The 45,110-nt window shown below is 61.0% G+C and carries 45 protein-coding genes (1 of these 45 running past the window's edge); 23 read left to right on the top strand and 22 right to left on the bottom strand.

The annotated features are described in order from the left end of the window. From KGA88_RS08525 to KGA88_RS08485, 9 genes are all read left to right on the top strand, one after another. Window positions 1-203 (top strand): aldehyde dehydrogenase family protein (locus tag KGA88_RS08525; protein WP_223590122.1); only part of this gene is annotated, 203 nt, incomplete at its 5' end. A 219-nt stretch (window positions 204-422) separates the two neighbouring features. After that, window positions 423-1,796 (top strand): ethanolamine permease, encoded by a 1,374-nt coding sequence (gene eat, locus KGA88_RS08520; protein ID WP_110660569.1) that lies wholly within the window; start codon window positions 423-425, stop codon window positions 1,794-1,796. A gap of 191 nt (window positions 1,797-1,987) precedes the next feature. Continuing rightward, the gene (locus KGA88_RS08515; RefSeq protein WP_110660567.1) at window positions 1,988-3,382 is read left to right on the top strand and encodes an ethanolamine ammonia-lyase subunit EutB; all 1,395 of its coding nucleotides are present in this window, start codon (window positions 1,988-1,990) and stop codon (window positions 3,380-3,382) included. After that, window positions 3,379-4,215, top strand: a complete 837-nt coding sequence (gene eutC, locus KGA88_RS08510) for an ethanolamine ammonia-lyase subunit EutC (RefSeq protein ID WP_411740838.1) — start codon at window positions 3,379-3,381, stop codon at window positions 4,213-4,215. Before KGA88_RS08515 ends, eutC begins: the two co-directional genes overlap by 4 nt. A 114-nt stretch (window positions 4,216-4,329) precedes the next feature. Continuing rightward, window positions 4,330-4,791 carry a GNAT family N-acetyltransferase gene (locus KGA88_RS08505; protein WP_007970197.1) on the top strand — a complete coding sequence of 154 codons (462 nt, stop codon included), beginning with the start codon at window positions 4,330-4,332 and terminating at the stop codon, window positions 4,789-4,791. 270 nt (window positions 4,792-5,061) lie between these two features. Beyond that, on the top strand, window positions 5,062-5,718 hold the full coding sequence (locus KGA88_RS08500; RefSeq protein ID WP_110660565.1) for a DedA family protein: 657 nt from the start codon (window positions 5,062-5,064) through the stop codon (window positions 5,716-5,718). Between the two features lie 4 nt (window positions 5,719-5,722). Then, window positions 5,723-6,535, top strand: coding sequence for a zinc-dependent peptidase (locus KGA88_RS08495; protein ID WP_223590120.1), 813 nt, complete (start codon window positions 5,723-5,725; stop codon window positions 6,533-6,535). Between the two features lie 113 nt (window positions 6,536-6,648). Then, the gene (ppa, locus tag KGA88_RS08490) at window positions 6,649-7,176 is read left to right on the top strand and encodes an inorganic diphosphatase (RefSeq protein ID WP_007894323.1); all 528 of its coding nucleotides are present in this window, start codon (window positions 6,649-6,651) and stop codon (window positions 7,174-7,176) included. 229 nt (window positions 7,177-7,405) lie between these two features. Further along, window positions 7,406-8,152, top strand: coding sequence for a S24 family peptidase (locus KGA88_RS08485; RefSeq protein ID WP_110660563.1), 747 nt, complete (start codon window positions 7,406-7,408; stop codon window positions 8,150-8,152). Between the two features lie 305 nt (window positions 8,153-8,457). On the opposite strand, the gene KGA88_RS08480 is transcribed toward KGA88_RS08485, so the two are convergent. Next, window positions 8,458-9,471 (bottom strand): YhcG family protein, encoded by a 1,014-nt coding sequence (locus tag KGA88_RS08480; RefSeq protein ID WP_223590118.1) that lies wholly within the window; start codon window positions 9,469-9,471, stop codon window positions 8,458-8,460. A gap of 239 nt (window positions 9,472-9,710) precedes the next feature. Here KGA88_RS08480 and KGA88_RS08475 point away from each other — a divergent pair, with 239 nt between their 5' ends. Then, window positions 9,711-10,886, top strand: coding sequence for a sensor domain-containing diguanylate cyclase (locus tag KGA88_RS08475; RefSeq protein ID WP_223590116.1), 1,176 nt, complete (start codon window positions 9,711-9,713; stop codon window positions 10,884-10,886). Here the strand turns inward: KGA88_RS08475 and KGA88_RS08470 are convergent. The 6 genes from KGA88_RS08470 to KGA88_RS08445 are packed head-to-tail and all read right to left on the bottom strand — an operon-like array spanning window position 10,873 to window position 21,043. Further along, window positions 10,873-11,685 carry a YfaP family protein gene (locus tag KGA88_RS08470; RefSeq protein WP_223590114.1) on the bottom strand — a complete coding sequence of 271 codons (813 nt, stop codon included), beginning with the start codon at window positions 11,683-11,685 and terminating at the stop codon, window positions 10,873-10,875. The two genes, KGA88_RS08475 and KGA88_RS08470, sit on opposite strands and share 14 nt — an antisense overlap. Window positions 11,686-11,688: 3 nt before the next feature. Then, window positions 11,689-13,293 carry a DUF2300 domain-containing protein gene (locus tag KGA88_RS08465; protein ID WP_263296051.1) on the bottom strand — a complete coding sequence of 535 codons (1,605 nt, stop codon included), beginning with the start codon at window positions 13,291-13,293 and terminating at the stop codon, window positions 11,689-11,691. A gap of 16 nt (window positions 13,294-13,309) precedes the next feature. After that, complete coding sequence (locus KGA88_RS08460; protein WP_223590110.1) at window positions 13,310-17,869, bottom strand: alpha-2-macroglobulin family protein; 4,560 nt, start codon at window positions 17,867-17,869, stop codon at window positions 13,310-13,312. After that, window positions 17,866-18,504 carry a DUF1175 domain-containing protein gene (locus KGA88_RS08455; RefSeq protein ID WP_223590108.1) on the bottom strand — a complete coding sequence of 213 codons (639 nt, stop codon included), beginning with the start codon at window positions 18,502-18,504 and terminating at the stop codon, window positions 17,866-17,868. Before KGA88_RS08455 ends, KGA88_RS08460 begins: the two co-directional genes overlap by 4 nt. Next, entirely contained in the window at window positions 18,501-20,213 is a 1,713-nt protein-coding gene (locus KGA88_RS08450; RefSeq protein ID WP_223590106.1) for a DUF2138 domain-containing protein, read from the bottom strand. Before KGA88_RS08450 ends, KGA88_RS08455 begins: the two co-directional genes overlap by 4 nt. A 38-nt stretch (window positions 20,214-20,251) precedes the next feature. Continuing rightward, a complete protein-coding gene (locus tag KGA88_RS08445) occupies window positions 20,252-21,043 on the bottom strand; it encodes a YfaP family protein (RefSeq protein ID WP_223590104.1) in 792 nt (263 codons plus the stop codon). A 277-nt stretch (window positions 21,044-21,320) separates the two neighbouring features. Between KGA88_RS08445 and KGA88_RS08440 the strand changes: the two genes are divergently transcribed. From KGA88_RS08440 to KGA88_RS08420, 5 genes are all read left to right on the top strand, one after another. Next, window positions 21,321-22,460, top strand: a complete 1,140-nt coding sequence (locus KGA88_RS08440; RefSeq protein WP_223590102.1) for a Fic family protein — start codon at window positions 21,321-21,323, stop codon at window positions 22,458-22,460. A gap of 105 nt (window positions 22,461-22,565) precedes the next feature. Beyond that, on the top strand, window positions 22,566-22,808 hold the full coding sequence (locus KGA88_RS08435; RefSeq protein WP_007970180.1) for an exodeoxyribonuclease VII small subunit: 243 nt from the start codon (window positions 22,566-22,568) through the stop codon (window positions 22,806-22,808). Then, window positions 22,805-23,692, top strand: a complete 888-nt coding sequence (gene ispA / locus KGA88_RS08430; RefSeq protein ID WP_110661003.1) for a (2E,6E)-farnesyl diphosphate synthase — start codon at window positions 22,805-22,807, stop codon at window positions 23,690-23,692. The genes KGA88_RS08435 and ispA overlap by 4 nt, the downstream gene beginning before the upstream one ends. A gap of 91 nt (window positions 23,693-23,783) precedes the next feature. Continuing rightward, entirely contained in the window at window positions 23,784-25,682 is a 1,899-nt protein-coding gene (gene dxs / locus KGA88_RS08425) for a 1-deoxy-D-xylulose-5-phosphate synthase (protein WP_223590100.1), read from the top strand. Between the two features lie 157 nt (window positions 25,683-25,839). Next, window positions 25,840-27,699, top strand: a complete 1,860-nt coding sequence (locus KGA88_RS08420) for a TonB-dependent receptor domain-containing protein (RefSeq protein ID WP_223590097.1) — start codon at window positions 25,840-25,842, stop codon at window positions 27,697-27,699. A 150-nt stretch (window positions 27,700-27,849) separates the two neighbouring features. On the opposite strand, the gene KGA88_RS08415 is transcribed toward KGA88_RS08420, so the two are convergent. The 12 genes from KGA88_RS08415 to nrdR all read right to left on the bottom strand — a co-directional run bounded on the left by KGA88_RS08415 (window position 27,850) and on the right by nrdR (window position 36,860). Then, window positions 27,850-28,650 carry a cobalamin-binding protein gene (locus KGA88_RS08415; protein WP_223590095.1) on the bottom strand — a complete coding sequence of 267 codons (801 nt, stop codon included), beginning with the start codon at window positions 28,648-28,650 and terminating at the stop codon, window positions 27,850-27,852. Beyond that, window positions 28,650-29,069, bottom strand: coding sequence for an MFS transporter (locus KGA88_RS08410; RefSeq protein WP_110662309.1), 420 nt, complete (start codon window positions 29,067-29,069; stop codon window positions 28,650-28,652). The genes KGA88_RS08415 and KGA88_RS08410 overlap by 1 nt, the downstream gene beginning before the upstream one ends. Beyond that, window positions 29,066-29,683, bottom strand: a complete 618-nt coding sequence (gene ribA, locus KGA88_RS08405; RefSeq protein ID WP_223590093.1) for a GTP cyclohydrolase II — start codon at window positions 29,681-29,683, stop codon at window positions 29,066-29,068. The genes KGA88_RS08410 and ribA overlap by 4 nt, the downstream gene beginning before the upstream one ends. Window positions 29,684-29,933: 250 nt before the next feature. Then, entirely contained in the window at window positions 29,934-30,674 is a 741-nt protein-coding gene (locus tag KGA88_RS08400) for a substrate-binding periplasmic protein (protein ID WP_223590090.1), read from the bottom strand. Window positions 30,675-30,726: 52 nt separating this feature from the next. Continuing rightward, window positions 30,727-31,230 (bottom strand): phosphatidylglycerophosphatase A, encoded by a 504-nt coding sequence (locus KGA88_RS08395; RefSeq protein WP_007970166.1) that lies wholly within the window; start codon window positions 31,228-31,230, stop codon window positions 30,727-30,729. Then, window positions 31,227-32,192 carry a thiamine-phosphate kinase gene (gene thiL, locus KGA88_RS08390; RefSeq protein WP_223590088.1) on the bottom strand — a complete coding sequence of 322 codons (966 nt, stop codon included), beginning with the start codon at window positions 32,190-32,192 and terminating at the stop codon, window positions 31,227-31,229. Before thiL ends, KGA88_RS08395 begins: the two co-directional genes overlap by 4 nt. Before the next feature lie 18 nt (window positions 32,193-32,210). Then, window positions 32,211-32,711, bottom strand: coding sequence for a transcription antitermination factor NusB (nusB, locus tag KGA88_RS08385; RefSeq protein ID WP_008053839.1), 501 nt, complete (start codon window positions 32,709-32,711; stop codon window positions 32,211-32,213). Further along, window positions 32,708-33,184 carry a 6,7-dimethyl-8-ribityllumazine synthase gene (gene ribE, locus KGA88_RS08380; RefSeq protein WP_003228649.1) on the bottom strand — a complete coding sequence of 159 codons (477 nt, stop codon included), beginning with the start codon at window positions 33,182-33,184 and terminating at the stop codon, window positions 32,708-32,710. The genes nusB and ribE overlap by 4 nt, the downstream gene beginning before the upstream one ends. A gap of 246 nt (window positions 33,185-33,430) precedes the next feature. Next, window positions 33,431-34,522 (bottom strand): bifunctional 3,4-dihydroxy-2-butanone-4-phosphate synthase/GTP cyclohydrolase II, encoded by a 1,092-nt coding sequence (gene ribBA / locus KGA88_RS08375; RefSeq protein ID WP_110662983.1) that lies wholly within the window; start codon window positions 34,520-34,522, stop codon window positions 33,431-33,433. Between the two features lie 30 nt (window positions 34,523-34,552). Continuing rightward, the gene (locus KGA88_RS08370) at window positions 34,553-35,218 is read right to left on the bottom strand and encodes a riboflavin synthase (protein ID WP_046815884.1); all 666 of its coding nucleotides are present in this window, start codon (window positions 35,216-35,218) and stop codon (window positions 34,553-34,555) included. Window positions 35,219-35,265: 47 nt separating this feature from the next. Beyond that, window positions 35,266-36,399 carry a bifunctional diaminohydroxyphosphoribosylaminopyrimidine deaminase/5-amino-6-(5-phosphoribosylamino)uracil reductase RibD gene (ribD, locus tag KGA88_RS08365; protein ID WP_223590086.1) on the bottom strand — a complete coding sequence of 378 codons (1,134 nt, stop codon included), beginning with the start codon at window positions 36,397-36,399 and terminating at the stop codon, window positions 35,266-35,268. Continuing rightward, window positions 36,396-36,860 (bottom strand): transcriptional regulator NrdR, encoded by a 465-nt coding sequence (nrdR, locus tag KGA88_RS08360; protein WP_003228656.1) that lies wholly within the window; start codon window positions 36,858-36,860, stop codon window positions 36,396-36,398. The genes ribD and nrdR overlap by 4 nt, the downstream gene beginning before the upstream one ends. Before the next feature lie 127 nt (window positions 36,861-36,987). On the opposite strand from nrdR, the gene KGA88_RS08355 reads away from it, so the two are divergent. From KGA88_RS08355 to trxA, 3 genes are all read left to right on the top strand, one after another. Then, on the top strand, window positions 36,988-37,452 hold the full coding sequence (locus tag KGA88_RS08355) for a YbaY family lipoprotein (protein WP_223590084.1): 465 nt from the start codon (window positions 36,988-36,990) through the stop codon (window positions 37,450-37,452). Then, window positions 37,449-38,102 (top strand): class I SAM-dependent methyltransferase, encoded by a 654-nt coding sequence (locus KGA88_RS08350; RefSeq protein WP_110662470.1) that lies wholly within the window; start codon window positions 37,449-37,451, stop codon window positions 38,100-38,102. Before KGA88_RS08355 ends, KGA88_RS08350 begins: the two co-directional genes overlap by 4 nt. Before the next feature lie 199 nt (window positions 38,103-38,301). Further along, window positions 38,302-39,174 (top strand): thioredoxin, encoded by an 873-nt coding sequence (trxA, locus tag KGA88_RS08345; protein WP_110663219.1) that lies wholly within the window; start codon window positions 38,302-38,304, stop codon window positions 39,172-39,174. 104 nt (window positions 39,175-39,278) lie between these two features. Here the strand turns inward: trxA and KGA88_RS08340 are convergent, their stop codons facing one another. Beyond that, window positions 39,279-39,620, bottom strand: a complete 342-nt coding sequence (locus tag KGA88_RS08340; protein ID WP_110661279.1) for a hypothetical protein — start codon at window positions 39,618-39,620, stop codon at window positions 39,279-39,281. A 135-nt stretch (window positions 39,621-39,755) separates the two neighbouring features. Between KGA88_RS08340 and KGA88_RS08335 the strand changes: the two genes are divergently transcribed. The 5 genes from KGA88_RS08335 (at window position 39,756) to KGA88_RS08315 (ending at window position 43,892) form a co-directional block, all read left to right on the top strand. Next, window positions 39,756-40,334 carry a DUF2796 domain-containing protein gene (locus KGA88_RS08335; protein WP_110661278.1) on the top strand — a complete coding sequence of 193 codons (579 nt, stop codon included), beginning with the start codon at window positions 39,756-39,758 and terminating at the stop codon, window positions 40,332-40,334. 131 nt (window positions 40,335-40,465) lie between these two features. Then, window positions 40,466-41,176: an ABC transporter ATP-binding protein gene (locus KGA88_RS08330; RefSeq protein ID WP_057713120.1), complete on the top strand. Its 711-nt coding sequence runs from the start codon at window positions 40,466-40,468 to the stop codon at window positions 41,174-41,176. A gap of 1 nt (window position 41,177) precedes the next feature. After that, the gene (locus KGA88_RS08325; RefSeq protein WP_110661277.1) at window positions 41,178-42,443 is read left to right on the top strand and encodes an ABC transporter permease; all 1,266 of its coding nucleotides are present in this window, start codon (window positions 41,178-41,180) and stop codon (window positions 42,441-42,443) included. 11 nt (window positions 42,444-42,454) lie between these two features. Then, the gene (locus KGA88_RS08320; RefSeq protein WP_110661276.1) at window positions 42,455-42,973 is read left to right on the top strand and encodes a DUF3299 domain-containing protein; all 519 of its coding nucleotides are present in this window, start codon (window positions 42,455-42,457) and stop codon (window positions 42,971-42,973) included. Window positions 42,974-43,193: 220 nt separating this feature from the next. Further along, entirely contained in the window at window positions 43,194-43,892 is a 699-nt protein-coding gene (locus KGA88_RS08315) for an OmpW/AlkL family protein (RefSeq protein WP_110661275.1), read from the top strand. Window positions 43,893-44,079: 187 nt separating this feature from the next. Here KGA88_RS08315 and KGA88_RS08310 read toward each other — a convergent pair whose 3' ends face one another. Both KGA88_RS08310 and KGA88_RS08305 read right to left on the bottom strand, forming a co-directional pair. Beyond that, the gene (locus KGA88_RS08310) at window positions 44,080-45,009 is read right to left on the bottom strand and encodes an NAD-dependent epimerase/dehydratase family protein (RefSeq protein WP_110661274.1); all 930 of its coding nucleotides are present in this window, start codon (window positions 45,007-45,009) and stop codon (window positions 44,080-44,082) included. Next, window positions 45,002-45,110, bottom strand: partial view of a sugar nucleotide-binding protein gene (locus KGA88_RS08305; protein WP_046041630.1) — the 3' portion only. It continues 776 nt past the right edge of the window; the window shows 109 of its 885 coding nt (coding positions 777-885); its start codon lies beyond the right edge, outside the window; the stop codon is at window positions 45,002-45,004. The genes KGA88_RS08310 and KGA88_RS08305 overlap by 8 nt, the downstream gene beginning before the upstream one ends.

The following is a 45,110-nucleotide window of genomic DNA, read 5'->3' as shown; positions in this document are numbered from 1 at the left end:
ACCGCGCCTACCGCATGGGCCGCGCCATCAAGGCCGGTCGTGTGTGGACCAACTGCTACCACCTGTACCCGGCGCACGCCGCGTTCGGCGGGTACAAGAAGTCCGGCGTCGGCCGTGAAACCCACAAAATGATGCTCGATCACTATCAGCAGACCAAAAACCTGCTGGTGAGCTACGACATCAATCCGTTGGGCTTCTTCTAACCCCTCTTGAAATGAGGTGAGTCCATCGCTGGCAAGCCAGCTCCTACAGACCGCGTAAACCTGTAGGAGCCGGCTTGCCGGCGATGGCGTCCTAAATGACACAACACCAAAGGCTGGCCGCTCTGGCACGGGCCTTGCGTACCCGTCATTCAGGATTTGCACCCAACCCGTCGCACCCGAAAGTCCAAAAGATCGAACAATAAAAATTAGAGAGGACTTATGACTACTTCTTCCACACAGCTCAAACCCACACTCGGCACCCTGCATTTATGGGGCATTGCCGTCGGCCTGGTGATTTCCGGCGAGTACTTCGGCTGGAGTTACGGCTGGGGCACCGCAGGCACATTGGGCTTTCTCGTCACCGCGTTGATGGTGGCGACGATGTACACCTGCTTCATCTTCAGCTTCACCGAACTGACCACGGCGATTCCCCACGCTGGCGGGCCGTTTGCCTACAGCCGCCGGGCCTTTGGCGAGAAAGGCGGATTGATCGCCGGCATCGCCACCCTGATCGAATTCGTCTTTGCACCACCGGCCATCGCCATGGCCATCGGCGCCTACCTGAACGTGCAATACCCGGAACTTGACCCGAAGATCGCCGCCGTTGGCGCCTATTTCGTGTTCATGGGCCTGAACATCCTTGGCGTCAGCATCGCGGCCACCTTCGAATTGGTGGTCACGGTGCTGGCGGTCGCTGAACTGCTGGTGTTCATGGGCGTGGTCGCTCCGGGCTTCAGCTTCAGCAACTTCGTACTCAATGGCTGGTCGGGCGCCAATGAGTTCACGATGGCGTCGATTCCCGGTATTTTCGCCGCCATTCCCTTCGCGATCTGGTTCTTTCTCGCCATCGAAGGCGCTGCCATGGCCGCCGAAGAAGCCAAGGACCCGAAACGCACAATCCCCAAGGCCTACGTCAGCGGTATTCTGACCCTGGTGTTCCTGGCCATCGGCGTGATGGTGATGGCCGGTGGCGTCGGCGACTGGCGTCAACTGTCGAACATCAACGATCCGTTGCCTCAGGCGATGAAAGCCGTGGTCGGCAACAATTCAACCTGGATGCACATGCTGGTCTGGATCGGTTTGTTCGGTTTGGTCGCGAGTTTCCACGGGATCATTCTTGGCTATTCCCGGCAGTTCTTCGCCCTGGCCCGCGCCGGCTACCTGCCCAAAGGGCTGGCCAAACTCTCGCGCTTCCAGACTCCACACCGGGCGATCCTGGCCGGTGGCGTGATAGGCATCGCGGCGATCTACAGCGACGGGCTGGTCAACCTGCAAGGCATGACCCTGACGGCGGCAATGATCACCATGTCGGTATTCGGCGCCATCGTGATGTACATCATCAGTATGCTGAGCCTGTTCAAGCTGCGTAAAACCGAACCGAACCTGGAACGTACCTTCCGCGCGCCGGGCTATCCGATCGTACCGGGGATCGCGCTGTTTCTGGCGGTGGTGTGCCTGGTGGCGATGGCGTGGTTCAACACCTTGATCGGCCTGATCTTCCTCGGTTTCATGGCTGCCGGTTACCTGTACTTCCAGTTGACCGCCAAGCAACGATCCGAAGCACCGGCAGACGCTATGCTCGAAGGTATATGAGATGCACCGGCTCCGGGCCTGTTGCCCGGCGCCTGCATTATTGAAGTGCACGCAGTTCCCATGTGGGAGCGGGCTTGCTCGCGAAGACGTCGTGTCAGTCGACATCTATTTTGAATGACACACCGCATTCGCGAGCAAGCCCGCTCCCACAGGAAGAGCAGATTGCAGTAATTATTGGAGGACACCGCCCCATGGCCGCATTCGCCCATACCGTCGGCGCCCAGACTTACCGCTTCGACAGCCTCAAGGAAGTGATGGCCAAGGCCAGCCCGGCGCGCTCCGGGGATTTCCTGGCCGGCGTCGCCGCGCTCAACGATGGCGAGCGCGTGGCCGCACAGATGGCTTTGGCCGACACTCCGCTAAGCCACTTCCTGCAGGAAGCACTGATCCCCTACGAATCCGATGAAGTCACCCGACTGATCATCGATACCCACGACAAACAGGCTTTCGCCGTCGTCAGCCACCTCACCGTCGGTGGTTTTCGCGACTGGCTGCTCAGCGATGCCGCCGACGAACACGTCCTGCGCGCCCTCGCCCCCGGCCTGACCCCGGAAATGGCTGCCGCCGTCTCGAAGATCATGCGCGTGCAGGATCTGGTGCTGGTGACGCAGAAAATCCGCGTGGTCACGCAGTTTCGCGGCACCCTGGGCCTGCGCGGACGCCTGTCCACGCGCCTGCAGCCGAACCACCCCACCGACGAACCGGCCGGCATCGCCGCGAGCATTCTCGACGGTCTGCTGCACGGCAATGGCGACGCAATGATCGGCATCAATCCGGCCACGGACAGCATCGCCTCGATCTGCGCCATGCTGGAAATGCTCGACGCGATCATCCAACGCTACGAGATCCCGACCCAGGCGTGCGTGCTGACCCACGTCACCACGTCGATTGAAGCGGTCAATCGGGGCGTGCCGCTGGACCTGGTGTTCCAGTCGATCGCCGGCACCGAAGCGGCCAACGCCAGTTTCGGCATCAACCTGAGTGTATTGAAGGAAGGCTATGACGCCGGTTTGAGCCTGAACCGCGGCACGCTCGGCCAGAACCTGATGTACTTCGAAACCGGCCAGGGCAGCGCCCTGTCGGCCAACGCCCACCATGGCGTCGACCAACAAACCTGCGAAACCCGCGCCTATGCCGTCGCGCGTCACTTCAACCCGTTTCTGGTCAACACCGTCGTTGGCTTCATCGGCCCGGAATACCTGTACAACGGCAAACAGATCATCCGCGCCGGCCTGGAAGATCACTTCTGCGGCAAGCTTTTGGGCGTGCCCATGGGTTGTGACATCTGCTACACCAACCATGCCGAAGCTGACCAGGACGATATGGACACCCTGCTGACCCTGCTGGGCGTCGCCGGAATCAACTTCATCATGGGTATCCCCGGTTCCGACGACATCATGCTCAATTACCAGACCACCTCGTTCCACGATGCGCTCTACGCCAGGCAGACCCTGGGGTTGAAGCCCGCACCGGAGTTCGAGCAGTGGCTGGCGAAAATGGGCATCTTCACTCAATCGGACGGCAGAGTTCTCTTCGGTGACAGCCTGCCGCCGGCCTTTCGGCAGGCCCTGGCGCAATTGGGATGAGTAATGACATGGATAAACTACCCTTCGATCCCCACAACCCATGGCTTGAACTGCGACGCCTGACACCGGCGCGAATTGCCCTGGGCCGAACCGGCACCAGCATTCCCACCCGCGCACAACTGGACTTCCAATACGCCCACGCCCAGGCGCGGGATGCGGTGCACTTGCCGTTCGATCACGCGGCACTCAATGCAAAACTGGCCGAACGCGGACACGAATGCCTTTTGCTGCACAGCGCAGCGATCGACCGCAACAGTTACCTGCAACGCCCGGACCTGGGACGAAAGCTCAATGACGCGTCGGCAAAGACCCTGCGTGAATACGCTTCGGCGCATCCTGGCGGGGTCGATTTGGTGATCGTGATCGCCGACGGCCTGTCGGCACTGGCCGTCCATCGCCATACCCTGCCCTTTCTGGCACGTCTCGAAGAACAGATTGCCGCCGAAGGCTGGGCCTTGGCGCCGGTGATATTGGTGGAACAGGGGCGCGTGGCGGTCGCGGACGAAATCGGTGAGTTGCTGGGGGCGAAAATGACCGTAATCCTCATCGGCGAACGCCCTGGACTCAGCTCCCCGGACAGCCTGGGGTTATATTTCACCTACAATCCCAAGGTCGGCCTTACCGATGCCTACCGTAATTGCATCTCCAACGTGCGGCTCGAAGGCCTGAGTTACGGCATGGCGGCACACCGTTTGCTGTATTTGATGCGCGAAGCCTGTCGGCGGCAGTTGTCAGGGGTCAATCTGAAGGATGAAGCACAGGTCCAGACACTGGAATCGGATGCAGGAACCGACATGAAAGGTAATTTCCTGCTCGGCCCGCCGAATGCCTGAACCGCTTCTGCATTGCACATTCGTACCAATTTCAGGCAGGATCGTTGCGCGGCCGCCAAAGGTTTCCCATCGCCGTCAGAGACGTAAGACAGCCACTTGAAGACGAGACCTACCATGCGGATTATTCAAGCGACCCTCGAACACCTGGACCTGCTGACCCCATTGTTCGTCAAATATCGCGAGTTTTATGGTTCCCTGCCGTATCCGGACTCGTCACGAGCGTTCCTCGAAAAACGCCTGCGTCGCAAGGAGTCGGTGATCTACCTGGCGCTGTCCGATGACGACAGCCACAAACTGATGGGGTTCTGTCAGCTGTACCCGAGCTTCTCCTCGCTTTCGCTCAAACGCGTGTGGATCCTCAACGATATTTATGTCGCCGAGGACGCCCGCCGCCAGTTGGTGGCCGATAACCTGATCCGTACCGCGAAAAAAATGGCCAAGGAAACCAATGCCGTGCGCATGCGTGTTTCCACCAGCAGCAACAATGAAATCGCGCAGAAAACCTACGAGTCCATCGGCTTCAAGGTAGACACCGAATTCAAGAACTATGTGCTGCCGATCAGCGACGAACTCTGAATCACCTGTACCCTGCTCGCGATGGCATCGACTGGATTACACGGGTCCAACGAGGCGACGGCATCGCGAGCAGGCTCGCTCCCACCTGTTCGTTATCAAACATCAGCCCTTTCATGACATTCCCCGCTACAATCTCGACGCGATTTTCACCTCTTGCCTCGTATAATCCCGACCTTCCCGGCATGTAAGAAAAACTACACCTGTCTGTAGTCTTACCCGAAGTCATCCGCACAGGCCTGCCGAGTTGGGCCATTAACACAGGTGCTTTGCATGGATTTCAACCCGATCGACATTGTGCTGCATCTCGACGTCTACCTCGACATGCTTGTAGCCAACTACGGGGCGTGGATCTACGCCATTCTGTTCATGGTTATCTTTTGTGAAACCGGCCTTGTGGTCATGCCCTTCCTGCCGGGCGACTCCCTGCTGTTCATCGCTGGCGCCGTGGCGGCCGGTGGCGGCATGGACCCGGTACTGCTCGGCGGCCTGCTGATGCTGGCGGCGATTCTGGGCGACAGTACCAACTACATCATCGGACGAACGGCGGGTGAAAAACTGTTCAGCAATCCGAACTCGAAGATCTTCCGCCGCGACTACCTGCAACAAACCCACGATTTCTACGACAAGCATGGCGGCAAAACCGTGACGCTGGCGCGCTTCCTGCCCATCATCCGTACTTTCGCGCCCTTCGTCGCCGGTGTGGGGAAAATGCCCTACCCGCGCTTCTTTGGCTTCAGTGTGCTGGGCACCATCCTGTGGGTCGGCGGCCTGGTGACGCTCGGTTACTTCTTCGGCAACGTGCCGTTCATCAAGAAAAACCTGTCGCTGCTGATTGTGGGCATCATCCTGCTTTCGCTGGTGCCGATGATCATTGGCATGGTGCGTAGCCGCCTTGCGGGTTCGAGCTCAAAAGCCGAATCGCGCTGACACGATGTGGTCTCTGAGCGCCTGGCGTCGCCGGCGCACCCTGGCCAAGCACCCGATTGCCGATGACATGTGGCAACGGGTGCGCCATCACCTGAGCTTTCTCGACGGCATCAGTGCCGCCGAAGACCGATGGCTACGCGAAGCCTGCGTGCTGTTCCTCGAAGACAAGCACCTGACCGCCCTGCCCGGCGTCAAACTGCATCAGGAGCAACGCTTGCTGCTCGCTGCCCAGGCGCAACTACCGCTGCTGCACCTCGGCGACCTGAACTGGTATCAGGGCTTCCACGAAATAATCCTCTACCCCGATGACTTCCTCAGCCCCCAGCGCCATCGTGATGCCAGCGGCGTCGAGCACGAATGGGACGGTGAACACAGCGGTGAAGCCTGGCAGCAAGGCCCGATCATCCTCGCCTGGCCCGGCGTGATGGCCAGTGGTGGCTGGGAAGGCTACAACCTGGTGATCCACGAACTGGCGCACAAACTCGACATGCTCAATGGCGTGGCCAATGGCCTGCCGCCGTTGCATGCCGACATGCGCGTCAGCGACTGGGCCAACGTCATGCAAGAGGCCTATGACGACCTCGACCGGCAACTGGAGCGCAATCCCGATGCCGAAACGGCCATCGATCCCTATGCCGCCGAAAACCCTGCCGAGTTCTTCGCCGTCACCAGCGAATACTTCTTCAGCGCCCCGGATTTGCTGCACGAGGCTTATCCACAGGTGTATCAACAGTTGAAGTTGTTCTATCGCCAGGACCCGCTGGCGAGGTTGAAGCAACTTCAGGCGCATGACCCTGTCTATCAGGCACACCAGTAAGCGCCATACGACTTCTGGTACATGGCGTCGATCCAGGAATATGCCTATAATCGCCGCCACTTTTTGGTCAATCCGGCCAAGTGTTTTTGGTCAACTAACGGGGGCAACGCCCAATGAGCTACAGCAAGATTCCGGCTGGCAAAGACCTGCCGAACGACATCTACGTCGCGATCGAGATTCCGGCCAACCACGCGCCGATCAAATACGAAATCGACAAAGACAGCGATTGCCTGTTCGTTGACCGTTTCATGGCCACCCCAATGTTCTACCCGGCCAACTACGGTTACATCCCGAACACCCTGGCTGACGACGGTGATCCCCTCGACGTGCTGGTCGTGACCCCTTACCCGGTTGCTCCAGGTTCGGTGATCCGCGCCCGTCCGGTCGGTATCCTGAACATGACCGACGACGGCGGCGGCGATGCCAAAGTCATCGCAGTCCCACACGACAAGCTGTCCCAGCTGTACGTCGACGTGAAGGAATACACCGACCTGCCAGCACTGCTGATCCAGCAGATCGAGCACTTCTTCGCGAACTACAAAGATCTCGAAAAAGGCAAATGGGTGAAGATCGAAGGCTGGGCCGGCGCAGACGCCGCCCGCGACGCAATCACCAAGTCGGTTGCTGCCTATAAAGGCTAAGAGCAGCCGCGAGCTTCAAGCGACAAGCTTCAAGAAAAACCCCGGGTGATCCGGGGTTTTTTGTGGGCGCATGATAAGCGCGTTAAACATGACGTTTAACCTTGTTCGATCCTGGTTTCCGCCTGTTTAAAATTCCTCAAGAGCGTCTTACATCCGGTCGTAAATTTCCCGCAAAATTTGAACGAAGCGTTTATTCAAACCCTCACCAGCCGCCAGTAGACTCGTGTTCATGAAAAAGAACACTAGCGGCCCACGCTTCAAGGCGCTCCTCGAAGCAGCGAACATCACGACCACCGGATTTGCCGACTTCCTGGATACGGCTCCGCAAAATGTACATAACTGGTACACCCGCGGCGTGCCTGCCCATTGCATGGAAGAAGTCGCCAGAAAACTCTCCGTCAACAGCGACTGGCTGAAAACCGGCGAAGGCTCGAAAGACGCCCAGCACCTGCGCCTGCTCGACGAGTCCGGCCACACCTTCGATGCCCAGACCATCCGTGGCGTCTACACCGTCATTGAGCCTGCCGACGTCGAACTGCCTCTGTACAAAGAAGCTGCCATCACCCCGGGCTCAAACAAAACCCACGTCATTGAAGACCCCGAGCAATCCATCCGCCTGCCCCGCAATCACCTCGACTCCCTGGAAATCAACCACACCGACGCCATCTGTGCCTTCATGAGCGGCAACAGCATGGGAGAGAAAATTGAAGACGGTTCGACCCTGGCGATTGACCGCGGCCTGACCCAGATTATCGATGGCGAGATCTACGCCATCGAGCATGACGGCATGCTGCGCATCAAATACCTGCACCGACTACCGGGCAACTCCCTGCGACTGCGCAGCCACAACCGTGCCGAGTACCCGGATGAAATTTTCAGGGCTGGAGAAATCGAACAACAGAACATCAGGGTGTTGGGCTGGGTGTTCTGGTGGTCGACCCTGAACAAACGGCGGCCGGTGGTACCGTTTCTTTAAACGCCCCGGAACGCCCATCGGCCACCCACTCAGGTGGCCAAGCGGCTCTGCCCGGCACTTCCCGCTGGGAATTTTCGCCAAACCTGCGTATGCTGCGCCCCACATTTGCGCATCGACCCGCCTTGCGGCTCAGATGCACTGACCTGGCAGATGACTTTCTCCCCAGGTCCCACAGCCGGACGCAAGATCCGGGTGTACGTTTTGAAGGCTGGCGCGGTTTACCAAAAATGATCCAAGCCAGTCCCCGAGAAGCCGGCCACAAGCCGGCTTTTTAATGCCTGAAAGAAAATGTTCAACGACAAAAATCACTCAGCCTCTTGCGCATTCAACGCATAAAACTCCTGCAGCTTGGCTTGCAACAGCTTCTTGTCCGGCAACTGGGTGTGGTACTCCGCGATCAAGGCGGGCGACAGTGAGCGGTTCAGGGCGTATTCGACGATTTCGTCCTCTTTGCTCGCGCACAACAATACGCCGAGCGCCGGGTTTTCGTGTGGCTTGCGGACATTGCGGTCCAACGCTTCAAGATAAAAATCCATCTTCCCCAGGTATTCCGGTTCGAAGCGCCCGACCTTGAGTTCGATCGCCACCAGGCAGTTCAGCCCTCGGTGGAAGAACAACAGGTCCAGCGCAAAGTCACGCCCACCTACCTGCAATGGATATTGCGAACCCACAAAGCAGAAGTCCCTGCCCAGTTCGATCAGAAAATCCCTGAGCCTGTGCAGCAGGCCTCCATGCAAGTCTGTCTCTGCATGGCCACGCTCCAGGGCCAGAAACTCGACCATGTAGGCATCCTTGAACACCTCCAGGGCCTGGGGATGAATTTGTCTCAGCGGTGCTGACACTTTTGCCGGGCTGACCACTGAACGTTCAAACAGAGCCGCCTTGAACTGACGCTCCAGTTCGCGGCTCGACCACTTCTCCTGGATTGCCATGCGCAAGTAAAACTCACGCTCCTCCGGGCGTTTGCTCTGGTTGAGGATAATCAGATTCTGGGTCCAGGGTAATTGTGTCAGCAGTGCTGACACTTTTGCATTGCCCCTGTACGCCTCATAGAACTGGCGCATTCGAAATAGATTTCGTCGTGTAAACCCACGCAGCCCAGGTTGTGTACGCTCAAGGTGCATAGCCAACTGCGCCACCACCCCATCCCCCCACTCCGCCGCTTCAATTTTGCGACTGATGTAAGCCCCAACCTGCCAGTGCAATTCAATCAGCTCAGTGTTGACCGCCTGCATCGCGCGTTGTCGCGCAGTCACAATCAGTTGGGTGATTTCGTTGAAAGCAGAATCGAGAGAGGTACCGCTACGAAGATCATTCACGTCAGGGCATTTCCATGTCGGTTGGAGGGCCCTCTCAATTACTCCTGATACCGACTCAGGAACATTCACAATGTATTTCTGCATGAAACAACGCTAATAACCCTCCATCCCGCCCACAGAACACTTGCCAAGCCAAATTGGCCGATGCTAAATCCACCCCGTCCAAAGACCGCAACCCTTACCCCGGAAGAAGCTCTGTCGGTCGGACTTCGCTTTCAAGCTCAACGGGAACTTACGCAATGGATCTGCACATCCCGACCCTGCTGGTAGTCTCGGTCTTCGTTTTTATTCTGATGGGTTTGTTGACCTGTCATGCCTGGTGGCGTGAAACCCGTGAGCGGCCTCTGGCTTATCTGGGTGCAATGATGCTGCTCGCCGCCCTGGGTGTGGTGCTGGTCAGTTGGCGTGGGCGCGGGGTCGACTTTGTCCCGCTGATTTTTGGCAACGTGGCCCTGTTGCTGAGCGCTGCGATGAACTGGACCGCCATGCGCGTATTGGTCGGGCGCGCGCCGTCGCTGCCGGGAATCTTTGCCGGCGCGGGCATCTGGCTGAGCCTCTGCCTGATTCCCGCGTTCTATGACGCCATGCCGCTGCGCGTCGTGATGTATTCCCTGCTGGCGGCCGGCTATGGCGTGCTGACGGCCGCGGAGTTCTGGCGTAACCGTCAGAGCCTTGATGTCGCGTACATGCCCGCATTGGTTCTGACCCTGCTGCATACCGTTTTCTACATCGTTCGCAGTGTGATCGACAAAAGCCTGCCGCTGGATCAGGCCCTGTCGGGCGTCGGCGAGGGTGTGCGCTTTTTCTCCTTCATGCTGTTCGAATCCATGCTGTACGTCATTGGCATTGCTTATGTGACGCTGGCCATGGTCAAGGAACGCACCGAGCTCAAATTCAAGGCGGCGGCATTCTGCGATTCGCTCACCGGGATCGGTAACCGGCGCGCCTTCATGTCCCACGGAGAGCGGTTGCTGGCGGATAGCCAACGCCGAACGGAATCTGTCGCCCTGCTGTTGTGCGACCTGGATCACTTCAAGCGCCTGAACGATAGCTTTGGCCATCCGATGGGGGATCAGGCGCTGATCGCATTCAGCCGGATTCTGACGGGCAACCTTCGCAATCACGATGTGTTCGGTCGCATCGGCGGAGAGGAGTTTGCCTGCCTGCTCAAAGAGGCGGATGAGCAAGAAGCAGTTCAGGTGGCTGAACGCATCCGCCAGGCGTTTTCCCAACTGTCGATGCTGGAGCCGGGAATGCTCAGTGTCAGCATCGGCGTCGTCACCACCCGCGAGTCGGGCTACGACCTTTCGAGCCTGCTTTCACAAGCCGATGAAGCCCTGTATGGCGCCAAGGATCACGGGCGCAATCGGGTGCAAACCCTGCGCAAGTTGTACCTCAACCTCACGGATAGCTGAACGACTTCACCAATGTCAACTCCCCCACCGCGCGCATCGGCACCAGGAACGTCTCCATCTTCTCGCTCGGCGTTCCTTCCTCGGTAATCACCGTCACCTGCGCGGTGGTCAGCGGCTGGACCGCGTCTTCCTGCCCTTCTTCATCACTGCTGTAGCCGCCGCCGAAGTAGTTCACGTACACCAGGTATTGCCCCTTGATCGGCGCGGGCATGGCGAAGATTTCCGGGCCGTAGCCGGTGGTGACGTCGACATCGAGCGCTGCGCCGTTGGGCGCGACACGGTCGCCGTACCAGATGTGCGCACCGTCGGGGGTGATCAGGTGCAGGTCGAGGTCGGTGCCGTCGCTGTCCCACGCCAGCAAGACGCGCAATTTGGCCGGGGTGGCGCCGCCGCTGCTGTTGAGGAACTGCGTGCGTTTACGTTGTTGGCCATCAGGGCTGCGAACCTCGACGCTATTGCTGCCGTTGGGGAATGAGAACGGGCGATCGAAGTTGCCTGCCGGATCGATTTTCAGCGGCATGCTCACACCGTTGACGATCAGTCGGCCGGGTTCTGTCGATTTCGCTGTGGCCTTGATCTGCCCGCTGATGCGCGCGGTGTTGGCCTGTCCTGCCGGGGTATTCACCGAGGAGGCCGGGTAGTTGACGATCTGCCGGAAGCTTTCCCCTTCGCCCTCAGGCGCGCCGGTGCGCCAGCCACCTGCGGGGGTGTCGAGTTTGACGCTGTCAGCCGCCATCACCTGTGGCAACGCCACCAGCGAACAGAGAAACAGCAAGACCTGTGGATAAAGGAGTTTCATGGTCTATTCCAGCAAGAGGTGGCGGGCGAGCCCTTCGATGTAGGTTTCATCCTGGCCGTTGGGGTGTGCTTCGAAGGCCAGGTGCAGGTATTCGTGGGTCAAGTCGAGGCGGTCTTGCAGCGTCAGCACGCCGCGCACGTAGATGCGCTGGCGTTCGCGGTCGACATAGGGGCGGCCGAAGGGCAGACGGCACACGGCGAAGGTGCTGACTTCGTTGTAGCCGGTTTCACTTTCAAGCCGCGGGCGCCAGCCGCGCCGTTGTTTTTGCAGCCAGTCTTGCGCGGCGGGCAACGCTTCGCAGGACGCGACCGGGTTGTCCCAGCGGCTGAGGCTGGCGCGTGGGTAGGCGTGCAGCAGGATGGCGTCGTAGCGCTGACCGGCACGGGCCTGTTCGACGGCTTGCTGCCAGGACAGTTTGTCCGGGCCAGGTTGGTCGGAATGGTAGGTCACGGTGCTGCCGGCCAGCACCAGGTCGCTGGTCCACGCGGCGATGTCGCGAGACTCGGGCGACGGCGGACGCGGTGCGACCCGCTGGCGGCTGCTGCTGTCGTCGATGCTCAGGCAATCGCCACGGCGCGTGGCGTTTTGCAGCAGGTACGTACGAATGGCCACAGCCAGGGCTTTAGCGGCCTCGACCGGTTCGGCGCTGGCTTCGCGCTGGAGAACCCGGGCGACGTACTCTTCGCGATCCAGGCGCGCCACGAGGTTGTCGTTGAGCAGAAACAGCTCGCCGTCGCTGTGGATATCCAGCGCATTGCCGTTGGCGAACTCAACGCGATAGTCACCCTGCAACGGCCCGGAGGACGCCACAGCACTCCCTGACAGCACGCGCCGAAGCGGATAGCGGGAGAACAGGTCGACCTCTACGCACTGCCCTGCATCCGCAGGCCATGCAACAGGAATCACCGTAGACAATGCTTGCGCATAATCACTGAGTACCCGCTGACTGGTGCCCCGTCCTCCAGACCAGACCGGAGTACCGTCTGCCGTCCAACCGGCAAACCCGCCCTGACGCGATGTTGCGTCCTGATCCGCCAACCAGCTCCAGGTCTTCACTCGCAAACGACTACCGAGCTCACCGACGACATTGCCATCAGCGGCATTGAGCACCACATCGAGCAACGCACGCCGGGCTTGATCCTGTGCCGGCAGTGCCGACAGCACCTTCAACAGTTCCGCCACCGAAACCCGTGTGGCCGGTTGCAATGAAGGCAAATCCAGCAACCATGGCGGCGCCTGCCGCGTCTGCCAATAGGCTCGCCAGTCGGCATCGCGGATGCCCAGCCGTGTCGGCTCAAAGTACAAACCACACGATTTCACCAACGCCTGATCACGCTCGATCCTGCCGCCCGTCGTACAGCAATAAACCTCTTCCTTCGACTGGCCACGACATTCATACGCCGGTTCACGCGCCCCGGTATCCACCAGCCAGGCGTAGACAAACAACTTCCACACACTGCCCAGCGGCGTCTGCAAGGTCTGCAGCAACGGCTCACGGGTGATCACCTGCGTTCGGCTCAGGGACAACAAATCGCCCTTGAAGGCCAGGCGCAAAGGTTCGTCCTGCGCCGTTGCCAGCACAGGGATCAAACACAGCAACCAAGCCATCAGCAGCCTGTGCACGTCAGTGAACCGTGACCTGGCCAAGGGCTGCCTTTTGTTCCAGCGCTTGATGTTGCGGCGCATACACCTGAGTGAAACGCACCGGCGGCAAGTTGAATTGGCCCTTCTGCGAGAAACGCACCAGATGCCGCAAGCGCAATTCGCCACTCAAGGCATCGACCGGAACGGCGTAAGCCATTTGCCCCGGCTCGAAACGCGCCTTTTCCAGCGATGTCGGTTCGGTGCCGGTCTTGCCCATGAGCTTGATGCCCCAGGTGGTGCGCTCGACATCGGCGCCCGGTGGCAGCGGCACTTCCAGCAGGCCGTAGCGCAACGGTTTGGCGGCTTTGCTGGTGACAATCACTTCGTCAAGATAGAGGTTGTCGCTGGACAGCGGCGCATTGCCGACGGCTTCAAGTTTGAAGGTGAAGGCCTCATCCCCCGGCACCAGTCGCGACAGCCGACGGGTGATAGTCATCGCCATCGGATCGACCGTCGGCTGTTGGCTGCGGTAGCTCAATGCGGCGCGCAGCGGACGCTCTTGTGCGCCGGTCAGCGTCAACACCGCCGGTACTGGTGCAGGCCCCTGCCACGTCCAATACATCTCACCAGAAACCCCGTACCGTTTCTTCCAGCCTTCACCCGGCGCCAATGCAATGGTGGGCGATGCCTGCTCGATGCTGCGTTGCAGCCAGGTCAACGCCAACGCACGCTCCAGGGTCGATTGCTGTGGCAGCAAACGTTGCAGCAAGGCCTGGGCGTGAGCCTGATCGAAGGGTTGCAGTGACAGGTTCAGCGCTTCGGCAAACGGCTGGGAACTGACCGCCAGACGTTGCTGCGCATCGCTCAGTTGCCGATTGAACGCGTCCGGCAAAACGACCTTCGCTTGCCTGGCCAGCGAGGCCGTCAGCACGCGTGCGGCAGCCAGCCCCAGCGCAGAATCCGGATCGCTCATGACCAGGCTATCTTCACCGTCTTCCATCAGGTTCGCGGCAGTGCCCTCGCCCGCTTTCGCCAAATCATCCATCAAGCCACTGAGCAAGGTGTTGACCGGCAACTGCATCTGTTTGGCGAACGACAGGATCAGCGCCCGCTGCAACAGCGGCGTGTTCCTGGCCTGTTTGGCGTAGACCTCCAGCACCCGCTGCCAATGCTCCGGCGGCAGGCTCAGTTCCAGCACCTGGCTGGCGTGCCAGTCGGCGTAATAGGCGTAGGCGGTGAGGAACGCATCCGGCTCGCCGTCCATGCCCCACCAGGTGAAGCTCGCCGAAGGGCCGGCCATTTGCACCAGGCGCAGGCGACTGTTTTGCATGATCAGGCGCAAGCGATCGCGGATCTGCGGATTCGCCGCCAGCGTCGGGTAGGCGATGCTCAACGGCAGCAGGCGACTGGCCGTCTGCTCGACGCCACCGTAGGGGTAGCTCAACAGATCGTCGAGGGCCGAACGGAACAACGCTTGCGGACTGTCGTCCAGGCGCAGGCGGATATCGGTCGCGTCTGCCGGCAGAGTCAGCGGTGTATCGCCGCTGCTCACATCGAGACTCTGCGATTGCGTCACTTGCCAGCCTTCACCCGTCGCGCTCAGGCGCACCGCCAGGGCATCAGCGGTTTTGCCGTCCTGCACCAGCTCGGCGCTCCACTCGCCATTGGCCAGCTCGAAGGCCGGCAGCGGGATGTAGTTGATGCCGCTGTTCAGGGTGACAGGCACGCGCTGTTCGTTGCCGGCGAAATGGGTCACCAGCCCGGCCTTGACCGGTTTCTCGGCCTGACTGAAGGCGAACACACCCAGGTCCGGTTTGTCGCCAGCGCGGAATTGAGTTGGACCGCTCCATTTCAAGTACAGCGGTTTTTCCGAGCGTACGAATTGCTTCTTCTGCCCGACCTGACCGTCATCGGCGATAGCCCTGGCGGTGATGCGCCAGCGGGTCAGGGAGTCCGGCATCTTGAAGGTGAAGCGGGTCTTGCCGCTGGCATCGGTCAGCAATTCCGGTTGCCACGCCGCCGTGTCGACGTCCTCGCGACGCGGCCGCTCCAGCACTTTCACGCCGCGCTCACTGCGATTGGCTTTACCCGGCGCACCAGGGCTGCCTGGCAAGGCGACGTCATAACTGATGAACGACAAACTGGCGCTGGTGCGCACGTTGTTGCGCCGTGGGTGATAGAAGAACTGGTCGATGCTCGGCGCCACTTCCGGTTGCAGAGCGTAGACCATTTCATCAACCACGCTGACCGTCAGGTGCGCGGGAATCGCTTTGCCGGCGAACTGGGTGGTCAGGTCTACCGAGACGGTGTCACCCGGCTGATAGGTTTCCTTGTCCGTCGTGATGGCCACGTCGATCTGTGGCGTGACCACCTTGATGCCGGCGTTCTGGAAACTGTATTGGCCGCCCTTGGTGTACAGCACCGAGAAGGTCAGGTTCGGCGCGAAACCGTCCTTCACCGGGATGCGCGCGCGGTACTGGGTATCGCTGAGTTTCTCCATCTTCAGCCAGTCGGCGCCCCTGGACAGCAGCGCGGTCGCTTCGACCTTGTCGCGCTCCAGCGACAGCAGGGCATCGCTGACCGGCTCCGGGAAGGTGATCAACGCCAGCGCTTCATCGCCTGCGATGTACTCGGGCTTGTCGAGGACGATTTCCACGGTGCCGGGTACCGCTTTGACACCCTCACCAGTGACCGAATGACCGGTGGCGCCAACCACGCGGCCATGCTCATCCTTGAGCGTCAGGTTGTAGGTGCCCGGCCGGTCGAAGGCCAGGGTGAAACCCTTGTCGGTTGCCGCGAGTTTGCCTTCACCGGTGCTCTGGTCTTCCAGGAGTACCCAGCCGTAACTGCCGGGCGAAACGGCTTGGGCCTGCTCGCCCTCACGGGTGTAGCTGAAGGCAACCTTGTCACCCACCGCACTGAAGCGTTGAGGCGCGCTCAAGCGGAAATTCGCCGCGCCGCGGTCGATGAGGATTTCCTTGGTGGTTTTCACGCGATACGCCGCACCGTCGCTGGCAAACACCGTGAGCATGTAGCGACTCGGCTTGTCCGCTGCCGGCAAGTCAAGGGACGCATTGCCCTTGGCATCTGTGGTCAATTCGGTGCTGGTCAGCTCCACCGGAAATTGCCCGAGGTATTGCAGTTCGTTGTCGACCATCGACAGCTGCTGGGCACGCAGGCTCAGGCTCAACTTGGCATTGGCCACCGGCTTGCCGTCCGGGTACAGCAATACCAGGCTGCCCTTGACCGGTTCGCCGGTACGGTAATCCTGCTTGGCCAGATTGAGCGAAATCTCGAAGTGCGGCTTGATGTATTCAGCGACGCGAAAGGCGCTGCTGTAGGCCTGGTCCTTGTAGCTGAAACGCAGTTCATAGCCACCAGCCACTGCGTTGTCCGGCAACTGGAACCGGCCCTGGGTGCCAGCCTTGGAATCGAGCTTCAGATCGAGGGATTGCAGCGCCGTGCCGGTCGCATCGAGCACGGTCACGCTGACGTCGGCTGCGCTTGGCTGCACCGAATCCCGCGCGTTCTTGAATTCTCGCCCAACGATTTTCAGCGACACCCAATCCCCCGGCCGATACAGCGGCCGGTCGGTGAAGGCATAGAGTTTGGTGTCGTAGATTTCGCTGTCGTAGTAGAAATTCTCGGAGACGAACACCCCGCCCTCTTCGTCCTCGCCGATCACGAACGAACGCTCGGGGCTGACGTGTTTCAGGCGCAGCAAGCCATCGGTATCCGTGGCGCCGCTGCTCATCACACCGAGGCCATCGGTCCACAGCACATTGACCTTCGGCACCGAACTGCCTTCGTGTTTGCGCGCAGCCCACACCAGTAATTCGTCACCGGCAATCTTGCTCACCGCCACGGTGTTGGAGACAAACACCATGGTGGTCGCGCGGTACTTGCCGATCAGCGCTTCCACCAGATACAGGCCCGGTTTGAGGTTGCCCAAAGGGATGTAGACGTTGCCCGGCGCGACGCTGACAAAATCGCTGGAAGAACCGGCCAGGTTCACCCCGGCAGGTGGCTGGATCGGCTTGGCCTGCCACAACGGATAACGGAACTGGCCGACCACCGGCAAACCCGGTATCAACGCGAATTGCGGCTGCGCATCGTAGGGCGTTGGCGCGGCCATCGCGTTGCCCATCTTCAGCTCCGGCACTTCCTCGGTGACTTGTTTACGCGACTCGTAGGAAAACGCCCGCTGCATCACCCGACGGGATTTGCGATACCAGTTGTCCCACAGGTACGCGAGGGTGTTGGACAGGCCTTCACCCTTGAACTGGCCATCGCTGACCACCCGATGCAGGTTCTTCTGGCGCTTGAGGAAATCCAGTGGTTTGTCGATGCGATACACACGAATGTCGGCGCCGCCGTAGGGTTCCATGCGAAACCGGCGATAGTCGCGGCCCGGCGCTTCGAGTCGGACCATCGCCTGCTCATCGCTGGCAAAACTGCTGTCGGCCAGCAGGAAAAAACTCTCACCGGCCACTGGCGCATAGCCGCTGGCCGGGACCGAATCTTCGGCGTTTGCCGCCGAGAAAGGCAACACCAACACCAACATCAGAGACAGAAAACGCAGCATGCGGGCACCGGTCATTGGGAGAGAAAATTCAGTCGATAGACGCCGATGAAGTTGGGGTTGGCTGCGTCGGGTATCCATCGGGTGTCCTTCCATGTCATGAGTTGCTGCAGGCTTGCCGAACGCATGCCGTTGTCGGTGGGGGTGGTGGTGCCAGTGTGGTAGGCGATGTAGCGGCCCATCCAGATCATCAGGTGCTGGTCGTCGCCCTGATCGAAAAACATCAGGTCGCCAGGGCGTGCTTGAGACACATCGCGACTGACCAGATGGCTGTTGAACTGGATCAATTTGATCGCGTTGACGTATGGCCCGACTTTGCCGCCGCCCTGCTGCCATTGCTGGGCAAGACCGCGCTGGGCATCGCTCAATTGCAGCTCCGGCGGCAGGTAACGATTGGACAGGCCATTGCTGCGCAGCCATTTGTCGTCATGGACTTTCAACGCTTCATTGGCAGCGAAGCGCACCAGCCCGGCACAGTCTTGCTGATACCAACGGGGGCTCGGGCCCTGGCTCAGTTGCTCCTGGGCGATGCGCACGAACCAGGCACGAAATACCTGGGACTGCTGTGGGTCAAGCGATGGTGCCTCGACAGCGCGGGCAGCCGCGCTCAGCAACAGAGCCAGCAAGCCGAAACTTCGGATCAATGCCGTCACAGCGCTTTCCACTCCAGCGGCAGCCACTGCCAGTGACCGTCTGGCTCGCTGCCTTCGGGCAAGGTCAGGGCATATTTGCCGTAGCCGCCGAGCTTGCGCAGTTTCGGGATCAGGTAGGTTTGCGCGGCGTTGTAGAACACCGGCTCCAAGTCCTGGGGCAGACTGTCGAGGGTTTCCTGCTGCATCAGTTGCGCCATCGAATCCGGGCCGAAATAGACCGGCATCAGCAGGTCTTTCGGTACCACGTCGGCCATCGGCGGGAAGTGTTTTTCGAGGGTGCCGAGGGCCTTGTCCACCAGCTTGTCGTCGAGGGAAAACAGCAGCGTCGAACCGTGGCGCGCCAGGCTCACGCGCATGAACGCCTTGCCGGTGATGGCGTCGGGATCTTCAGCGTCCTTGGCCGCATAAGGACCGAAACTGGAGCTGACCTGACGTTGCCACTGATGGCTCTGGCCTTCCTGCTTTTCCACCACCGGGAAGGCCCCTTCTTCGACATTGCTCTCGTAGGCGCCGACCATCGAGCTGAACAGGTTGCCCAGATCCCCATCGAGTTTGCCGCTGTCGTCATCGTTGAGGCTGGCCACCAGCAAGGGCGTGTACAACCGCGAATCGGCATACCAGCACAGGCCCGCTGCGCCGGCCATGTGTTCAGTCAGCGCCTGGGCCACTTTCTCCTGCGCACCGAGTTTCACCAGCAGCGGTTTCTGTTGTTCGGCGGCCAGCGGCAACGCCACACAAGCGCTGGCGCCCATAGGCATGGCTTGCCAGATCGGTTTGAAATCGAAGTCCGGCTGATTATCGAGCTCATCCATGGCCAGGAAGCTGTGCCAGCCCTTGTCGTCCATGTCGAAGCGCAGGCCGGCGAAGTTCGGAATGAAGCGCTGGTAACCCATGGCCAGCACACTGGCATTCACCGACAGGCGTTGTTTCACCTCCGGCGCACGCGGCGGCAGGCCGAAGGCTTCGGGGAACAGTTTTTCGCCATTGAGCAGCGCGGCAATGGCCATGGTCGACACGCTGCCTGGCTCCTCCGTTGCACCACTCTGCGGATCGTAGAGTTTCACCGGATTGGACAGCACCACCAGCTTGTCGCCATGGGACGCGAACAGCAGCGCCTTGCTCGCGTTGTAGTTGAGTTGATAGAGCGCCACGTCGTCGCTGCCGACCTTCACTTCCGCGATTTTGCTTAGCTGCGAGTCGTCCAGCGCCACTTTGGCCAGCGGCTCCAGCACCTTGGCCAGCCCACCGCGATCCATCACCAACAGGAAATCCTTGAGACGCCCGTCCGCCCCGCGCCACAACGCTACGTCGGCGGGCTGATCGAACAGCTGCTCGATCAAGGTGTCCTGCAGTTTCAAGTCATGCTCGTAGATGATCCGTCGCAAACTGCCGATCAAGCCCAGGCGATCGGCGTGGGTTTCGTAATAGAAGACGAAATCTTCGGTCAGGGTTTCCTTGAGGAACGGCACCGCCAGCAGGTCCTTGGGCAGCTGGCTCAGGGAATGGGTTTCCAGCAAGCCATCCGGGCGACTCATGCCCAGTTTGTCACTGGCCAACACCGGCGCCGGGGTCTTGGGCTTGTGCATGAACCAGCCCAACCCACCGGCCACGCCAACGACCAGGCACATCCCGATCAGCAGCGTCGGCCAATGCAGGGAAGGTTTGGCCGCGGGTGCGTCAGCGGCGGGGGTAACAGTGCTATCACTCATGTTCACAAAACCCGATGTTCATCCGTGGAGCGGGATGCTTAATAGTTGAAAGTCTTGACCAGCAGCAGGTCGCCGATTGCGCGCAGGGGCACGATGAAGGTCTCGCGTTTTTCATCGACGGTGTTTTCGTTGAGCACCAGGTTGATCTGCGAGGTAATCACCTCGTTCTGGTTGCTGGTCTCATCGAAGTTATAGCCGCCGCTGCCGAAGTTGCCCCAATAGTTCACGTAAACCAGATAGGTGCCACGCAGCGGTGCGGTCATGGTGAACATTTCCGGGCCCGGACCATCGACGCCATCAGGGTCGAGGCCGCCGCCGTTGGTCAAGGCCGAGTGCGCCCAGAAGGCATGCTGGCCGTCAGGCGTGACAACATGCAGGTCGAGTTCGGCTTTCGGATCGTCCCAGCCCAGCACCACGCGAATCCTGGCCGGGGTCCGCAGGTTGTTGGCTTCGTAGAATTGCACACGCTCGAGCGACTGGCCTTCGGCGCTGCGCACTTCGACGCTGTTGGAGCCGGCGCCAAACGCATAGGGCCGGGCAAAACGCCCTTGCTCGTCGGTATAGAGATTCAGCGGATTGCCGTTGACCGCCAAGGTGTGCGGCCCACGCTGGGTGCCCAGGGCCTTCAGCTGGCCTTCGATCATCGTGCGATTGCGCTGCACACCCCGATCAATCGGCGGCGTGGGATAGGCGACTTGCGGGTTTTCGCTACGGTCCAGCAGACCGTTGTAACGCCAGCCACCCACCGGTTCCGATAACTCGGCACTCGGCGCAGCCAGAATCACCGGCACGATAGCCAACCCGATCAGCAGCAAAAGAAATGAGCGCATGCGACGCCTCCTGCCATGCATGACGAAACCTTGCGCCTGATCCTGGGCGCGTTACAGATGTGGATACTGTGTTTCGTCTGAAAGACCCGTGACTGCGGGGTCGTATAGGGCTCGAAGGTTAGCCATTCGGATGTTTTTTAACAATCGGATGGCTCCGAAATTGCGGTGGAAGTCACGGTAATGGGTGGACGGTGAGCCGAATAAGTATCATATTCGGCTCATTATGTGAGCCGAATAGCCCGTCTAATCGGCTCACCCCACTTAGAGCATCAAGTTCATGACACCTCAATGGATATGGCAGCAGCCTGATTGGCCGGGTTTCACCTGGAATGCCGAACGCCTGGCGCCCTTGTTACGCGAGTGCGTTCAAGCGCAAGGTCGGCTAATGGGCATGGCCAGTTCCGTGGGCAGCTCGCTGAGCGCGCAAAGTGAGCTGGATGCGTTGTTGCAAAACATCGTCACCTCATCGGCCATTGAAGGTGAGCAACTGAACGTCGGTTCCGTTCGTTCGTCGCTGGCTCGGCGCTTGGGCCTGGATCTGGTTGATGGCGATAGAGTCAGCCAACGCAGTGAAGGTCTTGCGCAATTGATGCTCGATGCTACGCAGCATTTTGCCGAGCCACTGACGCTGGATCGCTTGCTGCACTGGCATGAATGGTTGTTTCCGGAGCAGGACGGCGACCTCGCCGCCCGGGCGATACGTGTCGGTGCATTGCGAGGCGATGAACCGATGCAGGTCGTCTCCGGTCGTCTCGACAAGCCGACCGTGCACTTCGAAGCGCCGCCTCGACTGGGCCTTGAGCGTCAACTCGAAATCTTCCTCGACTGGTTTGAGAGCGGCCGAAACCAGGCCGGACTCGACCCATTGCTGCGTGCTGGCCTCGCACACTTCTGGTTTGTCACACTCCACCCGTTTGACGACGGCAATGGTCGCCTCACGCGCACCATCACCGACCTGGCTTTGGCGCAGGGTGAGGCTCAGGCGATTCGTTTTTATGCAATGTCGGCAAGTATTCTTGAGGACCGCTCCGGTTACTACCGCGTGCTGGAAACCAGTCAAAAGGCTACGACAGATGTCACTGAGTGGTTGGAGTGGTTCCTGCAAACGCTTCTGCGCAGCCTGCAACAAGCCATGACGCGGATCGACAGTGTGCTGGGCAAGGCGCGATTCTGGCAGGCACATCAGAGATCCGAGCTGTCGGCCGAGCAAACAAAAGTATTGAATCGCTTGCTCGACGGCGGCGAAAGAGGCTTCGAGCACGGCATCAGCGCGGCTCAATACCAGGCCGTCGCCAAAGTATCCAAAGCAACCGCGACCCGTCATCTGACCGAACTGCTGGACAAAGACTGCCTGAAACGCCTGCCCGGTGGCGGGCGCAGTACCCGGTACCAGATCAAATACCCCGATGAGGCGTGAACCTGAGGCCTGAAACCATTGCACCCAAACACCCCCCCTCATTTGCCCATAACCCCCCTATCTGCTAGTGTCGCGCCGGTTTAACGTCAACCGGAAATCGCCGCCATGGCCCGCAAAAAAGCTGCACTGGATTTCGAACAGTCCCTCGCCGACCTGCAAACGCTGGTGGAGCGTCTGGAGAATGGCGAATTGTCGCTGGAGGACTCGCTGGCCGCTTTCGAGCAAGGCATCGGTCTGACCCGCGATTGCCAGGCGGCGCTGGCCCAGGCCGAGCAAAAGGTTCAAGTGCTGCTCGAGCGTGATGGCGAGTTGGCCGAGGAACCCTTCGACGCGGACCAGCCAGAATGATTGCAGCGTACTCGGCCACCAGCCAGGCTCGCGTCAATGCGGCTCTGGAAACCCTGTTCACGGCACCGGGCCCGGAGCTTGCGCGGTTGTACGAGGCCATGCGCTACAGCGTAATGAATGGCGGCAAGCGCGTGCGCCCACTGCTGGCCTATGCCGCGTGCGAAGCGTTGGGCGGCAAGCCTGAGCAAGCCAACGGCGCGGCCTGTGCAGTGGAACTGATCCACGCCTATTCACTGGTGCACGACGATTTGCCGGCGATGGACGATGACGATCTGCGTCGCGGCCAGCCCACCACCCACAAGAAATTCGATGAAGCCTGCGCGATCCTCGCCGGCGACGGTTTGCAGAGCCTGGCTTTCAGCGCGCTGCTCGATCCAAATCTGAGCAACACGGATGCCGACATCCGCCTGCAAATGGTCACCGCCCTGGCACTGGCCGCAGGTCCGGCGGGCATGGTCGGCGGCCAGGCCATCGACCTCGGCTCGGTCGGTCTGAAACTCGACCAGAAAGCCCTGGAGTACATGCACCGGCACAAAACCGGCGCGTTGATCGAGGTCAGCGTCAAGCTTGGTGCCCTGGCCAGCGGCCGTGCCGAGAAAGACGAACTCAAGTCCCTGCAGGCTTATGCACAGGCCATCGGCCTGGCATTCCAGGTGCAGGACGACATCCTAGACGTCGAAAGCGATACCGAAACCCTCGGCAAACGCCAGGGTGCCGACATTGCCCGGGACAAACCGACCTACCCGGCCCTGCTCGGCCTCGACGCGGCCAAGGCTTATGCCCTGGAGCTGCGCGACCAGGCCCTGCACGCACTGCGACCGTTTGACGCGGCCGCCGAGCCGTTGCGTGATCTGGCCCGGTATATCGTCGATCGCCGCAGCTGACGGCGAATCCGCCAAAAAGGACCAACGCGTGGGCAGGGGGCGATGCATCAGGTAAACTGCCGCATCTTTTATACCTATAACGATTCGCCTGATGCCCACGACGTTTCATGAGATTCCCCGCAAGCGCCCGACCACGCCCCTGCTCGACCGCGCGAACACGCCGGACGGCCTGCGCCGGTTAGGCGAAGCCGAGCTGGAAACCCTGGCCGATGAGTTGCGCCTGGAATTGCTCTACACGGTCGGCCAGACCGGTGGGCATTTCGGTGCCGGCCTGGGCGTGATCGAGCTGACCATCGCGCTGCATTACGTCTTCGACACCCCGGACGACCGGTTGGTGTGGGACGTAGGTCATCAGGCTTATCCGCACAAGATCCTCACCGGTCGTCGCGAGCGCATGGGCACCCTGCGCCAGAAGGACGGCGTTGCCGCCTTCCCGCGTCGCTCCGAGAGCGAGTACGACACCTTTGGCGTCGGCCACTCCAGCACCTCGATCAGTGCCGCGCTGGGCATGGCGATTGCCGCCCGCCTGCAAAACAGCGAGCGCAAGGCCATCGCGGTGATCGGCGACGGCGCCCTGACCGCGGGCATGGCGTTCGAGGCGCTGAACCATGCGCCGGAAGTGGACGCCAACATGCTGGTGATCCTCAACGACAACGACATGTCGATCTCGCGCAATGTCGGTGGCTTGTCGAACTATCTGGCGAAGATCCTTTCCAGCCGTACTTACGCGAGCATGCGCGAAGGCAGCAAAAAAGTGCTGTCGCGCCTGCCCGGTGCCTGGGAAATCGCCCGTCGCACTGAAGAATACGCAAAAGGCATGCTGGTTCCCGGCACGCTGTTCGAGGAGCTGGGCTGGAACTACATCGGCCCGATCGATGGCCACGACCTGCCAACCCTGATCGCCACCCTGCGTAACATGCGCGATCTGAAAGGTCCGCAGTTCCTGCACATTGTCACCAAGAAGGGCAAAGGCTTCGCCCCGGCGGAAGTCGACCCGATCGGCTACCACGCCATCACCAAACTCGAACCGCTGGACGCGCCGGCTGCCGCGCCGAAAAAAGCCAGCGGCCCGAAATACTCCGGTGTGTTCGGTGAATGGCTGTGCGACATGGCGGCTGCCGATCCGCGCCTGGTCGGGATTACCCCGGCGATGAAGGAAGGCTCGGACCTGGTCGCTTTCAGTGAGCGCTTCCCGCTGCGCTACTTCGACGTGGCCATTGCCGAGCAGCACGCCGTCACCCTCGCGGCCGGCATGGCCTGCGAAGGCGCCAAACCCGTGGTGGCCATCTATTCGACCTTCCTGCAGCGCGGTTACGACCAGCTTGTTCACGATGTGGCGGTGCAGAACCTCGACGTGCTGTTCGCCATCGACCGCGCCGGCCTGGTGGGCGAAGACGGTCCGACCCACGCCGGCAGTTTCGACCTTTCGTACCTGCGCTGCATCCCCGGCATGCTGGTGATGACCCCGAGCGACGAAAACGAACTGCGCAAGATGCTCACCACCGGTCACCAGTACGAAGGCCCGGCGGCGGTGCGTTATCCACGTGGGAATGGCCCGAACGCGACTATCGAGAAAGACCTCGAACCGATCGAGATCGGTAAAGGTGTAGTCCGCCGCCAGGGCAGCAAAGTTGCCCTGCTGGTGTTCGGCGTGCAACTGGCCGAAGCCCTGAAAGTCGCCGAGACGCTGGACGCGACCGTGGTCGACATGCGCTTCGTCAAACCTCTGGATGAAGCGCTGGTTCGCGAAATCGCCGGCAGTCACGAACTGCTGGTGACCGTCGAAGAGAACGCAATCATGGGCGGCGCCGGTGGCGCGGTCAGCGAATTCCTCGCCCGCGAAAACATCCTCAAGTCGATGCTGCACCTGGGCTTGCCGGACATTTACGTCGAACACGCCAAGCCTGCGCAAATGCTGGCTGAGTGTGGTTTGGACGAAGCGGGAATCGAAGCGTCCATTCGCGAGCGCCTGCAACTGCTCGACCGCTAAACACACTCTCCCTGTGGGAGCGGGCTTGCCCGCGAAGAGGCCGGCACATCCAACATCAATGTTGGCTGTACCGACGCCTTCGCGAGCAAGCCCGCTCCCACAGTGTTTTGTGGACCTCTCAAAATTGTATTTGCCTCAAAGCACCATCGGACTACCAATGAAGTTCTCCCACCTCGCCTTGCCTCTGTTTCTGCTGCCCACCACCAACGCTTTAGCCGACACCTTCGAACGCGACCAGGCACTGAAGCTGCCCGACGTGCTGATCAGCGCCAACCGCCAAGTCGAGGCGCGCAACGACAGCAGCGCCGCCAACACCGTCTTCACCCGCGACGACATCAATCGCCTGCAACCCGATAGCGTCACGGATCTGCTGCGTCGGGTGCCGGGCGTGCAAGTCTCGCAGACCGGTGGGCGCGGCAGTCTTCCGGGTGTCTACATCCGCGGCACCCAGTCGGCCCAGAGCCTGGTGTTGGTGGACGGCCAGCGCATCGGCAGTTCGACCTCAGGTGACAGCAACCTGCAACACATCAACATCGACCAGGTCGAGCGCGTGGAAGTGTTGCGCGGCTCCCGCTCGGTGATTTACGGCAGCGATGCGATCGGCGGAGTGATCCAGATCTTCACCCGCCGTGGCGGCGAACAGGGCCTGCAACCGCGACTGCACATGGGTTTTGGCAGCAACCAGACCTGGGAGCGCAGCCTCGGTTTGTCCGGTGGCGATGAAAAAACCCGCTTCAACCTTGGCGCCAGCCTCGACGAAACCGTCGGGATCAATCGTACTCACGAGTCGTATCCCAGCGACGGCGACCATGACGAATACCGCAACAAGTCGTTTAGCCTGAGCCTGAGCCACGCCCTGACCGATGACATCGAAGTCGGCACCAATGTGCTGGATAACCGTGGCAAGAGCGAATTCGACAGTCCGTTCGACTCAGCTCAACAGCAGCCTTACAACGAATTCGATGTGAGCAGTGTCAGCAGCTACATTGACGCGCGTATTAATGAAGCATGGAAAACCCGTGTTGAATTCGGCCACAGCGAAAACCGCGAGAAGACCCTGGACAAGCTCAGTGACGAACGCAGCGTTTTCAACACCTACCGCGACTCGGTGACCTGGCAGAACGATCTGACGCTCGACGAGCGCAACAGCCTGATGTTGGGCGGCGACTGGTACGAAGACCGGATCAATAGCAGCACGCCGTTCGACGAGGACAGCCGCTGGAACCGCGCAGCATTCATCCAGCATCGCTTTGAGGCGGACAGTTTCTCCACGGAGTTGGGCCTGCGTCACGACGATAACCAGCAGTTCGGCAGCCAGAACACCTGGAGCGGCACCTTCACCCTGCCGCTGAACCCGGACAACGAAGTGCTGCTGACCTACAGCGAAGGCTTCCGCGCGCCGACGTTCAACGATCTTTACTACCCGGACTTCAGCAACCCGGACCTCAAGCCTGAAACCTCAAAAAGCTATGAGCTGCAATGGCGCAGCCAATTGACCGAGAGCAGTCGCCTGGAGACGTCGCTGTATCGCACCGACCTTGAAGACGCGATCATCTTCGGCAGCAACTCGCGCCCGGAGAACGTCGCCTCGGCGCGGATCAACGGCTTCGAAGCCGCGCTGAAGCAGGAACTGTTCGATTGGCAGAGCAACCTCGGCGTGGCGATCATCGACCCGCGGGATCGTGACACAGGCCACACCCTGGCCCGTCGCGCACGGCGCACCTTGAGCTGGGATCTCGACCGGCAGTTCGATCGCCTGGGTCTCGGCGCCAGCTGGCAAGCGGTCAGCAGCAGCTATGACGACCTGAACAATCAACAGCCGCTCGGTGGTTATGCCTTGTTGGGGTTGCGTAGCAGTTGGGAGCTCAATCGTGAAATCAAGCTGGAGCTGAAGGTCGATAACCTGCTGGACAAGGGTTACAGTCGGGCGCTGTACAGCTACCTGGGTAGCCAGTATGGGTATCGCGAGGAAGGTCGGGCGTGGATGTTCGGGGTGACCTGGACACCGGGGATCTAAAGCCAGACTCGATCATTTGTGGCGAGGGGCTTGCCCCCGTTCGGTTGCGCAGCGACCGCAATCAGGCTGATGTCGCATGCCTGATGAAACATCATTCTAAGACTTGGGGCTGCTTCGCAGCCCAACGGGGGCAAGCCCCCTCGCCACAGGTCAGCGGTTCGGCTGAAGAAGCTGGCACAGCTTTGCAGTCGCCTCGACCATCTGCCCACTCGGCCGCTCCAGGCCCTTGTCCGTCACCAAACGCAATTGCCCTTGTGCCACCGCCGCCACCTGCGGCCAGGCTTTCCACGCATCGAGCTGCGCCTGATCACTGGCCAGAATCACTTCGGGATTACGCTGCAGCACGGCTTCCACACTGACTTGCGGTGCCGGCAGTTTCAGGTCGGCAAATACGTTTTGGGCACCGCAGACCGCCAGCGCATCGCTGATGATCTGCTCACCACCAACCGTGTACAGCGGCCGATCCCAGACCTGATAGAACACCCGTAACGGCCGATCCCGTCGATAGCGTTGGCGCAATTCACCCAGCCGCTGGCGTAAATCGGTGGCCAATGAAATACCGCGCTCAGGCCGGCCGAGCTGAGCGGCAATAGCCTCGATCTGCGTCGTGAGCTGGTCCAGGCTGTGGGGCTCGGCGACGTAGGTGGGAATGTTCAGGCGCTTGAGCTGGTCACGCTGGGCCGGGCCGACGCTACCGGGCCATAGCAGCAACAGATCGGGTTTCAGGCTGAGCAAGCGCTCCATGTCCAACTGGCCATAGCGGCCAACGGAGGGCAGGTTCTTCAGTTCATCAGGTCGTTCACCAGCGTCCAGCACGCCGACCAGCAGGTCGGCGGAGCCCAGCTCGATGACGATTTCAGAGAGCGACGGTGCAAGGCTGACAACCCGCTCGACCGCGATGGCCGAGCGACTGGCGGCCAGCAACAAAATCGCCAGCCAGACCGCGCGCATCAACCGAGTTGACGCGGAATACGATAGAGGTAGAACAGCACGGCGGTCGACAGCGCCAGCAGCATCAGCGGCACAGCCTCGAGACCGACGAACACCGCCAGGGCAGCGATCCAGGCCGGCAGCCCGGCGGCGAGGAATGCCGTGCGCCGCTTGGCCGCCAGACTGATCCAGGCGGCAGGTTCTTCAGGGGTATCGAGGGCTTTCTGGGTGGCGATCAGCGCGTGTTTGTAAGCACCGAAAAACTTCAGGCTGACAAACATCGAGGCAACTCCGGCGATGAACAACGGCATCGCCAGCACCGGCAGGATGGCGTCGCTCTGGCCGAACACCGCGTTGATCACAAACAGCGGCAACAAGGCCAGTGCCAGGTATTGCCACCAGTTGACGGACAGTCGCCGCCGCACCTGACCGCGGGTCACGCCCGGTCTGCCTCGCCCTGATGCTCGTTGCCCATCATGTGGTCGAGCTTGCTGGCCTTGGTCGCCAGGTAGAGTCGGTTATGCGGGTTGTGGCCGGTGTGCAGCGGCACGCGCTCGGCGACCACGATACCCATGTCGGTCAAGGCTTTGACCTTGCGCGGGTTGTTGGTCATCAGGCGCAGGGACTTCACGCCCAGGTGCTCCAGCATCGGCAGGCACATGGCGTAGTCACGCTGGTCGGCGGCAAAGCCCAGGCGCTCGTTGGCTTCAACGGTATCGGCACCACCGTCCTGCAACTCATAGGCGCGGATCTTGTTCAGCAGGCCAATGCCACGACCTTCCTGACGCAGGTAGAGCAAAACCCCACGACCTTCGCGTGCGATGGCCTGCAAGGCGGCCTCCAGTTGCGAGCCGCAGTCGCAACGCTGGCTGAACAGGGCATCGCCCGTCAAGCATTCGGAGTGCAACCGGCCGAGCACCGGGGCACCGTCGGCGATCTCACCCAGGCTCAGCACAACGTGCTCGCGGCCGGTGGCTTCATCGAGGAAGCCGTGCATGGTGAATTGCGCAAAAGGCGTTGGCAGCTTGGAAGCGGCGACAAAAACGACAGGCACCGGTGTGCTCCTGATCTAAAAGTCTGAAGATTCGCAGAGCCGGCATTGTAACAGCAGGTTCCGGAGGACGCTTAGGCTGAATTATCGGCGATAACTATCAAATAGTTTGATAACAGCCTCCATCATTCAATGTGGCAGCGGGCTTGCTCGCGAAGGCGTCGTGTCAGTCGACATCAATGTTGCATGACACACCGCTTTCGCGAGCAAGCCCGCTCCCACAATGGGTACATCATCAGCCGCAAGAACCGGCTCAGTCCGAATCAAACGGATACGGCTGTTTCCAGCGCTCGAAGATCGGTTTCAGCTCGCCGCTTTTCACCAGTTGCTCCATGCGCTGATCGAACAGGGCCATCAGGCTGCGTGCCTTCGGGGTCTTGGCGAAACACAGAAACAGCGGCAATTCGGCGATATGGGTACTGCGCAACAGGGAAGGTTCCTTGGCGCGATTGCGCACGTAATCGACTTCGGTCTGCGCATCGATGTAATAGTCGGCACGGTTGTGGATCAGCATCGACACAATGCCGGTGCGCCGCTGCACTTCAGCAAAATGCTGCACGTTAGGCAGGTAATGCTGGTAATCGTAGCCGCGAACCCACGCCAGTCGATAACTGCCCACGGTTTCCGGAGTGGGTACCGGACTGCTGGCCAGGCCCAAGGCATAGATGTGATCGGTGTCGAAGTTCCAATGGGGATAGAGCACACCCTCGGACTCGTCACGATAGGAACCGACACAGGCGTCGACCTCGCCACGTTCGGCCAGGCCCAGCGAACGCACGTAGGGCTCGGTGCGGATGTCGACCTTGACGCCCGCCGGCTCGAACACTTGGCGCAACACGTCCCAACCCAGGCCATGTCCATCTGCAGCGGTGTAGTCTTCCCAGTCTTCGCTCGCCAGATGAATCACCGATGGCGGCGTAGCGACCCCTCCGCCCGCCTGGGCAAAAGAGCAAAATATCGTAAACGCCAGCACCATCAATCCGCGTAGAGCCATCCTTGCTTCTCCCGATTAACAGTTCTCCTGATTAACGCCTGAATATCTCCGCTCAGGCGAAAAACCACACAAGTCCCTGCATCGCCAACCAGGCGAACACCCCGGCCAGGACATCATCGAGCATGATGCCAACGCCGCCATGCACGTGCCGGTCGATCCAGCGAATCGGCCACGGCTTGAGGATATCGAAGAAGCGGAACATCAAGAAGCCCGCCAGCAACCACTGCCAACCTTCCGGCACCAGCCACAGGGTGATCCACATCCCGACCATTTCGTCCCAGACGATGCCTTCATGGTCGTGTACCCGCAAATCGTCAGCCACTTTGCCGCACAGCCAGAAACCGAACAACATGGTGATGCCCAGCATCAGCCAGTAACCCCAGTCCGGCAGCATCTGCCACAACGGAATAAAGGGTAGCGCAACTAACGACCCCCAAGTGCCAGGCGCCTTTGGCAAGGTGCCCGAGCCGAAGCCGAACGCCAGGAAATGCCATGGATTACGCCAGACCGACGGCGGTACGAATTCCGCCGGGACCTGTTTGGGATGATCTGTCACGGTGACTCCCGAAAATGTTGATAACCCCGGGTTTGCGGGGTGATGTCTTTGCCATCGGCGTCCAGCAGCGTCACGCCCTGCCCCGTCACCACACGGCCAATCACATGGATCGGCCAGCCGTCGGCCAGCAAGAGCGGCAACTCGACGGACGGGAGTGTGAAGGCCAGGACGTAATCGTCGCCGCCGCTCAGGGCCGCCACCTGTGCATCCGCGTGACCGAGAAAGTCGACCAGGCTCTGCGACAGCGGCAAACGTTCACGTTCGACTTCGATAGCGACCTTCGAGGCCAGCGCGATATGCCCGCAATCAGCGAGCAGACCGTCGGAGATATCCATCGCCGAAGTGGCCTTGCCCCGCAGCGCCTGACCCAAGCCGAGTTGTGGTTGCGGTGACCAGTAATGCGCCAGCAATGGCTCGGCAATGCTCGCTTGGGCCGTGCGCGCGCCAAGCACCAGGGGCAAGGCACCGGCGGCATTTCCCAGGTCGCCACCGACACACAGCAGATCGCCCGGTCGCGCACCGCTGCGGGTCAACGCCAAGCCAGCCGGCACACGACCGAACACGGTCATGGTCAGGCTCAGCGGTCCATGGGTGGTGTCGCCGCCAACCAATGCCACACCGCAGCTTTGCGCCATCAGGTTCAAACCACGGGCATAGGCTTGCAACCAATCGGCGGTCACCGTCGGCAAGGTCAGGGCAAGGGTGAAGGCAACCGGGGTGGCGCCCATGGCAGCCAGGTCGCTGACGGCCACGGCCAGCGAGCGCTGACCGAGCAGAAACGGATCGCAGGGATCGGCGAAATGCACACCGGCCACCAGCGTATCGGTAGAAATCGCCATCTGCTCCCCGGGAGGAACAGCCAGCAAGGCGCAGTCATCGCCAATCCCGAGAGCAACGCCTTCGCCGCCCTGCGCACAAGGCGCGGCGGCGAAGAAATTGCGGATCAGCTCAAACTCGCCCATCGCAGTTTCAAGCGCTGGTTAGCGCTTGAACGCCTTCACTTCAGCTTCACGCAGACGTGGCGCCAGTTTGTCGAGCACACCGTTGACGAACTTGTGGCCGTCGGTGGAACCGAAGACCTTGGCCAGTTCGATACCTTCGTTGATCACAACGCGGTACGGCACGTCGACGCGCTTGAGCAGTTCCCAGGTGGACAGGCGCAGAACCGCCAGTTCAACCGGGTCGAGCTCTTCGATGGTCAGATCGAGGCAAGGCGTGAGTGCGGTGTCGATTTCGGTCTTGAACTGCGGAACCCCGTGAAGAATTTCGCGGAAGTAGGCGCCATCAACATCGGTGAAATCGTTATCGACCCGGAACTGAGCTTCGATCTCGTTCAGCGACTGCTTGGCCATGTGCCATTGGTACAGCGCCTGGGTCGCGAGCTGACGGGCTTCGCGACGCTTGACGCTTTTCGATGGCTTACCGGCATCCGCAGGCTTTGGATCGCGCGGGTTGAAACGATCGCTTTCGTCGCTAATCACTTGGCCTCCAACTGCGCCAGCAGGCTGACCATTTCCAGAGCGGACAGGGCAGCTTCGGCACCTTTGTTACCGGCCTTGGTGCCGGAACGTTCGATGGCTTGCTCGATGGAATCAACGGTCAGCACGCCGAAAGCGACCGGTACGCCGAACTCCATGGATACCTGGGCCAAGCCCTTGGTGCATTCGCCAGCCACGTATTCGAAGTGCGGAGTACCGCCACGAATGACCGCGCCCAGGGCGATGATTGCCGCGAACTCGCCCTTCTGAGCGACTTTCTGCGCAACCAGCGGGATTTCGAAGGCGCCAGGCGCACGGATGATGGTGATGTCGCTTTCGCTTACGCCGTGGCGAACCAGGGCATCAACTGCACCGCTGACCAGGCTTTCAACGACGAAGCTGTTGAAACGGCCTACTACCAAAGCGTAGCGGCCTTTAGGGGCGATGAAGGTACCTTCGATGGTCTTCAGGGTCATTCGTTAGATCTCTTAAAGAGCCGGGACGTGTTTTCTACGCGTCCCTCAGTGATTTGTTAGCCGCGAATACAGCGCCGGAACCCGCATCGGTGTTCACTTGCAACTCGTTGTGGCGAGGGAGCTGGCTCCCGCTGGGCTGCCTAGCGGCCCCTCTTGTGGGCGCTGCGCACCCAAGCGGGAGCAAGCTCCCTCGCCACAGTAAATCAAACAAGCCTTAAGTGAACAACGATGCCAAAACCCGGTGTCTTATTCGGAGGGCACGTATTCTACAACTTCCAGATCGAAACCGGATATCGCATTAAATTTCATTGGTGCCGACATCAGGCGCATTTTGCGTACGCCCAGGTCGCGCAGAATCTGCGAACCTGCACCGACAATGCTGTAGGTGGTCGGTTTTTTCACCGCGGCGTGGTCGGCAGTTTCGCGGATATGCGCCAGCAGCACGTCGCCATCGAGCGGGTGACCGAGCAACAGCACCACGCCGCTGCCAGCCTCGGCAACCGCAGCCATGGCGGCGCGCAGGCTCCAGCGGCCCGGTTGCTTGACCATCAGCAGGTCGCGCAGCGGGTCCATGTTGTGCACGCGAACCAGGGTCGGTTCTTCGGCACACACATTGCCCAGGGTCAGCGCCATGTGCACGTCGCCTTCCACCGAATCACGATAGGTCACCAGGTTGAATTGGCCCAGTTCGCTGTCCAGTGGCTGCTCGGCAATCCGCTGAACGGTACGTTCGTGAATCATGCGGTAGTGAATCAGGTCGGCGATGGTGCCGATCTTGATGTCGTGTTCGGCTGCAAAAGCTTCCAGCTCGGCGCGACGGGACATGGTGCCGTCGTCGTTCATCACTTCGCAGATCACGCCGCTCGGTTCGAAGCCGGCCATGCGCGCCAGGTCGCACGCCGCTTCGGTGTGGCCGGCGCGGGCCAGGGTGCCACCGGCCTGGGCCATCAGCGGGAAGATGTGGCCCGGGCTGACGATGTCTTCAGCCTTGGCATCACGGGCGGCGGCGGCCTGCACGGTACGCGCGCGGTCGGCGGCGGAGATGCCGGTGGTCACACCGGTGGCCGCTTCGATCGACACGGTGAACTTGGTGCCGAAACCGGAACCGTTGCGTGGCGCCATCAACGGCAGCCTGAGCAGTTCGCAACGCTCGCGGCTCATCGGCATGCAGATCAGGCCACGGGCGTGCTTGGCCATGAAGTTGATGTGCTCGGGCTTGCAGCACTCGGCGGCCATGATCAGGTCGCCTTCGTTCTCGCGGTCTTCGTCATCCATGAGGATGACCATCTTGCCTTGGCGGATGTCTTCAACCAGTTCTTCGATGCTATTGAGCGCCACAAGGCACCCCCTTTTTGCGAAATTTGAGCTTCAGGATTTGAGGTAGCCGTTTTGGGCCAGAAAGCTTTCGGTGATGGTGCTGCCGGCAGTCGGCTCTGCGGCCTTGTCGCCCAACAGCAGGCGCTCCAGGTAACGGGCCAGCAAGTCCACTTCCAGGTTCACCCGGCGACCCGGTTGATACGACGCCATGATGGTTTCGCTCAGGGTGTGCGGAATGATGGTCAGCAGGAACTCGGCGCCATCGACTGCGTTCACGGTCAGGCTGGTGCCGTCGACGGTGATCGAGCCTTTATGGGCGATGTACTTGGCCAGGTCCTTCGGCGCGCGGATGCGGAATTCCACGGCGCGCGCGTTCTCAGTACGGGCAACCACTTCGCCCACGCCATCGACGTGACCGCTGACCAGGTGTCCGCCAAGGCGAGTGGTCGGGGTCAGGGCTTTTTCCAGATTGACCGGGCTGCCGCTTTTCAGGTCGTTCATGGCGGTGCAGTCGAGGGTTTCGCGACTGACGTCCGCCGCAAAGCCGTTGCCTGGCAACTCGACGGCAGTCAGGCACACGCCGTTGACCGCGATGCTGTCGCCCAGTTTGACGTCGCTCAGATCGAGCTTGCCGGTTTCGACGTGAACCCGCACATCACCGCCCTTTGGGGTCAATGCACGAATACTGCCGATGGATTCGATGATGCCGGTAAACATGAGGTTCTCCTCGAGAACAAAGCCAAAGCTTGCGCGATGGCCGGAAATTATACGCTTGCTGCTGGCAAAGGAATGGCGATGACTCGCCAGTCATCGCCGATAGCACGAATTTCGATGATTTTAAGCTCGGGCGCATCCTTCATTTGCGCGAGCGGCCAGTCCAGTAGTGGCCGCGCCGAGGAGCCCATGAACTTGCCGGCGATGAAGATGTGGAACTCATCCACTAGACCGAGTTGGGCAAAGGCACCTGCCAGGCGCGGACCGGCCTCGACCAGCACTTCGTTGACGCCACGGGCGGCGAGTTCGACCAATAGCTGGCGCAGATCGACCTGGCCATCGTAGCCCGGCACGATCAGGCATTCCGGGCCGTTGGCGTACTGTTCCTCCACCGCGACACAAGTGGCGACCAGCGCCGGGCCAGCCTTGAAGAATGGCGCATCCAGCGGCACCCGCAGACGACCATCGACCAGCACACGCAGGGGCGGACGGCTCATGGCCAGGGCCGTTTGCCCGGCATCCAGCCCCAGCTCATCGGCGCGCACGGTCAACCGCGCGTTGTCCGCCAGCACCGTATCGGCACCAGTCAGCACCACACTGGCCTGGGCGCGCAGGCGTTGCACCGCCGAACGTGCCGCCGGGCCGGTGATCCATTGGCTTTCGCCACTTTCCATCGCCGTGCGACCGTCCAGGCTCATGGCCAATTTGACCCGCACGTAGGGCAAGCCGTGTTCCATGCGTTTCAGAAAGCCTTGATTGAGCTTGCGTGCCTCGCTTTCCAGCACACCGCTTTCAGTGGCGATGCCAGCCTGGGACAGGCGTTGCAAACCGCGACCGGCGACTTCCGGGTTCGGGTCCTGCATCGCCGCGACCACCCGGGCCACGCCGGCATTCACCAGCGCATCGGCGCACGGCGGTGTACGGCCGTGATGGCTGCAAGGTTCAAGGGTGACGTAGGCAGTGGCGCCACGGGCCAACTCACCGGCAGCACGCAAGGCGTGGACTTCGGCGTGGGGTTCACCGGCGCGCTCATGCCAGCCTTCGCCGACAATCTGCCCGCCCTGCACGATCACGCAACCAACTCGCGGATTGGGGTGCGTCGTGTAATGCCCCTTGCGCGCCAGCTCCAGGGCACGGGCCATGAAGTGGGCGTCGAGGATCGCTTGTTCTGCGCAGGTGGTCATTCTTTCACCGGTTCACGGGCCAGGCGATCGATCTCTTCGCGGAACTCGTTGAGGTCCTGGAAGCGGCGATATACCGAGGCGAAGCGGATGTAGGCGACTTCATCGAGCTTCTGCAGCTCGGCCATCACCAGTTCGCCGACCACGAGGGATTTGACCTCGCGCTCGCCGGTGGCGCGCAGTTTGTGTTTGATGTGCACCAGCGACGATTCGAGGCGCTCGACGCTCACCGGGCGCTTTTCCAGCGCGCGCTGCATGCCGGCGCGGAGTTTTTCTTCGTCGAACGGCTGGCGACTGCCGTCGGTTTTAATCAGGCGCGGCAACACCAGTTCAGCCGTCTCGAACGTCGTGAAACGCTCGCCGCAGGCCAGGCATTCACGCCGGCGGCGCACCTGTTCGCCCTCGGCGACCAGACGCGAGTCGATGACCTTGGTGTCGTTGGCACCGCAGAAGGGACAGTGCATGGTGGCAGGCAACAAAAAAAGGGAGGGCCATGGTAGCGCATCCCGGTGGCAAGACAAGCCATAGGGTTTGCGGTATACAGACGGGATGATCACTTGATCCATGGAATTCAGCTTTATGGAGCCACCAATGTCGTTACGTCCGCTCATTTTGCTCAGTGTTTTCAGCCTGCTGGTGGCTTGCGGCAGCGATGCACCCAAGCCCCAGCCGCCAACGCCAGGCCCGGCGCCGCAGCAAGCACAGAAAAAAGCCCGGGAGGCCGCCGACCTCGGCCCGCTGCCCGCCTATCAGCGTGAGCTGAGCGGCACCTTGCAAGGCGTGCCGGCCGGCGCTGAAGTCGAACTGGCGCTGCTGGTGATCGACGATAAGGACCGCCCGCAACAATTGCTCGCCAGCTCCAGCCTGATCGGCAACAACCAGGTGCTGCCGTTTCACCTGCGTTTCAATCCGGAATCCTTCCCGACCGGCGCCCGCGTGGAACTGCGTGGCCGGGCCAGTCAGTCCGGCCAGTTGATCCTGCACCTGCCGTCGCAGCTGATCAGCCAACCGACCACCCAGGCCCTGGGCCAACTGCAATTCGTCAAAGCCCCATGAGTGCACCGCTCGACCTGCAACGGGCCTTGGCTGAATTGCTCGGCGACGCACAATTGGTGGCCTGCCCGTTGCCTGAAAGCGATTTGAAACTGTGGCTGATCGACGGCGACAACATGGACCGCGCCTTCAGCCCGGAAGAAACCCGGCGCATCCTGCATGAGCCGCCGTACTGGAGTTTCTGCTGGGCCAGTGGCCTGGCCGTGGCCCGTTATCTGGCCGCCAACCCGCATTGGGTCGAAGGCAAGCGGGTACTGGATTTCGGTGCCGGTTCCGGGGTGGCGGGGATTGCCGCGGCCAAGGCCGGCGCGCTTGAAGTGCTGGCCTGCGACCTCGACCCGCTGGCGATTGCCGCGTGTCGGGCCAATGCCGAGCTCAATGACGTACAGCTCAATTACTCGACGGATTTTTTCGCAGAGGCTGATCGCTTCGATCTGATCCTGGTCGCGGATGTGCTGTACGACCGGGCCAACCTGCCACTGCTCGACCAGTTCCTCAGTCGCGGCCGGGAAGCGCTGGTGGCGGACTCCCGTGTCAGGGATTTCCGTCATCCGCTGTACCAACGCATCGAAATGCTCGAAGCCATGACCCTGCCGGACCTGGCCGAGCCCCACGAGTTTCGGCATGTGAGCCTGTACCACGCGCAGCGTTAACCAAGAGCTTCGCGAGCAAGCCCGCTCCCACACGGATTTAAGTCGGCCACAAGATTTGTGATGCACACCAACCACTGTGGGAGCGGGCTTGCCCGCGAAGACGCCCGATCAGGCAACGCACCTCTCACGACTACCCCGCTTCCGGCCGCACCCCACCAAGCCGTATAGTTGCCCCATTCACGCTTCCAAGAGATCACCCATGAGTCAGGAAACGCCGTACATCTTCGACGCCACGACTGCCGATTTCGACCAGTCGGTGATCGAGAACTCCTTCCACAAGCCAGTGCTGGTGGATTTCTGGGCCGAATGGTGCGCGCCCTGCAAAGTGCTGATGCCGATGTTGCAGAGCATTGCCGAGAGCTATCAGGGTGAGTTGCTGCTGGCCAAGGTCAACTGCGACCTCGAGCAAGACATCGTCGCCCGCTTCGGCATCCGCAGCCTGCCGACCGTGGTGCTGTTCAAGGACGGCCAGCCTGTCGACGGCTTTGCCGGTGCCCAGCCGGAATCCGCCGTGCGCGCCCTGCTCGAACCCCATGTGCAGATGCCGCCGCCGGCCGCCGCCGATCCGTTCGAACAGGCCCAGGCGCTGTTCGACGACAGCCGCTTTGCCGATGCAGAAGCCCTGCTCAAAGTGCTACTGGGTGAAGACAACACCAATGCCAAGGCGCTGATCCTCTACGCCCGTTGTCTGACTGAACGCGGTGAACTGGGCGAAGCGCAAGCCGTGCTGGATGCGGTCAAGAGCGACGAACACAAGGCCGCGCTGGCCGGCGCCAAGGCACAGATCAAGTTTCTCGGTTTGGCCAAGGACTTGCCGGATGCCGCCGACCTGAAGGCCCGGCTGGCGAAAGATCCGCTGGACGATGAGGCGGTCTATCAACTGGCGATCCAGCAACTGGCCCGTCAGCAGTACGACGCCGCGCTGGATGCCTTGCTGAAGTTGTTCATGCGCAACCGCAGCTACAGCGAAGGCCTGCCACACAAGACCTTGCTGCAGGTGTTCGAGTTGCTGGGCAATGACCACCCGCTGGTGAGCACGTATCGCCGCAAGTTGTTTGCTGCTCTCTACTGATCACAAACCTGTAGGAGCGAGCTTGCTCGCGATGGTCGTCAACGATGACGAGGGCTGCCTGCATGGCCGAAGCGCCCTGACGCTTTTCGCGAGCAAGCTCGCTCCTACAACAACCAGCGATAGAGCGGCGTATCGGTACCGCTTTCCACTTTCACATCCGGACTATGGCGCAAGCGCACCAACAGGCGTTTGCCCGCCGCCGCGCTGCCGGTCAGGCCTTCCAGTTGATCGAGCAGGTCCGGGCCACTGAGCTGCCCGGCCTGGCGCAGCAAATCCCTGGCGATCTGCCACAGCGCATCATCCTGATTCAGCGGTTTCGCCGCTGGCGTGCTGACCGGGGCTTTTTCCACCTGCAGTTGCGCCCCTAGTCGCGCCCAGTCCGCGTCGTCCATCTCCAGGGTCAAATCCACCGGCCAGTCGCCGATGCTTCCGCGAATTCGCAACATAGGTCTGCTCCCGCACATTTCTTCCCTGCATGCTCCCACGGGACTTGTGCAACGCCAAGCAGACAGTCAAACTCTCCGCATCTACGTTATAAGATTACATAACATTTTATTCATTTTACTTTTCGGAGACTCGCCATGCGTCGTCTGCTTCTCGTTCTGCCGTTTGCCATGTTGCCGTTGGCTGTCGCCCATGCCGCCGATGAACACGATCATGAGCATGGCAGCCTGGGTGCCCACGAGCATGGAGTGGGCCGCCTGAACGCGGCGCTCGACGGCAAGACCCTGGCGCTGGAGCTGGAAAGCCCGGCGATGAACCTGGTGGGTTTCGAGCATGTCGCCAGCAGCGATGCCGACAAAGCCAAAGTCGCCGCCGCCCGCGCCCGGCTTGAGCAACCACTGGCCCTGTTCAACCTGCCGACAGCCGCCGGTTGCGTGGTGGAAAACCAGGAACTGGAAAGCCCGCTGTTCGGCGATGCCCCGGATGCCGACGATGACCACGATGAAGACGCCAAGGATGAACATCATCACGATCACAGCGAAATCCACGCCCACTACCAGTTCACCTGTGCCACTCCAGCGGCGTTGAAGACCCTGGACCTGGCGAACATTTTCAACTCGTTCCCGGCCACCCAGAAAATTCAGGTACAACTGATCAGCCCGAGCGGGCAGCAAGGGGTTGAAGTGACGGCCAAGTCTGCGGCCCTCAAATTCTGAATCCACCCAGTTCCGTAGGAGCCGGCTTGCTGGCGATCGCCACGCCGCGGTCTGTCAATGAAACCGCGTTATCGTTTATCGCCAGCAAGCCGGCTCCTACACAGGTCATCAACATTCATGAAATCGGCTAAATGACCCAAGCACTCATCGAACTGTCCGACCTGGGCTTCAGTTGGCCCGGTCACCCGCCACTGCTGGACATCCCGGCGTTTCGCCTGGAGCGCGGGGAAACCCTGTTCCTCAAAGGCCCCAGCGGCAGTGGCAAGACCACCCTGCTCGGCCTGCTCGGCGGCGTACAAAAACCTGATCGCGGCAGCATCCGCCTGCTCGGCCAGGAACTGACGCAACTCTCGGCCGGCGCCCGCGACCACTTCCGCGTCGATCACACCGGCTACATCTTCCAGCAGTTCAACCTGCTGCCGTTTCTGTCGGTGCGCGAGAACGTCGAACTGCCCTGCCACTTCTCGAAACTGCGCGCCGAACGGGCGAAACAACGCCACGGCAGCGTCGACAAAGCGGCCGCCACCTTGCTCGCTCATTTGGGCTTGAAGGATGAAAACATCCTCGGACGCCGCGCCGATTCGCTGTCCATCGGCCAACAACAACGAGTCGCCGCAGCGCGAGCCTTGATCGGCCAGCCGGAACTGGTGATCGCCGACGAGCCGACCTCGGCCCTCGATTACGATGCCCGCGAGAACTTCATTCGCCTGCTGTTCGCCGAGTGCCGCGAAGCCGGCTCGAGCCTGTTGTTCGTCAGCCACGACCAGAGCCTGGCGCCGCTGTTCGACCACAACCTGTCGCTGGCCGAACTCAATCGCGCCGCCACCCCGTCCGAGGTCTGAGATGTATCTGTTTCGTCTAGCCATGGCCAGCCTGGCTAACCGCCGCTTCACCGCGATCCTCACCGCGTTCGCCATCGCCCTGTCGGTGTGCCTGTTACTGGCGGTGGAGCGCGTGCGTACCGAAGCCAAGGCCAGTTTTGCCAGTACCATCAGTGGCACCGACCTGATCGTCGGCGCCCGCTCAGGCTCGGTGAACCTGTTGCTGTACTCGGTGTTCCGCATCGGTAACGCCACCAACAACATCCGCTGGGACAGCTTCGAACACTTTGCCAACAACCCGAAAGTGAAATGGGCGATCCCGATGTCCCTCGGCGATTCCCATCGCGGCTACCGGGTGATGGGCACCACCGAAGCCTACTTCGAGCATTACCAGTACGGTCGCCAGCAACACCTGGAACTGGCCGATGGCCGCGCCTTCGCCACCGACCCGTTCGAAGTGGTGCTCGGTGCCGAAGTGGCGGATGCGCTGCACTACAAACTCGGCGAGAAACTGGTGCTGGCCCACGGCGTGGCGGCGATCAGCCTGGTCAAGCATGACGACAAGCCGTTCACCGTGGTCGGCATTCTCAAGCGCACCGGCACCCCGGTGGACCGCACGCTGCACATCAGCCTTGGCGGCATGGAAGCGATTCACATCGACTGGCATAACGGCGTGCCGGCCCGGGGCGAGGGGCGCATCACGGCCGATCAGGCGCGCAACATGGACCTCACGCCGCAGGCGATCACCGCGTTCATGCTCGGCCTGAACAACAAGATTTCGACCTTTGCCCTGCAGCGGGAAATCAACGAATTCCGCGGTGAACCGATGCTGGCGATCCTGCCGGGCGTGGCGTTGCAAGAGCTGTGGAGCCTGATGGGCACCGCGGAAAAAGCCTTGTTCGTGGTCTCGCTATTTGTGGTGCTGACCGGGTTGATTGGCATGCTGACGGCCATTCTCACCAGCCTCAACGAACGCCGTCGGGAAATGGCGATCCTGCGCTCGGTGGGCGCACGCCCCTGGCACATCGCGACACTGCTGGTGCTCGAGGCCTTTGCCCTGGCGTTGTCTGGCGTGATCGCTGGCGTGGCATTGCTGTATGTGTGCATCGCGGCGGCCCAGGGTTATGTGCAAGCCAACTACGGCCTGTTCCTGCCGCTGTCCTGGCCGAGCGAGTATGAATGGACGCTGCTCGGTGGCATCCTGATCGCCGCGCTGCTGATGGGCAGCGTGCCGGCCTGGCGCGCCTATCGCCAATCCCTGGCCGATGGCCTGTCGATCCGTTTATGAGGACGTTGAAAATGCCCCGCGCTGTAATTGCGCTGTTGATGCTGGTCGCCCTGCCCCTGTGGGCAGCCCAGCCAAAAGACCTGACCTGGTCGGAGATGATCCCGCCCGACGCGCCGAAAGAAGTACCGAACATGACGCCGCTGCACGATCTGTCGCAGATGAGCAGCACGCTCTCGGCAGAGTCGGCGCCAGCCGCCAAGCAGGACATGCCCAACGCACCGGTGGTCAAGGCCCTCGATGGCCAGAACATTCGCTTGCCAGGTTACATCGTGCCGCTGGAAGTCAGCGAGGAAGGACGCACCACGGAGTTCCTGCTGGTACCTTATTTCGGCGCCTGCATCCATGTGCCACCACCGCCGTCGAATCAGATCGTGCACGTCAAAAGCGAAGTCGGCGTGAAGCTCGACGAGCTGTATCAGCCGTACTGGATCGAGGGCGCGTTGCAGGTCAAGGCGACCACCAGCGAGCTGGCGGATGCCGGGTATCAGATGGAGGCGGACAAGATTTACCTGTATGAATTGCCGGAGTGAATCCGGTCGTTTTGTACTGTCAGTTTCTCCGCCTTCGCGAGCAAGCCCGCTCCCACATTGGATTGCGTTCCCCTGTGGGAGCGGGCTTGCTCGGAAGGGGCCATCAAAAACAGCACAAAAACCACTCCCTAGCCACTTTCATTGAGCTGCATCAAAAGACCGAATAGTTAGCCGGCTTACCATTGGACATTGAACATTTTTAACGTCCTTTGGAGCCCCCATGAACAAGTCCATGCTCAGCGCTTCGCTGGTTGCCCTCGCGCTCGCAGCCCCGCTCGCCCACGCCCACGAGGCCGGTGACATCATCCTTCGTGCGGGCGCCATCACCGTTAACCCGAAAGCCGACAGCTCCAGCGTCAAGGTCGATCAAGGCCCGCTCGCAGGTGCCGACCTGGGTGGCAAGGCGACCATGAGCAGCGACACCCAACTGGGTCTGAACTTCGCCTACATGCTCACCAACAATTGGGGGATCGAATTGCTGGCGGCCACGCCGTTCGAGCATGACGTGAAACTCAAAGGCACCGCCCTGAGCGCTGCCAACGGCAAACTCGGCACGCTCAAGCACCTGCCGCCAACCCTGAGCGTGGTGTATTACCCGCTGGACGCGAAGTCGGCGTTTCAGCCGTACGTCGGTGCCGGTATCAACTACACCTGGATCTACGACGAACACGTTGGCAGCGAAGCCCAGTCCGCCGGTTTCAGCAACTTCAAGGCGAAGAACTCCTGGGGCATGGCCTGGCAGGTCGGTGCCGACTACATGCTGACCGAACATGTCATGCTCAACGCCCAGGTGCGCTACATCGACATCGATACCCGCGCCACCGTCGAGAACAACTCGATTGCACCGGGCACCCGCGCCAAGGTCAACGTGGATGTGGATCCGTTCATCTACATGGTTGGTCTGGGCTACAAGTTCTAAACGAACGTTCACGTGGTGGTGAATGAGGCTTGCTGGTGAGCAGACTAAATACTGATGGCGACTGCTGCGCAGTCGAACGGGGGCAAGCCCCCCTCGCCAAAGGGAATCTACCCACTTCAAGGTAAATTCCGGCCGTGAAAAAGGCGCCTGTAAAAAGGCGCCTTTTTCATGTCCGCAGGGCAGTCATCTATCGTCCCAGCAACCGCGCCAACCCTATACGCATCGGAGTCTGCTCCGCGGTAGTGAAGCGCTCCAGCAGACGCCGGTTGTTCGCCCGGGAGTGACGGATGTCACCGGAGCGCGCCGGGCCGTAGCTCACCGGCGGCAGTTCACCGACCACGGTTTCGAGCGCTTCGAGCATTTGCTTGAGGGTCGTCGCCTGGTTCCAGCCCACGTTGACCGCACCGTCTTCGACCCGGGGCTTCTCGATGGCCTGCACCAGCAAGTCGACCAGGTCTTCGACGTAGACGAAATCCCGGGTCTGCTCGCCATCACCGAACACGGTGATCGGCAGGCCTTTCTGCGCGCGTTCGCTGAAAATGCTGATCACCCCGGAGTACGGCGAGGACGGATCCTGGCGCGGACCGAAGATGTTGAAGAAGCGGAAAATCACTGGCTCCAGCCCATGCTGGCGGCGGTAGAAATCGAAGTAATGCTCGCTGGCGAGTTTGTCCGCCGCATAGGGCGTCAGTGGTGCCTTGGGCGTTTCTTCGTCGATCGACTCGCCCTCGCCATTGTTGCCATACACCGCCGCGCTGGAGGCGAACAGCACGCGCTTGACCCCGGCCTGACGCATGGCTTCGCAGACGTTCAGCGTGCCGATGAAGTTGCTCTGGTGCGTGCGCACCGGATCGTCCACCGAGGCCTGCACCGATGCCACGGCGGCCAGGTGCGCCACCGCGCTGCAACCAGCCATCGCCTGGGCAACCAAGGCCGCATCGGCCACGTCGCCGAGGATCAGTTCGACCCCGGGATTGCCCAGCGGCAGATTGCTGCGCTTGCCGGTGGACAGGTCATCGAGGATCCGTACCGCATGCCCCTTGGCAAGCAGGGCATCAGTCAGGTGCGAACCAATGAAACCGGCACCACCGGTGATCAAAACGGGACCGTCAGCCATGGCGATAGAACCTGTCCAGTAGACCGGGAAGCGCCGCACGCCAGGCACGCGGCTTGATCCCGAAGGTGTGCAGAATTTTTTTGCAGGCCAATACCGCGTGT

This window comes from Pseudomonas sp. A-R-19 (assembly GCF_019956575.1).
GTDB lineage: Bacteria > Pseudomonadota > Gammaproteobacteria > Pseudomonadales > Pseudomonadaceae > Aquipseudomonas.
This window is presented reverse-complemented; position numbering and strand designations above follow the sequence as displayed.

What these genes read in the sequence shown, in the direction of transcription:
- KGA88_RS08515 (WP_110660567.1), top strand. Translation starts at nt 1,988, where the DNA reads ATGGCCGCATTCGCCCATACCGTCGGCGCCCAGACTTACCGCTTCGAC.
- KGA88_RS08460 (WP_223590110.1), bottom strand. Translation starts at nt 17,869, where the DNA reads ATGACCGGTGCCCGCATGCTGCGTTTTCTGTCTCTGATGTTGGTGTTG.
- KGA88_RS08315 (WP_110661275.1), top strand. Translation starts at nt 43,194, where the DNA reads ATGAACAAGTCCATGCTCAGCGCTTCGCTGGTTGCCCTCGCGCTCGCA.
- nrdR (WP_003228656.1), bottom strand. Translation starts at nt 36,860, where the DNA reads ATGCACTGTCCCTTCTGCGGTGCCAACGACACCAAGGTCATCGACTCG.
- dxs (WP_223590100.1), top strand. Translation starts at nt 23,784, where the DNA reads ATGCCCACGACGTTTCATGAGATTCCCCGCAAGCGCCCGACCACGCCC.
- KGA88_RS08310 (WP_110661274.1), bottom strand. Translation starts at nt 45,009, where the DNA reads ATGGCTGACGGTCCCGTTTTGATCACCGGTGGTGCCGGTTTCATTGGT.
- ribE (WP_003228649.1), bottom strand. Translation starts at nt 33,184, where the DNA reads ATGACCCTGAAGACCATCGAAGGTACCTTCATCGCCCCTAAAGGCCGC.
- KGA88_RS08465 (WP_263296051.1), bottom strand. Translation starts at nt 13,293, where the DNA reads ATGGCTTGGTTGCTGTGTTTGATCCCTGTGCTGGCAACGGCGCAGGAC.
- thiL (WP_223590088.1), bottom strand. Translation starts at nt 32,192, where the DNA reads ATGGGCGAGTTTGAGCTGATCCGCAATTTCTTCGCCGCCGCGCCTTGT.
- ispA (WP_110661003.1), top strand. Translation starts at nt 22,805, where the DNA reads ATGATTGCAGCGTACTCGGCCACCAGCCAGGCTCGCGTCAATGCGGCT.
- KGA88_RS08470 (WP_223590114.1), bottom strand. Translation starts at nt 11,685, where the DNA reads ATGAAACTCCTTTATCCACAGGTCTTGCTGTTTCTCTGTTCGCTGGTG.
- KGA88_RS08370 (WP_046815884.1), bottom strand. Translation starts at nt 35,218, where the DNA reads ATGTTTACCGGCATCATCGAATCCATCGGCAGTATTCGTGCATTGACC.
- KGA88_RS08350 (WP_110662470.1), top strand. Translation starts at nt 37,449, where the DNA reads ATGAGTGCACCGCTCGACCTGCAACGGGCCTTGGCTGAATTGCTCGGC.
- ribD (WP_223590086.1), bottom strand. Translation starts at nt 36,399, where the DNA reads ATGACCACCTGCGCAGAACAAGCGATCCTCGACGCCCACTTCATGGCC.
- trxA (WP_110663219.1), top strand. Translation starts at nt 38,302, where the DNA reads ATGAGTCAGGAAACGCCGTACATCTTCGACGCCACGACTGCCGATTTC.
- KGA88_RS08475 (WP_223590116.1), top strand. Translation starts at nt 9,711, where the DNA reads ATGGATCTGCACATCCCGACCCTGCTGGTAGTCTCGGTCTTCGTTTTT.
- KGA88_RS08340 (WP_110661279.1), bottom strand. Translation starts at nt 39,620, where the DNA reads ATGTTGCGAATTCGCGGAAGCATCGGCGACTGGCCGGTGGATTTGACC.
- eutC (WP_411740838.1), top strand. Translation starts at nt 3,379, where the DNA reads ATGAGTAATGACATGGATAAACTACCCTTCGATCCCCACAACCCATGG.
- KGA88_RS08495 (WP_223590120.1), top strand. Translation starts at nt 5,723, where the DNA reads ATGTGGTCTCTGAGCGCCTGGCGTCGCCGGCGCACCCTGGCCAAGCAC.
- KGA88_RS08505 (WP_007970197.1), top strand. Translation starts at nt 4,330, where the DNA reads ATGCGGATTATTCAAGCGACCCTCGAACACCTGGACCTGCTGACCCCA.
- KGA88_RS08355 (WP_223590084.1), top strand. Translation starts at nt 36,988, where the DNA reads ATGTCGTTACGTCCGCTCATTTTGCTCAGTGTTTTCAGCCTGCTGGTG.
- KGA88_RS08450 (WP_223590106.1), bottom strand. Translation starts at nt 20,213, where the DNA reads ATGAGTGATAGCACTGTTACCCCCGCCGCTGACGCACCCGCGGCCAAA.
- KGA88_RS08445 (WP_223590104.1), bottom strand. Translation starts at nt 21,043, where the DNA reads ATGCGCTCATTTCTTTTGCTGCTGATCGGGTTGGCTATCGTGCCGGTG.
- KGA88_RS08320 (WP_110661276.1), top strand. Translation starts at nt 42,455, where the DNA reads ATGCCCCGCGCTGTAATTGCGCTGTTGATGCTGGTCGCCCTGCCCCTG.
- KGA88_RS08325 (WP_110661277.1), top strand. Translation starts at nt 41,178, where the DNA reads ATGTATCTGTTTCGTCTAGCCATGGCCAGCCTGGCTAACCGCCGCTTC.
- KGA88_RS08500 (WP_110660565.1), top strand. Translation starts at nt 5,062, where the DNA reads ATGGATTTCAACCCGATCGACATTGTGCTGCATCTCGACGTCTACCTC.
- KGA88_RS08415 (WP_223590095.1), bottom strand. Translation starts at nt 28,650, where the DNA reads ATGCGCGCGGTCTGGCTGGCGATTTTGTTGCTGGCCGCCAGTCGCTCG.
- ppa (WP_007894323.1), top strand. Translation starts at nt 6,649, where the DNA reads ATGAGCTACAGCAAGATTCCGGCTGGCAAAGACCTGCCGAACGACATC.
- KGA88_RS08330 (WP_057713120.1), top strand. Translation starts at nt 40,466, where the DNA reads ATGACCCAAGCACTCATCGAACTGTCCGACCTGGGCTTCAGTTGGCCC.
- KGA88_RS08435 (WP_007970180.1), top strand. Translation starts at nt 22,566, where the DNA reads ATGGCCCGCAAAAAAGCTGCACTGGATTTCGAACAGTCCCTCGCCGAC.
- KGA88_RS08485 (WP_110660563.1), top strand. Translation starts at nt 7,406, where the DNA reads ATGAAAAAGAACACTAGCGGCCCACGCTTCAAGGCGCTCCTCGAAGCA.
- KGA88_RS08335 (WP_110661278.1), top strand. Translation starts at nt 39,756, where the DNA reads ATGCGTCGTCTGCTTCTCGTTCTGCCGTTTGCCATGTTGCCGTTGGCT.
- KGA88_RS08400 (WP_223590090.1), bottom strand. Translation starts at nt 30,674, where the DNA reads ATGGCTCTACGCGGATTGATGGTGCTGGCGTTTACGATATTTTGCTCT.
- KGA88_RS08440 (WP_223590102.1), top strand. Translation starts at nt 21,321, where the DNA reads ATGACACCTCAATGGATATGGCAGCAGCCTGATTGGCCGGGTTTCACC.
- eat (WP_110660569.1), top strand. Translation starts at nt 423, where the DNA reads ATGACTACTTCTTCCACACAGCTCAAACCCACACTCGGCACCCTGCAT.
- KGA88_RS08420 (WP_223590097.1), top strand. Translation starts at nt 25,840, where the DNA reads ATGAAGTTCTCCCACCTCGCCTTGCCTCTGTTTCTGCTGCCCACCACC.